The sequence below is a fragment of the Escherichia sp. S10b genome (assembly GCF_028421345.1).
GTDB lineage: Bacteria > Pseudomonadota > Gammaproteobacteria > Enterobacterales > Enterobacteriaceae > ECMA0423.
The window spans coordinates 1-57671 of sequence record NZ_JAHZSO010000058.1; the positions used below are offsets into that span (position 1 = coordinate 1).

The following is a 57671-nucleotide window of genomic DNA, read 5'->3' on the forward strand; positions in this document are numbered from 1 at the left end:
GATCCGCGCAAAGCCGCCGTCGAAGCCGCTATTGCCCGAGCCAAAGCGCGCAAACTGGAACAGCAACAGGCTAATGCGGAACCAGAAGAACAGGTTGATCCGCGCAAAGCCGCCGTCGAAGCCGCTATTGCCCGTGCCAAAGCGCGCAAGCTGGAACAGCAACAGACTAACGCAGAACCAGAAGAACAGGTTGATCCGCGCAAAGCGGCAGTTGCCGCGGCTATTGCCCGCGCTCAGGCCAAAAAAGCCGCCCAGCAGAAGGTTGTAAACGAGGACTAAATGGTATTCAGAATAGCTAGCTCCCCTTATACCCATAACCAGCGCCAGACATCGCGCATTATGCTGTTGGTGTTGCTCGCAGCCGTGCCAGGAATCGCAGCGCAACTGTGGTTTTTTGGTTGGGGTACTCTCGTTCAGATCCTGTTGGCATCGGTTAGTGCTCTGTTAGCCGAAGCTCTCGTACTCAAACTACGCAAGCAGTCGGTAGCCGCAACGTTGAAAGATAACTCAGCATTGCTGACAGGCTTATTGCTGGCGGTAAGTATTCCCCCCCTCGCGCCATGGTGGATGGTCGTGCTGGGTACGGTGTTTGCGGTGATCATCGCTAAACAGTTGTATGGCGGTCTGGGGCAAAACCCGTTTAATCCAGCAATGATTGGTTATGTGGTCTTACTGATCTCCTTCCCGGTGCAGATGACCAGCTGGTTACCGCCACATGAAATTGCGGTCAACATCCCTGGTTTTATCGACGCCATACAGGTTATTTTCAGCGGGCATACCGCCAGTGGTGGTGATATGAACACACTACGCTTAGGTATTGATGGCATTAGTCAGGCGACACCGCTGGATACATTTAAAACCTCTGTCCGTGCCGGTCATTCGGTTGAACAGATTATGCAATATCCGATCTACAGCGGTATTCTGGCGGGCGCTGGTTGGCAATGGGTAAATCTCGCCTGGCTGGCTGGCGGCCTGTGGTTGCTATGGCAGAAAGCGATTCGCTGGCATATTCCCCTCAGCTTCTTAGTAACGCTGGCGTTATGCGCAACGTTGGGCTGGTTGTTCTCACCAGAAACACTGGCAGCACCGCAAATTCATCTGCTGTCTGGTGCGACCATGCTCGGCGCATTCTTTATTTTGACTGACCCGGTTACCGCTTCTACGACCAATCGTGGTCGTCTTATTTTCGGCGCGCTTGCGGGCTTATTAGTCTGGTTGATCCGCAGTTTCGGCGGCTATCCTGACGGCGTGGCTTTTGCCGTCCTGCTGGCGAACATCACGGTTCCTCTGATCGATTACTACACGCGTCCGCGCGTCTACGGCCATCGCAAAGGGTAAACCATGCTGAAAACTATCCGAAAACACGGCATTACGTTAGCGCTATTTGCAGCGGGTTCAACAGGGTTAACTGCGGCCATCAACCAGATGACCAAAACGACGATTGCTGAACAGGCCAGTCTGCAACAAAAGGCATTATTTGATCAGGTGCTGCCAGCCGAACGCTATAACAATGCGCTGGCACAGAGTTGCTATCTGGTAACTGCGCCAGAGTTAGGTAAAGGTGAGCATCGGGTTTACATCGCCAAACAGGATGACAAACCGGTAGCCGCCGTTCTGGAAGCAACCGCGCCAGATGGCTATTCCGGTGCGATTCAGCTGCTGGTGGGAGCCGATTTTAACGGCACGGTACTTGGCACGCGCGTGACAGAGCACCACGAAACGCCAGGGCTTGGCGATAAAATCGAACTGCGCCTTTCTGACTGGATCACCCATTTTGCGGGTAAAAAAATCAGTGGTGCAGATGATGCGCACTGGGCGGTGAAGAAAGATGGTGGTGATTTCGACCAGTTCACCGGCGCGACGATTACTCCCCGCGCGGTGGTTAATGCGGTAAAACGCGCCGGATTGTACGCTCAGACGTTACCGGCACAACTTTCTCAACTTCCTGCCTGTGGAGAATAAAGCGTGAGCGAAATTAAAGACGTTATTGTTCAGGGGTTGTGGAAAAACAACTCTGCGCTGGTCCAGTTGCTCGGCCTTTGTCCTCTGTTGGCGGTCACGTCCACTGCCACTAACGCTCTGGGTTTAGGACTTGCGACTACGCTGGTACTGACGCTGACCAACCTGACCATTTCGACGCTGCGTCACTGGACGCCAGCCGAGATCCGCATTCCCATTTACGTGATGATCATCGCCTCGGTGGTCAGCGCTGTACAGATGCTGATCAACGCCTACGCCTTTGGCCTGTATCAATCATTAGGGATTTTTATTCCGCTGATTGTCACTAACTGTATCGTTGTGGGCCGCGCTGAAGCCTTCGCCGCCAAAAAAGGTCCGGCGCTTTCGGCACTGGACGGCTTTTCAATTGGTATGGGCGCAACCTGCGCCATGTTCGTGCTGGGTTCACTACGCGAAATTATCGGCAATGGCACATTGTTTGACGGTGCAGATGCGCTGTTAGGTAGCTGGGCAAAAGTATTACGCGTGGAAATTTTCCACACCGACTCCCCTTTCCTGCTGGCGATGCTGCCTCCAGGTGCATTTATTGGCCTGGGACTGATGCTGGCAGGAAAATACCTGATTGATGAAAGAATGAAAAAGCGCCGTACTGAAGCAGCTGCCGAACGTGCATTGCCAAACGGTGAAACAGGGAATGTCTGATGAACAAAGCAAAACGCCTGGAGATCCTCACTCGCCTGCGTGAGAACAATCCTCATCCCACCACCGAGCTTAATTTCAGTTCGCCTTTTGAATTGCTGATTGCCGTACTGCTTTCCGCTCAGGCGACCGATGTCAGTGTTAATAAGGCGACGGCGAAACTCTACCCGGTGGCGAATACGCCTGCAGCGATGCTTGAACTGGGCGTTGAAGGGGTGAAAACCTATATCAAAACGATTGGGCTTTATAACAGCAAAGCAGAAAATATCATCAAAACCTGCCGTATCTTGCTGGAGCAGCATAATGGCGAGGTTCCGGAAGATCGTGCTGCGCTTGAAGCCCTGCCCGGCGTAGGTCGTAAAACAGCCAACGTCGTATTAAACACTGCATTCGGCTGGCCGACTATTGCTGTCGACACGCACATTTTCCGCGTTTGTAATCGTACTCAATTTGCGCCGGGGAAAAACGTCGAACAGGTAGAAGAAAAGCTACTGAAAGTGGTTCCGGCAGAGTTTAAAGTCGACTGCCACCATTGGTTGATCCTGCACGGGCGTTATACCTGCATTGCCCGCAAGCCCCGCTGTGGCTCTTGTATTATTGAAGATCTTTGTGAATACAAAGAGAAAGTTGACATCTGAAGAAAAGGGGTAACACCGATTACCCCATTGATAACCTTTCTTTATCCTCTTTTAAAACATCTTTTTAACGTCAATGATGCCATTGCTTAGCGTTACCATCAGGTGATCCGTTTGCGGATAACCAAAAATGCAGGTTAATTGTTTTTTTAATAGCGAAATTTTCTATTCATTCGTGATCAAGATCACGATGCTGTGGCAATGTAAAAACATTGCAAGAATCAGGTTAAAATCATTTAAATTTACACACGCAACAAATATTGACCTACAAAACATTACACTGGCTATTTTTCAGAAACTGGACTATCTCACTAGGAAAAACGCTAAATAGCAGAACATATCGCCGTTAAGCCATCACCCCCCTCTCAGTGCAGTGAAAAAATCTGCCGTTACGTTTTTTGAAAAATTTAACGCTGGATAACATTTCCCGGAATGGTTGAATTCCCCGCCTCAGTTATATGTAACAGATTATTACAAAGGACTTGTCTGAAAGTGCAAGATAGTGAACATTACCTGCCGTTTCCCCTCCCACTATAACAATTGCGCGTATGTTTTTTAGACATAACGCGAGAAAGCACCCCCGTTAATATGGGATGTAAAAAAAGAGGTAAAAGTGTCCACTGCAAACCAAAAACCAACTGAAAGCGTCAGTTTGAACGCTTTCAAACAACCGAAGGCGTTCTATCTCATCTTCTCGATTGAGTTATGGGAACGTTTTGGTTATTACGGCCTACAAGGAATTATGGCTGTTTACCTGGTTAAACAACTGGGTATGTCTGAAGCGGATTCAATCACCCTTTTCTCTTCCTTTAGTGCCCTGGTTTATGGTCTGGTCGCTATCGGCGGCTGGTTAGGTGACAAGGTACTGGGTACTAAACGCGTAATTATGCTCGGCGCTATTGTGCTGGCGATTGGTTATGCTCTGGTTGCCTGGTCTGGTCACGACGCCGGTATCGTTTATATGGGTATGGCGGCTATTGCGGTCGGTAACGGCCTGTTTAAAGCTAACCCGTCTTCTCTGCTTTCTACATGCTATGAGAAAAACGACCCGCGTCTGGACGGTGCATTCACCATGTACTACATGTCCGTCAACATCGGCTCTTTCTTCTCTATGATTGCTACGCCGTGGCTGGCCGCGAAATACGGCTGGAGTGTTGCGTTTGCGTTGAGCGTTGTAGGCCTGCTGATCACTATCGTTAACTTCGCCTTCTGCCAACGCTGGGTTAAACAGTACGGTTCAAAACCAGACTTCGAGCCTATCAACTACCGTAACCTGCTGCTGACCATTATTGGTGTTGTGGCACTGATCGCTATCGCCACCTGGCTGCTGCACAATCAGGAAGTTGCGCGTATGGCGCTGGGCGTTGTTGCCTTCGGTATCGTGGTTATCTTCGGTAAAGAAGCCTTCGCGATGAAAGGTGCTGCGCGTCGTAAAATGATCGTTGCCTTCATCCTGATGCTCGAAGCCATTATCTTCTTCGTGCTGTACAGCCAGATGCCAACGTCACTGAACTTCTTTGCGATTCGTAACGTTGAGCACTCCATTCTGGGTCTGGCCGTAGAACCTGAGCAGTATCAGGCACTGAACCCGTTCTGGATCATCATCGGTAGTCCGATTCTGGCCGCTATCTATAACAAGATGGGCGATACCCTGCCGATGCCAACCAAGTTTGCAATCGGCATGGTGATGTGTTCTGGTGCGTTCCTGATTCTGCCGCTGGGTGCGAAATTCGCGTCTGACGCTGGTATCGTGTCTGTAAGCTGGCTGGTCGCAAGCTATGGCCTGCAGAGCATCGGGGAACTGATGATCTCTGGTCTGGGTCTGGCAATGGTTGCACAACTCGTTCCGCAGCGTCTGATGGGCTTCATTATGGGTAGCTGGTTCCTGACCACTGCCGGTGCAAACCTGATTGGTGGTTATGTTGCGGGTATGATGGCTGTGCCGGATAACGTTACCGACCCGCTGATGTCACTGGAAGTTTATGGTCGCGTATTCTTGCAGATTGGTGTCGCTACTGCCATTATTGCAGTACTGATGCTGCTGACCGCGCCTAAACTGCACCGTATGACGCAGGATGACGCTGCAGACAAAGCGGCGAAAGCTGCTGTAGCGTAAAATTCAGGGAAACTCTTTTACAAGCCGCTAACTTTTCGTTAGCGGCTTTTTTTTTGTTCAGCAACGCACTACCATACTTTAAACCACAGACAAAAGGAGTTACCGATGAAATTGTTCTACAAACCGGGTGCCTGCTCTCTCGCTTCCCATATCACCCTGCGTGAGAGCGGAAAGGATTTTACCCTCGTCAGTGTGGATTTAATGAAAAAACGTCTCGAAAACGGTGACGATTACTTTGCCGTTAACCCTAAGGGGCAGGTGCCTGCATTGCTGCTGGATGACGGTACTTTGCTGACGGAAGGCGTAGCGATTATGCAGTATCTTGCCGACAGCGTCCCCGACCGCCAGTTGCTGGCACCGGTAAACAGTATTTCCCGCTATAAAACCATCGAATGGCTTAATTACATCGCCACCGAGCTGCATAAAGGTTTCACACCTCTGTTTCGCCCTGATACACCGGAAGAGTACAAACCGACAGTTCGCGCGCAGCTGGAGAAGAAGCTGCAATATGTGAACGAGGCACTGAAGGATGAGCACTGGATCTGCGGGCAAAGATTTACAATTGCTGATGCCTATCTGTTTACGGTTCTGCGCTGGGCATACGCGGTGAAACTGAATCTGGAAGGGTTAGAGCACATTGCAGCATTTATGCAACGTATGGCTGAACGTCCGGAAGTACAAGACGCGCTGTCAGCGGAAGGCTTAAAGTAATATCCATCGGCCCACAGGTCGTTGTGGGCCGAAATGAGATATTTCAGAGCTTTGTTGCGCTGAAGTAATGTTCTGGTTTGGCAATACGATCCTGAGCAGCCACCACTTGCAGCTCATATTCCTGCATTGCTTTGGTGGTCACCATGATTTCGTAGACTGCAGCGGTCACATGTTCCAGCGCCTCCTGCAGCGTTGCCCCCTGAAGCAGTTTCACCAGCAGTAAACCGCTCGTCACATCACCAACACCTACCGGCTGGCGCATACCAAAATCCACCAGCGGACGGCTGATATGCCAGGCTTCATCGGCGGTGACCAGCAGCATTTCAAAACGGTCACGGCTGTAGCCAGCTCGCGCCAGGTGTTTAACCAACACAATTTGTGGCCCTTGCGCAATGAGTTCGCGCGCTGCCAGAACCGCTTCTTCGACGTTATTTACCGCATGCTCACAGAGTATTTCCAGCTCAACCAGATTCGGCGCAATGATATCGCTGGCAGGCAAACCGTGCCGCACATGAAACTCTGCGACACCCGGTGCAACGATACAGCCTTTTTCCGGATGACCCATTACCGGATCGCAAAAATATTTCGCCTGCGGATTCGCGGCTTTCACCTGACGGACGATACCGAGGATATGTTCACCCTGCTCCGCCGATCCCAGATAGCCACTTAACACGGCATCACAGGTGTGTAATTTATCAATGGCGGCAATGCCTTGCACAATTTCGGTTAAATGGCCGGGCGGCATCACGCAGCCAGTCCATTTGCCGTATTGGGTGTGATTAGAAAATTGAACGGTGTTCAGCGGCCAGACGTTCGCGCCCAGGCGGCGCATAGGAAACTCTGCCGCACTGTTACCCGCATGACCATAAACAACGTGAGACTGGATAGCGAGAATATTTTTCATCATGTTCCCTGTATAAAAACCAGGGGGAGTGATTTCTCACTCCCCCTTTCCACTTAATGCATTATTTCCAGCAAATCAGACAGTAATTCTTTTTGCCGCGACGCAGTAAGGTAAAACGACCAAACAGACGATCTTCTTCTTTAAAGAAGTATTCAGGATCGGACTGTTTTTCACCGTTAATGGTGATGGCATTGGAGGCGATAGTTTTACGCGCCTGACCACGGGAAGGTTGCAGTTCAGAATCGACCAGCGCCTGCATCAGGTCTGCGCCCTTTTCCATCTCAACCATCGGTACGCCGTCCTGCGCCAGCTGTTCGAAGTCCGCTTCACTCAGCGCACTCAAAGAACCGCTGAACAGGCATTCGGTAATACGTTTTGCCGCCTGTAAACCTTCTTCACCGTGAACCAGACGAGTCACCTGCTCCGCCAGTACATACTGGGCGCGCGGTGCTTTACCGCTGTTTTTATCTTCTTCTTCCAGGGCGTTGATCTCTTCAATGCTCATAAAGGTGAAGAACTTCAGGAAGCGGTAAACGTCGGCATCCGCAGTGTTGATCCAGAACTGGTAGAATTTGTACGGGCTGGTTTTCTTCGGATCCAACCAGACTGCGCCGCCTTCAGTTTTACCAAATTTGGTGCCGTCTGCTTTGGTGATCAGCGGAACGGTCAGGCCAAACACCTGATTCTGATGCAGACGACGGGTCAGGTCGATACCAGAAGTGATGTTACCCCACTGGTCAGAACCACCAATTTGCAGCACCACATCGTACTGTTTGTTCAGACAGGCGAAGTCATAACCCTGCAACAGGTTGTAGGAAAACTCAGTGAACGAAATCCCCTGATCTTCACGGTTGAGACGCTGCTTAACCGCTTCTTTGTTGATCATCTGGTTAACGGAGAAGTGTTTGCCAATATCGCGCAGGAAGGTCAGCACATTCATATTGCCGAACCAGTCATAGTTGTTCGCCGCGATAGCAGAGTTTTCTCCACAGTCGAAATCGAGGAACGGGGCAACCTGCTTACGGATTTTGTCCACCCACTCCTGAACAGTTTCTTCGGTGTTCAGCTTACGCTCGGCAGCTTTGAAGCTCGGGTCGCCAATCAGACCCGTCGCGCCGCCTACCAGCGCAACCGGCTTGTGGCCCGCCTGCTGGAAGCGTTTCAGGCATAACAATGGAACAAGATGCCCCAAATGCAAGCTGTCAGCGGTAGGATCGAAGCCGCAATAGAGCGCGATCGGGCCTTGCGCCAGTCGCTCTGCTAACGCTTCCTCGTCCGTCACCTGGGCTACCAGCCCCCGCTCTTGCAATTGTTTAATCAAGTTACTGCTTGCCATCAAAATCTCCATGTATATAACGACTGCACCTTTGCCGGTACACGACTTTTCGCCAGATGCGAAAGAGACATAGAATAAAGTGCCAGAATCAGGAGTACCAGCGATTAAAGCAAGATTTTTGCATCTTTTCAGGGTGCAAGACGATCAATCTTCCACGCATCATTTTCACGCTGGTACAAAAAGCGGTCATGCAGGCGATGCTCACCGCCCTGCCAGAACTCAATCTGTTCAAGGCTGACGCGAAAACCGCCCCAAAAGCTCGGCAATGGCACTTCGCCCTGTTGAAACTTCTGCTTCAGCTCCAGGAATTTACTTTCAAGGATACCGCGGGCAGAAATGCGACTGGACTGCTTCGAAACCCATGCACCAATCTGGCTATCACGCGGGCGGCTATGAAAATATTTCATCACTTCGAGAGTCGAAAGTCGTTCTGCTTTACCGATCACCATCACCTGGCGTTCAAGGGTATGCCACGGGAACAGCAGGCTAACGCGCGGATTATTTTCAATTTGATGTGCTTTACGGCTACCGAGGTTGGTGTAAAACACCATGCCTTTTTCGTCGTAATGTTTGAGTAAAACGATGCGCTGATAAGGCTGAGCATGTTCATCCACGGTAGCGACCACCATCGCGGTAGGGTCTGCCAGTTTGGCTTCACACGCCTGAGAGAGCCAACGTTCAAAAAGGGTTAATGGATCGGCGGGAAGATCGCGACGGCGTAACCCGCCTTTGGTGTATTCACGGCGCAGATGCGCGATTTGCTGCAATTCGTCGTTATCAGACATGGTTTTCTTTACGGATTGTCAGTGGGTGACGCTATTGTGCGCCGCCCCTGGAAAAATCTCAACGCTGTGGATTTTGTAACTGACAGTTATTCAATACGATGCGGTCGCGTTTATAGACAGTCGCTTCATCGCCTTTCGACCAGAAAACATAGATTCCGTCAGTGTAACGTGCACCAGACGCTGAAATGCCCTGTTTGAGATGCAGTAGTTGATTATCGTAAACAAAACTGACTTCCTGGCGCGGATTATTCAGTTTGACCGTCAACGGTTTTTCATCACACTGGTATTCCAGCGTAGCGGTTTGCATGTGCTCAACCAGTTGATTGAACGCGCTACAGCCGGTGAGAAGCACCGGCAAACAGATCAGTAACAGTTTTTTCATAGACATTTCCCGAAGACTTTCCTGGTCTGGAGGGCAATACGCCCTCCCTAACGTTCCAAGTGTAACGGCAGACGCGGTAAGAAAAATTCAGTTAACTCTGATATCACGGGTTAGCAGGGAAAATAGCCCCCAGTACCGTCTCCTGGCTTGCGCCAGTGACGGAAGGCAGATTTCCTGGTAATCCCGCCAGCGTCCGCCAGGCAAGCCAGGCGAAAGCCAATGCTTCCATGTCATCGCCACTAATGCCAACGGCATCGGTGGTGGTGACTTCTGTGCCTGGCAGTAATGCCGCCAGACGCGCCATGAGTAGCGGATTACGACTACCTCCACCACATACCATCAATCGTTCGCAGCCACCGCTCAACAAAACTTGTTCAGAAATGGTCACGGCGGTGAGTTCTGCCAGTGTGGCCTGAACATCACGGGGATCAACACCCGGAAAATGGCGTAAATGGCGCTCCAGCCAGCCGTAGTTAAAGTATTCGCGTCCGGTGCTTTTCGGTGCAGGTTGCGAGAAATATGGGTCGCTGAGCATATTTTGCAGCAGTGGGAGAATAACTTTACCCGCCCGTGCCCACTCGGCATCTTTATCGTAAGGTTTACCGGCCTGACGCCAGATCCAGGCATCCATCAGCATGTTACCAGGACCGGTATCGTAGCCGCCAACCGGCTGCCCAGGAATGAGCAGTGACAGATTGGCGATGCCGCCAATATTGAGCACCATTCGTCGCTCGGTTGGGTGAGCCAGCAAGGCATGATGGAACGCAGGTACCAGCGGTGCGCCTTGTCCTCCCAAGGCAATATCGCGACGGCGAAAATCACCGACAACCGTAATTCCGGTGCGTGCCACAATTTGATTGTTATCGCCAATCTGTAAAGTGTGTGGTGCCACGCCCGTCGGTTCATGCCAGACGGTTTGACCGTGACAGCCGATCGCAACTATATCTCTCGCCTGCAGGTTTTGTTCCTTAAGCAAGGCATTGACCGCATCAGCAAAAAGTCGCCCGAGTTGAGTATCAAGCTGTCCAAACTGCGAAAGTGTAAGCTGCTGGCCCTGGCAAATATCCAGTACAGCCTGTTTCAGAGACACCGGGATCGGCCAGCTCAAGCTTGCCAGCTGTGCGACCCGGTGTTCATCTATTGTCGCCAACACAACATCAACACCATCAAGGCTGGTGCCTGACATAACGCCAATAAAGCGGCCCGATTTCATAGTTCATCCTTTTTCAATCTGACGTTTGCGCACCACTCAAACATAAACTTTTCGTGAATACCATGCGGAATGACCGATTTTTACCGTTGGTAGTAAAACATTATCTTCAAATCAATAATCATAATGAATGTTTTGTTTATAATTGGTTGATCCTACTTTCATTATGATTTGCTCATATTTGGTAGAACATGTAACCATGGATTCACATATGCCATATACTTTGACCATGAGGGATGCTTGCGTGGCGTTTCATGGTGAACAGGAGATTTTTCAATGATTAAACGCGTATTGGTTGTTTCAATGGTAGGTCTGTCTCTTGTCGGTTGTGTTAATAACGACACCCTGTCAGGGGATGTTTATACCGCTTCTGAAGCGAAACAAGTACAGAATGTCAGCTATGGCACCATCGTTAACGTACGTCCGGTACAGATTCAGGGCGGTGATGATTCCAACGTTATCGGTGCAATTGGCGGTGCTGTTCTTGGTGGTTTCCTGGGGAATACTGTTGGTGGCGGAACCGGGCGTTCTCTGGCTACTGCAGCAGGCGCTGTTGCAGGTGGCGTAGCTGGTCAGGGCGTACAGAGTGCAATGAACAAAACGCAGGGTGTCGAGCTGGAAATTCGTAAAGACGATGGTAATACCATCATGGTGGTACAGAAACAAGGCAACACTCGTTTCTCTCCGGGCCAACGTGTCGTACTGGCCAGCAATGGCAGTCAGGTGACCGTTTCTCCGCGCTAAATAAGTTTGCGTGTGGTCAGGTTACTGACCACACGCCCCCTTCATTTCACCCTTTGGCCTGTAACTCAATGATATTATGCTCAAGTTTTGCGATGAGCGTAATCAGTTGCTCCAGTTCCTCTGCGGAGATGCCATGTAATATTTCCGCGCGGGTTTTGTTAATAACAGCTTCCATTTCGCTGATCAGTGGCTCTGCCTTTTCCGTCAGTTTAATACGTTTAGCCCGACGATCGCTGGCACAAGTTTGACGCGAAATTAACCCTTTTTCTTCCAGTTGGTCCAGAGTACGGACCAGTGATGGCTGCTCGATGCCAATCGCTTTTGCCAGTTGAATTTGCGACTGGTCTGGAGGTAACTGATGGATATTGTGTAACGTAACCCAATGGGTTTGTGTTAACTCCAGCGGTTTCAGGCGATGGTCTATCAGAGCACGCCATATGCGCACCAACCGTGCCAGATCAGAACCTAGTGGCGATTCCAATTTCATCTCCTTATAATTAGCTTGCTAAGATATTATGCGGCTTTTAGAATAGTGTGCAGCAATTGTATTGCTAAAACAAATGTATTGCTGCATTTGGTTACCGTCAGACATATTTTTCAGAAATTGCGCGTAAATTTTTCGCACTTAAAGAATATTTATTAATCTAACGCAATATATTCGGTCGTAAAGGAATCTACTTTGTGAAGTTTATGCTCAATGCAACAGGATTGCCCTTACAAGATCTGGTGTTCGGTGCGTCCGTCTATTTTCCTCCGTTTTTCAAAGCCTTCGCGTTTGGATTCGTCATCTGGCTTGTCGTACACCGCCTGCTTCGTGGCTGGATCTACGCCGGTGACATCTGGCATCCCTTGTTAATGGATTTATCGCTGTTTGCGATTTGCGTTTGCCTTGCTCTGGCAATACTGATTGCGTGGTAACTATGTCAATTAAAACAATTAAGTATTTCTCAACAATCATTGTAGCGATAGTTGCGGTTCTTGCCGGATGGTGGCTGTGGAATTATTACATGCAATCTCCGTGGACACGCGACGGGAAAATACGCGCAGAAAAGGTTTCTATCACCCCACAGGTGTCGGGACGTATTGTTGAGCTGAATATAAAAGACAACCAACTGGTTAACGCGGGGGATCTTCTGCTCACGATCGATAAAACGCCCTTTCAGATCGCCGAGCTGAACGCACAGGCTCAGCTGGCGAAAGCGCAATCTGACCTCGCAAAAGCCAATAACGAAGCGAATCGTCGTCGTCATCTCTCACAAAATTTTATTTCTGCCGAAGAACTCGATACCGCTAACCTCAATGTTAAAGCGATGCAGGCCAGTGTTAATGCCGCACAGGCCACGCTGAAACAGACACAATGGCAACTGGCGCAAACGGAAATTCGCGCCCCGGTGAGTGGTTGGGTGACTAACCTCACTACCCGCATCGGCGATTACGCTGACACCGGGAAACCGCTGTTTGCCCTTGTCGACAGCCACTCGTTTTACGTCATTGGTTATTTTGAAGAAACCAAGTTGCGCCATATCCGCGAAGGTGCACCAGCACAAATTACTCTCTATAGTGATAACAAAACGTTACGGGGTCACGTTTCCAGTATCGGTCGGGCGATTTATGATCAAAGCGTTGAAAGTGACTCAAGCCTTATTCCGGATGTGAAACCTAACGTCCCCTGGGTTCGTCTCGCCCAACGCGTTCCCGTCCGCTTTGCGCTGGATAAAGTTCCAGGCGATGTCACGCTGGTGTCGGGCACCACCTGTAGCATTGCCGTAGGTCAATAATGAACGCATCGTCATGGTCCTTGCGCAATTTGCCCTGGTTCAAGGCCACGCTGGCGCAATGGCGTTATGCGTTACGCAATACCATTGCCATGTGTCTGGCGCTGACGGTTGCCTATTATTTGAATCTGGATGAACCCTATTGGGCGATGACCTCGGCTGCAGTGGTTAGCTTTCCCACCGTTGGCGGTGTCATCAGCAAAAGCCTCGGACGCATCGCTGGCAGTTTACTGGGAGCCATTGCGGCACTGCTTCTTGCCGGGCATACGCTCAATGAGCCGTGGTTTTTTCTATTGAGCATGTCGGCGTGGCTTGGCTTTTGTACCTGGGCCTGTGCGCACTTCACGAATAACGTCGCGTATGCATTTCAACTGGCGGGCTACACGGCTGCCATCATCGCCTTTCCGATGGTTAATATTACTGAGGCCAGCCAGCTGTGGGATATCGCTCAGGCGCGCGTTTGCGAGGTGATAGTCGGTATTTTGTGCGGCGGCATGATGATGATGATCCTGCCTAGCAGTTCCGATGCTACAGCCCTTTTAACCGCATTGAAAAACATGCACGCCCGATTACTGGAACATGCCAGTTTACTCTGGCAGCCTGAAACAAACGATGCCATTCGTGCAGCACATGAGGGGGTGATTGGGCAGATACTGACCATGAATTTGCTGCGTATCCAGGCTTTCTGGAGCCACTATCGTTTTCGCCAGCAAAACGCGCGCCTTAATGCGCTACTCCACCAGCAATTACGTATGACCAGTGTCATCTCCAGCCTGCGACGTATGTTGCTCAACTGGCCCTCACCGCCAGGTGCCACGCGAGAAATTCTCGAACAATTGCTGACGGCGCTCGCCAGTTCGCAAACAGATGCTTACACCGTCGCACGTATTATCGCCCCGCTACGCCCGACCAACGTCGCCGACTACCGGCACGTCGCCTTCTGGCAGCGACTACGTTATTTTTGCCGCCTTTATCTGCAAAGTAGTCAGGAATTACATCGTCTGCAAAGCGGTGTAGATGATCATGCCAGACTCGCACGGACATCCGCTCTGGCTCGTCATACCGACAACGCCGAAGCTATGTGGAGCGGGCTGCGTACATTTTGTACGTTGATGATGATTGGCGCATGGAGTATTGCATCGCAATGGGATGCCGGTGCCAATGCATTAACGCTGGCAGCAATTAGCTGCGTACTCTACTCCGCCGTCGCAGCACCGTTTAAGTCGTTGTCACTGCTGATGCGCACGCTGGTGTTACTTTCGCTATTCAGCTTTGTGGTCAAATTTGGCCTGATGGTCCAGATTAGCGATCTGTGGCAATTTTTACTGTTTCTCTTTCCACTGCTGGCGACAATGCAGCTTCTTAAATTGCAGATGCCCAAATTTGCCGCACTGTGGGGGCAACTGATTGTTTTTATGGGTTCGTTTATCGCTGTCACTAATCCCCCGGTGTATGATTTTGCTGATTTTCTTAACGATAATCTGGCAAAAATCGTTGGCGTTGCGCTGGCTTGGCTAGCGTTCGCCATTCTGCGTCCAGGATCGGATGCTCGTAAAAGCCGCCGCCATATTCGCGCGCTGCGCCGGGATTTTGTCGATCAGCTAAGCCGCCATCCAACACTGAGTGAAAGCGAATTTGAATCGCTCACTTATCATCACGTCAGTCAGTTGAGTAACAGCCAGGATGCGCTGGCTCGCCGTTGGTTATTACGCTGGGGTGTAGTGCTGCTGAACTGTTCTCATGTTGTCTGGCAATTGCGCGACTGGGAATCGCGTTCCGATCCGTTATCGCGAGTACGGGATAACTGTATTTCACTGTTGCGGGGAGTGATGAGTGAGCGTGGCGTTCAGCAAAAATCACTGGCGGCCACACTTGAAGAATTACAGCGGATTTGCGACAGCCTTGCCCGTCATCATCAACCTGCCGCCCGTGAGCTGGCGGCAATTGTCTGGCGGCTGTACTGCTCGCTTTCGCAACTTGAGCAAGCACCACCGCAAGGTACGCTGGCCTCTTAATTACTTAATTACACCACAGGCATAGCGTTCACCGCCACCGCCCAGCGGTTTAGGTTGATCGGACATATTATCGCCGCCAACGTGGACCATCAGCGCTTTGTCTTTGATTTCATCCAGTGATTTCAGACGAGGCGCGATGACGGCATCGGTAGCTTTGCCGTCATTATTGACGACCAGTGCAGGCAGATCGCCTAAATGCCCGGCACCTTCTGGCCCTTCATGTTTACCGGTATTTTGTGGATCAAGATGCCCGCCTGCGGATTCCGCGGCGCTGGCTTTGCCATCTTTGGTGGCTGGCTGGCAGCTTCCCTTGGCATGAATATGGAAGCCATGTTCACCGGGGGGTAATGCTTTCAGATCGGGCGAAAACTCCAGACCTTTATCGGTTTCAGTAATGGTGACGCTACCAATTGACTGCCCTACCCCTTGCGACGTGACGAGGTTCATCTCGACTTTTTCACTGGCAGCTTGTGCGCCGGTTGCAACAACCAGCGCCAGAATAGCCAGACTAAAACGTTTCATAGGACCTCCGTTCATTGTGCATTCCTGAATAAGTGTAAACCAGTGACACATTTTTGAACGGCGGCTATTCCTAAAAGTGCTTACGGTACGTCGTACCCCAGTGCCGCTTTACGGATACGAAACCATTGTTGACGGGTCATTTTCAGTGTTTCTGCTTCGACAGCTGCCCGTACGCGCTCAATTTTACCTGAACCGATAATTGGCAGCGGCTGCGATGGTAAACGTAATACCCAGGCGTAAACCACCTGTTCAATCGAGCCCGCGTTTAACTCCTCTGCCACCACAGCCAGTTCATCACGCAGCTGCTGGAAATAATCATCATTAAACAGACGACCACCACCAAGGCAGGACCACGCCATCGGACGAACACGCAGTTGTTGTAGTTGGTCGAGCGTGCCATCCAGCAGTAACGGCTGATGCACCGGGGATATTTCCACCTGATTAGTGGCAAGGGTAAACGGCAGACGTGATTGCAACAGGGCAAATTGCGCAGGCGTAAAGTTCGATACGCCAAAATGACGCACTTTGCCGCTCTGATGCAGATGTTTGAACGCGTCCGCCACTTCATCGGCATCCATTAACGGGTCTGGTCGGTGGATTAACAGCAGATCCAGATGATCGGTCGCGAGATTAATTAGCGACTGTTCGGCGCTCTTAATGATGTGATCGCGGTCAGTGATGTAATGACCAATGACGTTTTCTTCACGCGCGGTCGTCGCGATACCGCATTTACTGACGATTTCCATCCGTTCACGCAGGTGAGGTGCCAGTTTCAGTGCCTCGCCAAACGCCGCTTCGCACTGATAGCCACCATAAATATCAGCATGGTCCACGGTGGTCACGCCGAGATCCAGATGCTCTTCAATAAAACTGACCAGCTGGCGGGCGGACATATTCCAGTCCATCAATCGCCAGTAGCCCATCACAAAACGGGAAAACTCCGGGCCTTGCGGCGCAATAGTAATACGCTGAACCATAATCGCTTCCTCTTATCAGATATGAGAGGAGTATACGCAAGATTAGGTTCAAAAGAGTGATGGTTGCTCCGGTTCGTCTGATGACGCTGGCTTATTTGCGCGTAATTTGCGCATTAATCGCTGCCGACAAAGGCGCAGCACCTCTTGTTTTTCGCCATCGCTCATTTTATTCCAGTTAAAACGCTCATCACGACTACGAAAACAGCCGCGACAAAACCCGCGTTCGTCAGACTGGCAAATTCCCCGGCACGGGCTCTGGACGGGAAAGAACTCTAATTGCTCCGCCACTTCGCCCTCCTCAGATAAGATTATTACCATTATTGAAGCTGTTAATGTCCAAAGTAGCAACTTTGCTTGCACTAGACCGACTGGTCTACTACACTCCAACGCATGAACAAACACACCGAACATGATACTCGCGAACATCTCCTGGCGACGGGCGAGCAACTTTGCCTGCAACGTGGATTCACCGGGATGGGGCTAAGCGAATTACTAAAAACCGCTGAAGTGCCGAAAGGGTCCTTCTATCACTACTTTCGCTCTAAAGAAGCGTTTGGCGTTGCCATGCTTGAGCGTCATTACGCCGCATATCACCAGCGACTGACTGAGTTGCTGCAATCCGGCGAAGGTAACTACCGCGACCGCATACTGGCTTATTACCAGCAAACACTGAACCAGTTTTGCCAACATGGAACCATCAATGGTTGCCTGACAGTAAAACTCTCTGCCGAAGTGTGCGATCTGTCAGAAGATATGCGCAGCGCGATGGATAAAGGTGCTCGCGGCGTGATCGCCCTGCTCTCTCAGGCGCTGGAAAATGGCCGTGAGAACCATTGTTTAACCTTTTGTGGCGAACCGCTACAACAGGCACAAGTGCTTTACGCACTATGGCTGGGTGCGAATCTGCAGGCCAAAATTTCGCGCAGTTTCGAGCCACTGGAAAACGCGCTGGCCCATGTAAAAAACATTATTGCGACGCCTGCCGTTTAGCAGGCATTTTTTATCACCAGACGACCGGGAGCCTTTATGTCATCTGAAAAACTGTATTCCCCACTGAAAGTGGGCGCGATCACGGCGGCAAACCGTATTTTTATGGCACCGCTGACGCGTCTGCGCAGTATTGAACCGGGTGACATTCCTACCCCGTTGATGGCGGAATACTATCGCCAACGTGCCAGTGCCGGTTTGATTATTAGTGAAGCCACGCAAATTTCTGCCCAGGCAAAAGGATATGCAGGTGCGCCTGGCATCCATAGTCCGGAGCAAATTGCCGCATGGAAAAAAATCACCGCTGGCGTTCATGCTGAAAATGGTCATATGGCCGTGCAGCTGTGGCACACCGGACGCATTTCTCACGCCAGCCTGCAACCTGGCGGTCAGGCACCGGTAGCGCCTTCAGCACTTAGCGCGGGAACACGTACTTCTCTGCGCGATGAAAATGGTCAGGCGATCCGTGTTGAAACATCCATGCCGCGTGCGCTTGAACTGGAAGAGATTCCAGGTATCGTCAATGATTTCCGTCAGGCCATTGCTAACGCGCGTGAAGCCGGTTTTGATCTGGTAGAGCTCCACTCTGCTCACGGTTATTTGCTGCATCAGTTCCTTTCTCCTTCTTCAAACCATCGTACCGATCAGTACGGCGGCAGCGTGGAAAATCGCGCACGTCTGGTACTGGAAGTGGTCGATGCCGGGATTGAAGAATGGGGTGCCGATCGCATTGGCATTCGCGTTTCGCCAATCGGTACTTTCCAGAACACGGATAACGGCGCGAAGGAAGAAGCCGATGCACTGTATCTGATTGAACAACTGGGTAAACGCGGCATTGCTTATCTGCATATGTCAGAACCAGATTGGGCGGGGGGTGAACCGTATACTGATGCGTTCCGCGAAAAAGTACGCGCCCGTTTCCACGGTCCGATTATCGGCGCAGGTGCATACACAGTAGAAAAAGCTGAAACGCTGATCGGCAAAGGGTTAATTGATGCGGTGGCATTTGGTCGTGACTGGATTGCGAACCCGGATCTGGTCGCCCGCTTGCAGCGCAAAGCTGAGCTTAACCCACAGCGTGCCGAAAGTTTCTACGGTGGCGGCGCGGAAGGCTATACCGATTACCCGACGTTGTAATCCAACATTGCGAGCGGCGTAAAGCCGCCGCTATACTAAAACAACATTTTGAATCTGTTAGCCATTTTGAGGATAAAAAGATGCGTCTTCTTCATACCATGCTGCGCGTTGGCGATCTGCAACGCTCCATCGATTTTTATACCAAAGTGCTGGGCATGAAACTGCTGCGTACCAGCGAAAACCCGGAATACAAATACTCACTGGCGTTTGTTGGCTACGGCCCGGAAACCGAAGAAGCGGTGATTGAACTGACCTACAACTGGGGCGTGGATAAATACGAACTCGGCACTGCTTATGGTCACATCGCGCTTAGCGTAGATAACGCCGCTGAAGCGTGCGAAAAAATCCGTCAAAACGGGGGTAACGTGACCCGTGAAGCGGGTCCGGTAAAAGGCGGTACTACGGTTATCGCGTTTGTGGAAGATCCGGACGGTTACAAAATTGAGTTAATCGAAGAGAAAGACGCCGGTCGCGGTCTGGGCAACTAATCTCCTGCCGGGCGTGAACTCATCGCGCCCGCATCTTTACTGCATCGACAAGTAATATTTGTCATAATGCGCGCTGCAATTTATCCGTATTAAGAGAATCAGATGTCCGATAACGCTCAACTTACCGGTCTGTGCGACCGTTTTCGTGGTTTTTATCCTGTTGTGATCGATGTTGAAACAGCCGGATTTAACGCCAAAACCGATGCGCTGCTTGAGATTGCCGCCATCACCCTGAAAATGGATGAACAAGGCTGGCTGATGCCGGACACCACATTACATTTCCACGTCGAACCATTTGTCGGCGCAAATTTGCAGCCAGAGGCCCTCGCCTTCAACGGCATTGACCCGAACGATCCCGATCGCGGCGCGGTCAGCGAATACGAGGCGCTGCACGAAATTTTTAAAGTTGTACGTAAAGGTATTAAAGCGAGCGGCTGTAACCGCGCCATTATGGTGGCGCACAATGCCAATTTTGATCACAGCTTTATGATGGCCGCCGCAGAACGCGCCTCACTGAAACGTAACCCGTTCCACCCTTTCGCCACTTTTGACACTGCTGCACTGGCCGGGCTGGCACTCGGACAAACCGTATTGTCAAAGGCTTGCCAGACCGCTGGCATGGACTTCGACAGCACCCAGGCGCACTCCGCGCTGTACGACACCGAACGCACTGCTGTGCTGTTTTGTGAAATCGTCAACCGCTGGAAACGTCTGGGAGGCTGGCCGCTACCTGCCGCCGAAGAGGTGTAATCGAGTCGATGCCTGATGACATGCAATGATTCAGGCATCTATAGTGAGGCTATTCCACGCATCAAGCATGATATTCACGGGGAATAGCGTTAATGGCAGATAATCCAGACCCTTCATCGCTCCTGCCGGACGTGTTTTCACCGGCGACCCGCGACTGGTTTCTTCGCGCCTTTAAACAGCCGACCGCTGTCCAGTCGCAAACCTGGCATGTGGCGGCGCGAAGCGAACATGCGCTGGTGATTGCACCGACCGGCTCCGGGAAAACGCTGGCAGCATTTCTCTACGCCCTCGATCGGCTCTTCCGCGAAGGCGGCGAAGATACCCGCGAGGCGCATAAGCGTAAAACCTCACGCATCCTCTATATTTCACCGATAAAAGCTCTGGGCACCGACGTTCAGCGCAACTTGCAGCTCCCGTTGAAGGGTATTGCCGATGAACGGCGGCGGCGCGGCGAAACGGAAGTCAATCTTCGCGTAGGGATCCGTACTGGCGATACGCCTGCACAGGAACGCAGCAAACTCACCCGTAATCCGCCGGATATTCTGATCACCACACCCGAATCACTCTATCTGATGCTGACCTCCCGCGCGCGCGAAACGCTACGCGGCGTCGAAACGGTAATTATTGATGAAGTCCACGCGGTAGCGGGCAGTAAACGTGGTGCGCATCTGGCGTTAAGTCTGGAGCGGCTCGATGCGCTGCTCCACACCTCAGCACAGCGAATTGGCCTTTCTGCCACTGTGCGCTCAGCCAGCGATGTGGCAGCATTTCTTGGTGGCGATCGCCCGGTTACGGTAGTCAACCCGCCCGCAATGCGCCATCCGCAGATACGAATTGTCGTACCGGTCGCCAATATGGATGATGTCTCATCGGTCGCCAGCGGCACCGGCGAAGACAGCCATGCCGGCCGGGAAGGCTCCATCTGGCCATATATTGAAACGGGTATCCTTGATGAAGTGTTGCGCCATCGCTCGACCATTGTCTTTACTAATTCACGTGGGCTGGCGGAAAAACTGACGGCACGATTAAATGAGCTTTACGCCGCACGCTTACAGCGTTCCCCGTCTATCGCCGTTGATGCGGCCCATTTCGAGTCGACCTCCGGCGCAACCTCTAACCGTGTACAAAGTAGCGACGTTTTTATTGCCCGCTCACACCACGGCTCCGTCTCTAAAGAACAACGAGCAATCACCGAACAGGCGCTGAAATCGGGTGAATTACGCTGCGTGGTCGCAACCTCCAGTCTTGAACTGGGGATTGATATGGGCGCGGTGGATCTGGTGATTCAGGTGGCAACGCCGCTTTCTGTTGCCAGTGGGTTACAACGCATTGGTCGCGCCGGACATCAGGTTGGCGGTGTATCTAAAGGGCTGTTTTTCCCCCGTACCCGGCGTGATTTAGTCGATTCCGCAGTCATTGTAGAGTGTATGTTCGCAGGCAGGCTGGAAAACCTGACACCGCCGCATAATCCACTCGACGTCCTTGCGCAGCAAACCGTTGCCGCCGCGGCGATGGAGGCATTACAAGTAGACGAATGGTACTCCCGCGTACGCCGTGCCGCACCGTGGAAAGATCTGCCAAGACGTGTTTTTGACGCCACGCTGGATATGCTTTCCGGGCGCTATCCCTCTGGCGATTTTTCTGCTTTTCGCCCCAAACTGGTCTGGAACAGGGAGACCGGGATATTGACCGCCCGACCTGGCGCTCAATTGTTGGCGGTTACCAGCGGCGGCACCATTCCGGATCGTGGCATGTATAGCGTGTTATTACCCGAAGGTGAAGAACAGGCCGGTTCGCGGCGGGTGGGTGAACTGGATGAGGAGATGGTATATGAGTCGCGGGTGAACGACATTATCACTCTCGGCGCTACCTCATGGCGGATCCAGCAAATCACCCGCGATCAGGTGATTGTGACTCCTGCTCCGGGTCGTTCTGCCCGGCTCCCCTTCTGGCGTGGTGAAGGTAACGGACGTCCGGCTGAATTAGGCGAGATGATCGGCGATTTTCTTCATTTGCTGGCGGATGGCGCGTTCTTTTCCGGGACTATTCCCCCGTGGCTGGCAGAAGAAAATACGATCGCCAATATTCAGGGGTTGATTGACGAGCAACGCAACGCGACGGGCATCGTTCCGGGGAGTCGCCATCTGGTCCTCGAACGGTGCCGTGATGAAATTGGCGACTGGCGTATTATTTTGCACTCTCCCTATGGAAGACGGGTGCATGAACCCTGGGCGCTGGCGATTGCCGGGCGAATACATGCCCTATGGGGCGCTGACGCGTCTGTGGTCGCCAGTGATGACGGCATTGTTGCGCGCATTCCTGACACTGATGGTAAATTGCCCGACGCCGCGATTTTTTTGTTTGAACCAGAAAAGTTGCTGCAAATTGTCCGCGAGGCGGTAGGCAGCTCGGCACTTTTCGCCGCCCGTTTTCGCGAATGCGCCGCGCGGGCATTATTAATGCCGGGGCGCACTCCGGGCCATCGCACCCCGCTTTGGCAACAACGGCTGCGCGCCAGTCAGTTGCTGGAAATCGCTCAGGGATATCCGGATTTTCCGGTCATTCTCGAAACCCTACGCGAATGTCTGCAAGATGTTTATGATCTTCCCGCACTGGAACGTTTGATGCGTCGCCTGAACGGTGGCGAAATTCAAATATCCGATGTAACGACCACTACGCCCTCGCCTTTCGCCACAAGTTTATTGTTCGGCTATGTCGCGGAATTTATGTACCAGAGCGACGCCCCGCTGGCAGAGCGCCGGGCATCCGTACTGTCGCTGGACAGCGAGTTACTGCGCAATCTACTCGGACAGGTCGATCCGGGGGAATTACTCGACCCGCAGGTCATTCGCCAGGTGGAAGAAGAGTTGCAACGACTGGCTCCTGGCAGAAGAGCGAAAGATGAAGAAGGATTGTTCGACCTGCTGCGCGAACTGGGGCCAATGACCGTTGAAGACCTGGCGCAACGGCATACAGGCAGCAGTGAAGAGGTTGCGTCGTATCTGGAAAATCTTCTTGCAGTAAAACGAATCTTCCCAGCGATGATTAGCGGACAGGAGCGTCTTGCCTGTATGGATGATGCCGCCAGGCTGCGTGATGCCCTCGGCGTACGACTACCAGAGTCATTGCCAGAGATTTATTTACATAGAGTCAGTTACCCGCTTCGCGATCTCTTTCTGCGCTATCTCCGGGCTCATGCTCTGGTCACGGCTGAACAACTGGCTCATGAGTTTAGTCTCGGTATTGCCATTGTCGAAGAGCAGCTTCAGCAACTGCGTGAACAGGGTCTGGTGATGAATCTGCAACAAGACATCTGGGTGAGCGATGAAGTATTTCGTCGTCTGCGTTTGCGCTCGCTGCAAGCCGCCAGAGAAGCGACGCGTCCCGTTGCAGCCACGACCTATGCGCGATTGCTGCTGGAACGTCAGGGCGTATTACCCGCCACCGATGGTAGCCCGGCGCTCTTTGCCTCAACATCGCCAGGCGTTTATGAGGGCGTAGATGGCGTGATGCGGGTGATCGAACAGCTTGCCGGAGTCGGTTTACCCGCCTCACTCTGGGAAAGCCAGATCCTGCCTGCCCGCGTACGCGACTATTCGTCAGAAATGCTCGATGAATTACTGGCAACCGGTGCGGTTATCTGGTCGGGGCAAAAAAAACTGGGTGAAGATGACGGCCTGGTGGCACTGCATCTACAGGAATATGCTGCAGAATCGTTCACTCCCGCCGAAGCGGATCAGGCGAATCGTTCGGCGCTGCAACAAGCGATAGTCGCTGTTCTGGCTGACGGAGGAGCCTGGTTTGCACAACAAATCAGCCAACGGATACGCGACAAAATCGGCGAATCGGTTGATCTCTCTGCCCTGCAAGAGGCGTTATGGGCGCTGGTCTGGCAAGGCGTCATCACCAGCGACATTTGGGCACCGTTACGCGCCCTCACCCGCAGCAGTTCCAACGCACGCACCTCAACTCGCCGCAGTCACCGGGCTCGTCGTGGACGTCCTGTCTATGCGCAACCCGTCTCGCCGCTGGTATCTTACAACACACCAAATCTGGCTGGACGCTGGTCGTTATTGCAGGTGGAGCCACTAAACGATACCGAAAGGATGCTGGCGCTGGCGGAAAATATGCTCGACCGCTACGGCATCATCAGTCGTCAGGCGGTGATAGCCGAAAATATCCCTGGCGGGTTTCCATCGATGCAAACGCTTTGTCGAAGTATGGAAGACTCCGGGCGAATTATGCGAGGTCGTTTTGTAGAAGGTCTGGGTGGCGCGCAATTCGCTGAACGTCTGACTATTGACCGATTGCGCGATCTGGCGACACAAGCCACGCAAACGCGCCACTATACACCAGTGGCGCTCTCTGCCAACGATCCGGCTAATGTGTGGGGAAATCTTCTGCCCTGGCCTGCACATCCGGCAACGCTGGTTCCAACGCGTCGGGCGGGTGCGCTGGTGGTCGTTTCTGGCGGCAAATTGTTACTCTATCTGGCGCAAGGTGGCAAAAAAATGCTGGTCTGGCAGGAAAAAGAGGAATTACTCGCCCCAGAGGTTTTCCACGCGCTGACTACCGCACTGCGTCGCGAACCACGGCTGCGCTTTACGCTAACAGAAGTGAATGATCTACCGGTCCGGCAAACGCCGATGTTTACGCTGCTGCGTGAGGCGGGATTTTCAAGTTCGCCACAAGGGCTGGATTGGGGATAGAGAAAGGACTGACGGATGCCCGTTCGCATCCGTCAGTATTGCAGGACGGATTATTCCGCGTCCGGCTCTTCAGACTTGTATTTAGCGGCAGTTTCTTTGATCAGCTGCTGCAGTTCGCCACGCTGATACATTTCGATCACGATATCACAACCGCCGACCAGCTCGCCGTCAACCCACAGTTGCGGGAAGGTCGGCCAGTTAGCATATTTCGGCAGTTCCGCACGAATGTCCGGATTCTGCAGAATATCAACATAGGCAAAACGTTCGCCACATGCGGCAAGCGCCTGGACTGCCTGGGCAGAGAAACCGCAGCTCGGCAGTTTCGGTGAACCTTTCATGTACAGCAGGATCGGGTTTTCAGCAATCTGGCGTTGGATTTTTTCGATAGTGGTGCTCATTGTCTTGCTTCCTCAAACTTCTTTACGGCAGTAATCTGACATTGTAGCGGGTCAGTGCGGCATCGGAAAATAACATTTTCATCACGCTTTTGCTATTTTATCCCTTTGCTCTATTTGTTGCATTTCAAATATTCGTTTCTTCTCTGATGCGCGGCAAACTGGCGTATTTATAACCATTTTTAGCTTTCACTGCTGCATTTTTTTGCGCTCGCCAACGAAACGTATTTTTTAACAATAAAAGCTATTAACTTTCTCTTCTTCTATGCATTAGAATCATCAAGTTTTGTAAATCAGACGCAGGCATGATAGACCTGCCTTAACAGAGGGACGCTCAGTGGCGCGGATAAACCGTATTTCGATCACGCTCTGTGCTTTACTTTTTACCACCCTGCCTTTAACGCCTATGGCCCATGCTTCAAAGCAAGCCAGGGAGAGTTCTGCTACCACTCATATCACCAAAAAAGCAGATAAAAAGAAAAGCACGGCAACCACCAAAAAGACCCAGAAAACAGCGAAAAAAGCCGCCAGTAAAAGTACGACCAAAAGCAAAACCGCTTCTTCCGTTAAAAAATCTTCCATTACCGCTTCTAAAAACGCCAAAACTCGCAGCAAACACGCCGTCAATAAAACGGCCTCAGCCAGCTTTACCGAAAAGTGTACCAAACGTAAGGGCTATAAATCGCATTGTGTGAAAGTCAAAAATGCCGCGTCAGGAACTCTTGCCGACGCGCACAAAGCGAAGGTGCAAAAAGCTACGAAAGTGGCAATGAATAAACTGATGCAGCAAATTGGTAAGCCATATCGTTGGGGTGGCAGCTCACCGCGTACCGGTTTTGATTGCAGCGGCCTGGTTTATTACGCTTATAAAGATTTGGTGAAAATTCGTATTCCGCGTACGGCGAATGAAATGTATCACCTGCGTGATGCAGCGCCAATCGAACGTAGTGAACTGAAAAACGGCGACCTGGTCTTTTTCCGTACTCAGGGACGCGGCACAGCCGATCATGTCGGCGTGTATGTCGGCAACGGCAAATTTATTCAGTCACCGCGCACAGGTCAGGAAATTCAAATCACTTCTCTCAGTGAAGACTACTGGCAGCGCCACTATGTTGGCGCTCGTCGGGTAATGACCCCAAAAACACTTCGCTAAAACTTTACCCTGTTGTTACGGCAACAGGGTAAGTTCATCTTTTGTCTCACCTTTTAATTTGCTACCCTATCCATACGCACAATAAGGCTATTGTACGTATGCAAATTAATAATAAAGGAGAGTAGCAATGTCATTCGAATTACCTGCACTACCATATGCTAAAGATGCTCTGGCACCGCACATTTCTGCGGAAACTATCGAGTATCACTACGGCAAGCATCATCAGACTTATGTCACTAACCTGAACAACCTGATTAAAGGTACCGCGTTTGAAGGTAAATCACTGGAAGAGATTATTCGCAGCTCTGAAGGTGGCGTATTCAACAACGCAGCTCAGGTCTGGAACCATACTTTCTACTGGAACTGCCTGGCACCGAACGCCGGTGGCGAACCGACTGGAAAAGTCGCTGAAGCTATCGCCGCATCTTTTGGCAGCTTTGCCGATTTCAAAGCGCAGTTTACTGATGCAGCGATCAAAAACTTTGGTTCTGGCTGGACCTGGCTGGTGAAAAACAGCGATGGCAAACTGGCTATCGTTTCAACCTCTAACGCGGGTACTCCGCTGACCACCGATGCGACTCCGCTGCTGACCGTTGATGTCTGGGAACACGCTTATTACATCGACTATCGCAATGCACGTCCTGGCTATCTGGAGCACTTCTGGGCGCTGGTGAACTGGGAATTCGTAGCGAAAAATCTCGCTGCATAATAACTGATGGCAAATGCAGCATTGCCTGATGCGCTTCGCTTACCATGCCAACGCGGATGAGGCGTTAACAGCGCATTCGGCAAGATAAATCGCACGTTGTCAGCAACTGTAACGCAGAAGGTTATCCTTCTGCGTTTTTGTTTAATTAGCTGTTAGCAACGCAAACTGTTTCAGGTTGTTTTCTGGCTGACATAAACACCAGCAATAATGCCAGTCCCGCGACAATCGCTCCCATCACCGGCACAAAGCTGTATCCCAGCCCAGCGGAAATTACCGCACCACCAGCAGCTGCTCCCAGCGCATTTCCAAGATTAAAGGCACCAATATTGACTGATGAAGACAGACCTGGCGCTTCACTGGCGACACGCATCACGCGCATCTGTAACGGCGGTACGACCGCAAAGGTTGCTGCGCCCCACACCACCATGCTAATAGCTGCGCCGAACTCATTGCGGGCCAGGAACGGGATTGCCAGCATAATCACCATCAACAACAACAAAAAGCCTTTCAACGTGCCGTTAACTGAACGATCTGCCAGTTTGCCGCCGAGATAGTTACCGATAGAGAATCCGACACCAATCAGCACCAGCATTGCCGTAACGAACACCGGTGTTGCGTGGGCAATACTTTGCAGTACCGGAGAGATATAGGTGTAGAGGGTAAACATTGCACCAGCTCCCAGTACCGTCGTCAGCAATGCAGACAGCACCTGCGGACGCATTAATACCGCCAGCTCTTTTTTCACTTCAGGTCGTGCCCCTGCACCACCTTTAGGTAATGAGAAGAACAGACTTACCATTGAAATCACTCCCAGCCCCGCCGTTGCCAGAAATGACATCCGCCAGCCGATGGTTTCACCCAACCAGGTCGCCGCCGGCACGCCACCGATATTTGCCAGGGTTAACCCCATAAACATAGTGGCAACTGCGCTGGCCTGTTTATGTTTTGGCACCACGCTTGCGGCCACGACTGAACCCAAACCAAAAAATGCTCCGTGATTCAGGCTGGTCAAAATGCGTGAAAGCATCAGGGTCATATAATCCGGCGCGATGGCGGAAAGTACGTTGCCGAGCGTGAAAATTGCCATCAGGAAAATCAACGCACTGCGGCGGGCACGATGAGAAAGTAGAAGCGTCATCAGCGGCGCGCCAACCATTACGCCAACTGCATAGGCACTGATTAACATTCCGGCAGCGGGAATCGAGACATCCACACCGCGCGCAATGACGGGCAACAAGCCCATTGGCGAGAACTCCGTTGTCCCGATACCAAACGCGCCAATCGCCAGCGCCAGCAACGGATAGTTAATTTTCATGCCTTATCTCCACCTCTTCGCGTCATTACGCGATATTCATTAAAGTGGCGAAAGCATGACAGCAATCACAAAAAAATGAAAATAACAAAAAGAGAAAACACTTTTGCCATTTTGCTAACAAACAGGAAGGAGATGCGAGGGAGAACGCGCTCCCTCGAGAGGAAATCAGTGCAGCGCGGCAGTCAAACCCACGGCCACGATCAAACCGAGGACGATAATCGTTGTTACCAGTGAAAATTTAAGGTCGGTGCTCATCAAGTTTTCTCCTTTTTTATTACCACACAAATAGTGATATTACGCATTTTTACACACTGTGATGAAAAAATCTCCCGTCATTTATAATGATAAGTGTTTTTACCACTTCCCCTTTTCGTCAAGATCGGCCAAAATTCCACGCTTACACTATTTGCGTACTGGCCATTGACCCCTTCCTGACGCTCCGTGTCGTTTTTCCGGCGTACCGCAACACTTTTGTTGTGCGTAAGGTGTGTAAAGGCAAACGTTTACCTTGCGATTTTGCAGGAGCTGAAGTTAGGGTCTGGAGTGAAATGGAATGGCAACAATAAAAGATGTAGCGAAACGAGCAAACGTTTCCACTACAACTGTGTCACACGTAATCAACAAAACACGTTTCGTCGCTGAAGAAACGCGCAACGCCGTGTGGGCAGCGATTAAAGAATTACACTACTCCCCTAGCGCGGTGGCGCGTAGCCTGAAGGTTAACCACACCAAGTCTATCGGTTTGCTGGCGACCAGCAGCGAAGCGGCCTATTTTGCCGAGATCATTGAAGCGGTTGAAAAAAATTGCTTCCAGAAAGGTTACACCCTGATTCTGGGTAATGCGTGGAACAATCTTGAGAAACAGCGGGCTTATCTGTCGATGATGGCGCAAAAACGCGTCGATGGTCTGCTGGTGATGTGTTCTGAGTACCCAGAGCCGTTGCTGGCGATGCTGGAAGAGTATCGCCATATCCCAATGGTGGTGATGGACTGGGGTGAAGCAAAAGCTGACTTCACCGATGCGGTCATTGATAACGCGTTCGAAGGCGGCTACATGGCCGGGCGTTATCTGATTGAACGCGGTCACCGCGAAATCGGCGTCATCCCCGGCCCGCTGGAACGTAACACCGGCGCAGGCCGCCTTGCCGGTTTTATGAAGGCGATGGAAGAAGCGATGATCAAGGTGCCGGAAAGCTGGATTGTTCAGGGTGACTTTGAACCCGAATCTGGTTATCGCGCCATGCAGCAAATACTGTCGCAGCCGCATCGCCCTACTGCCGTCTTCTGTGGTGGCGATATCATGGCAATGGGCGCACTTTGTGCTGCTGATGAAATGGGTCTGCGCGTCCCGCAGGATGTTTCGCTGATCGGTTATGATAACGTGCGCAACGCCTCTGCGCGTCCCGCAGGATGTTTCGCTGATCGGTTATGATAACGTGCGCAACGCCCGCTATTTTACGCCGGCGCTGACCACGATCCACCAGCCAAAAGATTCGCTGGGTGAAACAGCGTTCAACATGCTGTTGGATCGTATCGTCAACAAACGTGAAGAACCGCAGTCCATTGAAGTGCATCCGCGCTTGATTGAACGCCGCTCCGTGGCTGACGGCCCGTTCCGCGACTATCGTCGTTAATCACCCGTTGCGGGAGTCTCTTCCGGCTCCCGCAGCCACTCCTTATTCAGCGTCTCACTATCGCCGAGATACTCAAGCAGCCAGGTTAACGCAGGCGACATATCATTTTGCTGCCATGTCAGACAACATGCCGAATCCGGGAAGGGGTTTTCCAATTCAAGTGCTACCCACTTCCCCTCATTAAGCCACGGTTTGGCGAAATGTGTTGGCACCATCCCTATGCATAATCCTGCCGAGATACAGGTTGCCGATGATTCCCAGTCAGGCACGACAACTCTTTTTTGGTTATCCAGCAACCAGGTAATACGTTTAGGTAGCGTTCGCGAGGTGTCTTCGCGCACCAACGACGGCCAGTTGCGCAACGTATCATCGCTGAATGGGCCATCCATCAACGCCAGCGGGTGGTGGCTGGCAACAACGCAACTCCAGCTTAGCATCCCCATATCCCGGAAGGCATAACGACCGCCTACCGGAATCGCGCGTGTTGCGCCAATCGCCAGTTCCACGCGCCCGTCGGAAAGCGCATCCCAGACACCGTTGAACACTTCCTGAAAGACAAGAAGTTCGACATCATCAAAATGGCGATAAAAATCAACGATCATCTGCCGTGTACGTTCTGGCCTGACAATATTATCCACTGCGATAGCTAACTGACCGCGCCAGCCGTTCGCTATCTGCTGACATTGCTGGCGGGTGATCTGCATTTTTTTGACAACAGAGCGCCCTTCTTTGAGAAACCACGCTCCAGCAGCGGTCAGCTCCACATCACGGTGCCGTCGTTCAAAGAGCGGCACCGCCAGCCACTCTTCCAGCTGACGCACGGTATAGCTGACCGCAGAAGGAACGCGATGCAGCTCCTGTGCCGCAGCGCTAAAACTACCATTACGCGCTACCGCATCAACAACTTCGAGTGAATATTCTGACCACATAGTCTGCCTGCAAAATTTTTGAAACCAGTCATCAAATATTACCGTTTCACAACACTAATTTCACTCCCTACACTTTGCGGCGGTGTTTAATTGAGAGATTTAGAGAATATACATGCAACCTGGGAAAAGATTTTTAGTCTGGCTGGCGGGTTTGAGCGTACTCGGTTTTCTGGCAACCGATATGTATCTGCCTGCTTTCGCCGCCATACAGGCCGACCTGCAAACGCCTGCGTCTGCTGTCAGTGCCAGCCTTAGTCTGTTCCTTGCCGGTTTTGCCGCAGCCCAGCTTCTGTGGGGGCCACTCTCCGACCGTTATGGTCGTAAACCGGTGTTATTAATCGGCCTGACAATTTTTGCGTTAGGTAGTCTGGGGATGCTGTGGGTAGAAAACGCCGCTACGCTGCTGGTATTGCGTTTTGTACAGGCTGTGGGTGTCTGCGCCGCGGCGGTTATCTGGCAAGCGTTAGTGACGGATTATTATCCTTCACAGAAAGTTAACCGAATTTTTGCGACCATCATGCCGCTGGTGGGTCTATCTCCGGCCCTGGCTCCTCTGTTAGGAAGCTGGCTGCTGGTCCATTTTTCCTGGCAGGCGATTTTCGCCACCCTGTTTGCCATTACCGTGGTGCTGATTCTGCCTATTTTCTGGCTCAAACCCACGACGAAGGCCCGTAACAATAGTCAGGATGGTCTGACCTTTACCGACCTGCTACGTTCTAAAACCTATCGCGGCAACGTGCTGATATACGCGGCCTGTTCAGCCAGTTTTTTTGCATGGCTGACCGGTTCACCGTTCATCCTTAGTGAAATGGGCTACAGCCCGGCAGTTATTGGTTTAAGTTATGTCCCGCAAACTATCGCGTTTCTGATTGGTGGTTATGGCTGTCGCGCCGCGCTGCAGAAATGGCAAGGCAAGCAGTTATTACCGTGGTTGCTGGTGCTGTTTGCAGTCAGCGTCATTGCGACCTGGGCTGCAGGCTTCATTAGCCATGTGTCGCTGGTCGAAATCCTGATCCCATTCTGTGTGATGGCGATTGCCAATGGCGCGATCTACCCGATTGTTGTCGCCCAGGCGCTGCGTCCCTTCCCACACGCAACTGGTCGCGCCGCAGCGTTGCAGAACACTCTACAACTGGGTCTGTGCTTCCTCGCAAGTCTGGTAGTTTCCTGGCTGATCAGTATCAGCACGCCATTGCTCACCACCACCAGCGTGATGTTATCAACAGTAGTGCTGGTCGCTCTGGGTTACATGATGCAACGTTGTGAAGAAGTTGGCTGCCAGAATCATGGCAATGCCGAAGTCGCTCATAGCGAATCACACTGATCTATATCGATATACTTATACTTAGGCTGCTAACAAAATTTTGTTGTATGATTGAAATTAGCGGCCTATACTAATTTCGAGTTGTTAAAGCTACGATAAATATTATGTTTTTACGGGGACAGGATCGTTCCCGACTCACTATGGATGGTCATTTCGGCAAAGGTTCCTCCTTTCCCTCTGTTCTACGTCGGATTATAGACTCGCGGTTTTTTCTGCGAGATTTCTCACAAAGCCCAAAAAGCGTCTACGCTGTTTTAAGGTTCTGATCACCGACCAGTGATGGAGAAACTATGAGTTCATCGTGTATAGAAGAAGTCAGTGTACCGGATGACAACTGGTACCGTATCGCCAACGAATTACTTAGCCGTGCCGGTATAGCCATTAACGGTTCTGCCCCGGCGGATATTCGTGTGAAAAACCCCGATTTTTTTAAACGCGTTCTGCAAGAAGGCTCTTTGGGGTTAGGCGAAAGTTATATGGATGGCTGGTGGGAATGTGACCGACTGGATATGTTTTTTAGCAAAGTCTTACGCGCAGGTCTCGAGAACCAACTCCCCCATCATTTCAAAGACACGCTGCGTATTGCCAGCGCTCGTCTCTTCAATCTGCAGAGTAAAAAACGTGCCTGGATAGTCGGCAAGGAGCATTACGATTTGGGTAATGACTTGTTCAGCCGCATGCTTGATCCCTTCATGCAATATTCCTGCGCTTACTGGAAAGATGCCGATAATCTGGAATCTGCCCAGCAGGCGAAGCTCAAAATGATTTGTGAAAAATTGCAGTTAAAACCAGGGATGCGCGTACTGGATATTGGCTGCGGCTGGGGCGGACTGGCGCACTACATGGCATCTAACTATGACGTAAGCGTGGTCGGCGTCACCATTTCTGCCGAACAGCAAAAAATGGCTCAGGAACGCTGTGAAGGCCTGGATGTCACCATTTTGCTGCAAGATTATCGTGACCTGAACGACCAGTTTGATCGTATTGTTTCTGTGGGGATGTTCGAGCACGTCGGACCGAAAAATTACGATACCTATTTTGCGGTGGTGGATCGTAATTTGAAACCGGAAGGTATATTCCTGCTCCATACTATCGGTTCGAAAAAAACCGATCTGAATGTTGATCCCTGGATTAATAAATATATTTTTCCGAACGGTTGCCTGCCCTCTGTACGCCAGATTGCTCAATCCAGCGAACCCCACTTCGTGATGGAAGACTGGCATAACTTCGGTGCTGATTACGATACTACGTTGATGGCGTGGTATGAACGATTCCTCGCCGCATGGCCAGAAATTGCGGATAACTACAGTGAACGCTTTAAACGAATGTTTACCTATTATCTGAATGCCTGTGCAGGTGCTTTCCGCGCCCGTGATATTCAGCTCTGGCAGGTCGTGTTCTCACGCGGTGTTGAAAACGGCCTTCGAGTCGCTCGCTAAAGGCTATTCTATCGCCCCCTCTCCGGGGGCGATTTCAGATCAGGCTTCTGTACCTGGTTGATTCATGGCATTTTCTCGTGCCGCCAGCACACGTTCTACCGTATCTACCACTGCCTGAGTTTGTGGATCAATTTCAATGTTGACGCGTGCGCCGAGTTTTTTCTTCCCAAGAGTCGTGCGTTCCAGAGTTTCCGGAATTAAATGGACGCAAAAACGCGTTGGCGTGACTTCGCCGACGGTCAGGCTAATACCGTCGATGCCAATAAATCCTTTGTACAGGATATATTTCATCAACTGACTATCCTGGACTTTAAACCAGATCTGGCGATTATTTTCCGAGGTTAATATTTTCGCCACTTCAGCGGTGGTCATAATATGACCTGACATTAAGTGTCCGCCAATTTCATCACTGAATTTCGCCGCACGCTCAACGTTTACCCAATCCCCCACTTTTAAATCGCCAAGATTGGTAATGCGTAACGTTTCTTTCATCAGGTCAAAACTGACATGGTTGCCGTTAATTTCCGTCACGGTCAGGCAGCAACCGTTATGCGCCACGGAAGCACCTGTTTCCAGGCCGTCCAGCATGTGGTCGGGTAACTCCACCACATGCGTACGAAAATTTGGTTTCTCGTCAATCGACACCAGTTTTGCGGTGCCCTGTACAATCCCCGTAAACATACTTACAACTCCTGAAATCAGTTAAGACATTCTGTTCAGCACAATAGCAGGTGGCAAACGCCCTTACCAGTGAAGGGGTAAGAATGACTATTTTTTCACTGGAGAATTAATAAATCCTCGCTACAATAGACTGAATTTCCCCTGCTTCTTCTTTTTGCTGCCCATTCAGGCGGCTTTTTAGTCTCTCATATAACTACAAATAAAAGGTGTTCACGTGCAGAAGTATATCAGTGAAGCGCGTCTGTTATTAGCATTAGCAATCCCGGTGATTCTCGCGCAAATCGCCCAAACTGCGATGGGTTTTGTCGATACCGTGATGGCGGGCGGCTATAGTGCCACCGACATGGCGGCGGTCGCTATCGGTACTTCTATCTGGCTTCCGGCGATCCTCTTTGGTCACGGACTGCTGCTGGCATTAACGCCGGTTATCGCGCAATTAAATGGTTCCGGTCGACGTGAGCGCATTGCGCATCAGGTGCGACAAGGTTTCTGGCTGGCAGGTTTTGTTTCCGTTCTCATTATGCTTGTGCTGTGGAATGCAGGTTACATTATCCGCTCCATGGAAAACATCGATCCGGCTCTGGCGGACAAAGCCGTGGGTTATCTGCGTGCGTTGTTGTGGGGCGCGCCGGGCTATCTGTTCTTCCAGGTTGCCCGTAACCAATGTGAAGGTCTGGCAAAAACCAAGCCGGGTATGGTAATGGGCTTTATCGGCCTGCTGGTGAACATTCCGGTGAACTATATCTTTATTTATGGTCATTTCGGTATGCCTGAGCTCGGTGGCGTTGGTTGTGGCGTGGCTACTGCGGCGGTGTATTGGGTCATGTTCCTTGCCATGGTTTCTTACATTAAACGCGCCCGCTCCATGCGCGATATTCGTAACGAAAAAGGCACCGCGAAACCCGATCCTGCGGTTATGAAACGACTGATTCAACTCGGTTTGCCGATTGCGCTGGCACTATTCTTTGAAGTGACACTGTTTGCCGTCGTGGCTCTGTTAGTGTCTCCGCTCGGTATTGTTGATGTCGCAGGACACCAGATTGCCCTGAACTTTAGTTCACTGATGTTTGTGCTTCCAATGTCGCTGGCGGCAGCGGTAACTATCCGCGTAGGTTATCGTCTGGGTCAGGGCTCAACGCTGGATGCGCAAACCGCTGCGCGGACCGGGCTTATGGTGGGTGTCTGTATGGCAACCCTGACGGCCATATTCACGGTTTCACTGCGGGAGCAAATCGCCCTGTTGTACAACGACAATCCCGAGGTTGTAACGCTGGCTGCGCATTTGATGTTGCTGGCGGCGGTATATCAGATTTCTGACTCAATCCAGGTGATTGGCAGTGGGATTTTGCGTGGTTATAAAGATACGCGTTCCATTTTCTATATCACCTTTACGGCTTACTGGGTGCTGGGCTTGCCAAGCGGCTATATTCTGGCACTGACCGATCTGGTCGTTGAACCTATGGGGCCAGCAGGCTTCTGGATAGGCTTTATTATTGGCCTGACGTCGGCAGCCATTATGATGATGCTGCGTATGCGGTTCCTGCAACGTCTGCCGTCAGTTATCATTCTGCAACGAGCATCCCGCTAATAAAGACAAGGCGCAACCTTCACGGGTTGCGCCTGTGTTTTTACGCAGGCTGGAGCGTTGCGCCAATCCCGTCTTCGTCTGGCTGTAATTTCAGAGCGTTGCACAGAGTTTGCCGACTGGCATCTGTTATCTCAACGTGTATATCCCCGGTAACTTCCCCTTTCACATTGATGAAGTCAGGTGAGATTTCTTTCGCACTGGTTTGCAGGCAAATCGCTCCCTCTCCGCGCAGGCGTTTCACTTTCAGTTGCACATGCGTTGCCGCACCAGTGATCAGCCACAGTTTTCCGCCATTCAGATTGATGTTACCAACAATAAAAGTGACACCGTCACCTTTTACCGTACTGCCGTCGAGAATCAACACACCGCCCTGCTGTACAGTAATCGTTGATTGTTGCAGATCTGCGCCATAGCCAATAATCATTGAAGCGCCGTCCAGTAATGCAACACTCCCGGTCAGTTCAACCGGTGCGCGATCTTCCTCTACGACAAAATTTTCGTCCGCGCTGGTGGGTGACAACAGGATCACTGTTCCACCTTGTATTACCGCATTTTCCAGCGTACCGGCATGCACTTCAGCCCGACCACCCACATTCACGGACAGGTTTTGCGTCTTACCGGAACTGTAGAGCTGAAGGCCATCCGTCCCCAGACGATAAATGGATCCATTCTCAACAATAGTGTCAGAGTCTTCACCACCGAGATTATTCATGGTGCCACCAGCAAGCAACGTATCACTGGCTTTCCCGGCCAGCATAAAAACGCCGCCCTGATTAATCTCACAATTGCTGGCTTCCCCTCCTGGATACACCAACAATTCACCACCTTCATCTACCACGACCGCTGAGGTTGTCCCATTAACCAACAGGCCGCCCTCTTGATCGAGAATGATTTTTTCCGCGCGATGTCCTTCCAGTACACGCAGGTTACCGCCATTTTCCAGCAACAAACCGCAGGCATAACCCTGATCAACGCTGAATTCACCTTCGGGATGGCGGCCATTAACCGTAGCGAGCGTAGAGAGACTAATTGCGCCTCCCTCGGACTGAACAATATCTGTGGCAATGGCACCGTCGCTGACCGATAGCGTGCCATTGTTACCGTACTGTGTGCATTTGGCGATCCCACCGGTTGCCACTTTCAACCAGCCAGCCCCCGTGACCACGGTATTTTCGGCTCTTCCGCCAGCTTCAACAATCAACTCGCCTTCAGTAAGTTGCGTCGCGCCAATGACCTCGCCGGTCTTAACAATTTGCACATTCCCGTCGCTCATCAAGTTTTTCGCATCAGATCCCATGATTTATTCCTTTGCTGCATCTGTGTGCCTTTATTGCTACCTAAGTGTAAAGGCTACGGAGGATTTATCCACGACAGATTTGAGATGGTGGCAAACAACTCTGTTTAAACTCTGATACACGAATTATTGGGTTGTATCAGATGTAAATGCGATCCTGAATAAAAATCGCCCTTGCAAATCAACAAAATATAGCCAATTTGCTTAAAAGCTCTGCAAACGGTCGAAATAGCGCAGAAAATTACGTTTTGCCTCTTGCCACCTTCCCACTCTGCCGCTAATATTCGTCCCCGTTGTCACCTACAACGTTGCGTTCATAGCTCAGTTGGTTAGAGCACCACCTTGACATGGTGGGGGTCGTTGGTTCGAGTCCAATTGAACGCACCATCCTGCGTCCGTAGCTCAGTTGGTTAGAGCACCACCTTGACATGGTGGGGGTCGGTGGTTCGAGTCCACTCGGACGCACCAGATTTTCTTAATCTGGTCTTCTCCTTTTTCCCTCTGTTTCTTCTCTGTATCCAATACGTTAAAAGATTTACACTGTCTTCGTATGCGTTATCAGAAGGAGAATCGCTATGGCAACTTTGTTACAACTTCATTTTGCTTTTAATGGCCCATTTGGCGACGCAATGGCTGAGCAGCTTAAACCGCTTGCTGAGTCGATTAATCAGGAACCTGGTTTTCTGTGGAAGGTATGGACAGAAAGTGAAAAGAACCACGAAGCCGGTGGGATCTATCTTTTTACTGATGAAAAAAGCGCCCTTGCCTATCTGGAAAAACATACTGCCCGACTTAAAAATCTCGGCGTTGAGGAAGTTGTCGCCAAAGTTTTCGATGTCAATGAGCCACTGAGTCAAATCAATCAGGCAAAACTCGCCTGACAGAATTTAATCAAGGGCGGTTAGCGCCCTTTTCATCCCTGTCTGAAATTTCTCAAATTCTAAAAATCTCAACCAAACTTATCTGATAACACTAAATTCGAAAGAATGCGTACAGGTAAGTAACAATGAAAAAAATTGCTATTGTGGGTGCCGGGCCTACGGGGATCTACACCTTATTCTCGCTTCTACAGCAACAAACTCCACTTTCTATTTCTATCTTCGAGCAGGCTGACGAGGCCGGTGTCGGGATGCCATACAGTGATGAGGAAAACTCAAAAATGATGCTGGCAAATATTGCCAGTATTGAAATACCGCCGATTAATTGTACGTATCTCGAATGGCTACAAAAGCAAGAAGCCAGCCATCTCCAGCGTTATGGCGTTAAAAAAGAAACCTTGCACGATCGTCAGTTTTTACCGCGAATTCTGCTGGGCGAATATTTCCGCGATCAATTTTTACGATTAGTAGACCAGGCACGACAGCAAAAATTTGCAGTGGCTGTTTATGAATCATGCCAGGTTACCGATCTGCAAATTACAAATGCTGGCGTCATGCTCGCTACAAATCAGGATTTACCCAGCGAGACGTTTGATTTAGCGGTGATTGCCACGGGTCACGTCTGGCCTGATGAAGAAGAAGCAACCAGAACGTATTTTCCCAGTCCGTGGTCAGGCCTGATGGAAGCAAAGGTCGATGCGTGTAACGTGGGTATTATGGGAACATCCTTGAGCGGACTGGATGCGGCAATGGCAGTGGCTATTCAGCATGGTTCGTTCATTGAAGATGATAAACAACACGTCGTTTTTAACCGCGATAACGCAAGTGAAAAGCTAAATATTACGTTGATGTCGCGCACGGGTATTTTACCCGAAGCCGATTTCTATTGCCCTATTCCCTACGAGCCCTTACACATCGTCACCGATCAGGCATTAAATGCTGAGATTCAAAAAGGTGAAGAGGGCCTTTTGGATCGGGTATTTAGATTGATAGTAGAGGAAATCAAGTTTGCTGATCCAGACTGGAGCCAACGCATAGCCTTAGAGAGCCTGAATGTCGATTCCTTTGCTCAAGCCTGGTTTGCCGAGCGCAAACAACGCGACCCATTTGACTGGGCAGAAAAAAATCTCCAGGAAGTCGAACGCAATAAACGAGAAAAACATACTGTTCCCTGGCGTTATGTCATTCTGCGCCTGCATGAAGCCGTACAGGAAATTGTTCCTCATCTGAATGAACACGACCATAAACGGTTCAGTAAAGGCCTTGCCAGGGTTTTCATCGATAATTATGCGGCAATCCCTTCAGAGTCTATTCGTCGCCTACTTGCCTTACGTGAAGCGGGAATCATTCATATTCTCGCCCTCGGTGAAGACTACAAAATGGAAATTAATGAGTCGCGCACCGTCCTGAAAACGGAAGACAACAGCTACTCGTTTGACGTTTTTATTGATGCCCGCGGACAGCGTCCGCTTAAAGTGAAAGATATTCCTTTCCCTGGGCTACGCGAGCAATTACAGAAAACAGGGGATGAAATCCCTGATGTTGGCGAAGATTATACGTTACAGCAACCCGAAGATATTCGTGGACGCGTAGCGTTCGGCGCGTTGCCCTGGTTGATGCACGACCAGCCTTTCGTTCAGGGACTTACGGCATGTGCAGAAATTGGTGAGGCGATGGCTCGGGCGGTCGTAAAGCCTGCATCCCGTGCTCGTCGGCGTCTTTCGTTTGATTAAAGGTAAAGCTATCAGCACTCAACAAACTGATGCTGTTCATTAAGACGATAGCGGACTCCGGTTCGAATATTGTTTTCACCTTCAATGGCGACGGCGAAGCGAACTCTTTCGCCGTCATGATATGCCAGTGCGGCGCTTCCCCCTGGCCCGAGAATAATTGAGTCGACCACGCCCGTGCTCACTACCGTTGAATTTTCACCGCTGGCAATGATGTGTACATTGTCGCCGCTGTTGGCAATTCTGGCGTTTGCGCCAAAGCTGGCGATTTGCACCAGGTCACCATTACTGGCGACATGACACCGTTCACCCAATGTACAAACGCGTACTCGCATTCCGGTATTCGCAATCCGACTACTATCTCCAGCGCTGCTTATCCGCGAAGAATTACCGGTTACAGCAACCCGTGCGCGTTCACCGGAGCTGCCAATGTGACTGTTAAAGCCGACACTTCCAATCCGCACGCTATAACCCATACTGGCAATTTGCGCGGCATACCCAGCGGTTGCGATTCGGGCGTTATCCTCACAACAGCCGATGCGAGCATGATCGTCGCTGCGGGCAAACTGACTGCAAAATGGTATCTCTCCGGGGTCTGTGGCCAGTTTTTGCATAGAGGAAACTTCCTGATGCGCGAAGTTTTCATCCGCCAGCCATTTTTTCCACGCATACTCAACCAGACTCTCCGCCCAGTCCGTATATCCTTCCTCAATCAGTGCATGATGAATATCGGCATAACTACCGCCGCGTGGGAAATGGCGCAGGAACCAGCGATACATCACCGCTCCGATACGCCATTCTCGCAGGTCTGCTCGTGTAATGATCATTCGTTAGTGCCGGTGATAGCCATCGACCATGCTTTTAAAGGTTTCGTGTGGCGTACGCCCCGTGGTGCAAAGATAAAGATGACCGAAGATAAAAAAGAGGCTTATAAATGCCAGAGCAAAATGCGCCTGCAATAACCAGTATCTTACGCCAGGAAACACATCTCCCACGGCTTGCGGATAGAGACACAACAGCCCCGTCAATAGTAACAACGGCAGCAATCCATACATGACACCAACATAGGCGACCTGCTGTAAGGGATTAAATTTAGACTGTGTTGTTGCCGGGAAAGGATGTTCTTCCCCCTGCATAATGCCAAACAAATAAAATCGCGTTTGTTTTGCCGCTCGTTCCAGCCACCCCTGACGACGAATGCGATAGTGGTGACCATTATCCCCAACGGCATTGATCAGCACAAAGCCGAGCCAGCATGCCAGTAACAAAAATCCGCAAACTTCATGCACCGCAACCAGACTTTTAACCGCAGTTGCGCCCACCATCGCAAAGTGATTTATCAGCCCACTTGCCAGCAACAATACAAAGAGTAACGCATTCGACCAGTGCCATAATCTGACCGCTTTGCTGTAAAGATAAACCTTCTCACCATGATCGGTGGCTGATTTCTTCACGCCACGAGCACGAAGCAAGGCGTGCAGCCCCAGCACCAACCACATCCCAACCAGCAATACTCCGGCAATGATCAACCACACCGGCCAAAATTCGGGAGTGAACTGTGGCACATAGTTCGCTAACTGGCTCTGAAACTGTTCAGCATGTTGCGACGGGTTCATACATTTTCCTTTTTAATCAAATGTTGACCGAACCGGCGATACAGATGCGGTTTCCCGGCACCAGGTAGCTGATATTGATAGTATTTATTATCCTGCAACCACACCTGAATTTCTGGGCTATCTTCGCGACCAAAGATCAATGCGTGTTCCGGACAGGCGCTGACGCAAATGGGCGGAAAGCCTTTTGCCAGTCGGGACTCAGCGCAGAAATCACATTTATCTGCCACTTTAGTGACAGGGTTAAGGTAGCGAACCTGGTACGGACAAGCGCCAATGCAATAACTGCAGCCGATGCACTGCGATTTTTCTACCCGCACGATCCCCTGCTCATCACGCCACGACGCCCCTGTCGGGCATACGTCGATGCACGGAGCATCTTCGCAGTGCTGACATGACTGGCGAAAAAAGTGATACTGCGTTTCGTTGTCGTTATCGGTGACTGGAATGTGTGCTATCGATAAACGGCTTCCCTGAGCGGGGACGTGGTTAGTTTTACGGCATGCGCGGGCGCAAATATTACAGCCATTGCACCGTGACTCGTCATGAATCATGGCATACCGAACTTCCTTTTCTTGCCTCGTGTTCGCTAACAGAGAAGACGCAGAACCAGTAAAAAAGATTACTGTTCCCATCCCCAGAACAAATTTGCGTCGAGTGAAGGACATCTGATTATCCCCTAATGCAGTGGCTGCAACTGTCCACCCTATCCATGACATCTCCCTGAAATTTCAGGGGTTCTGAAACTGCTCTACCTCGAACCATTCGCATAAGCCATAAGCCTTGCCATAGGTCATAAATCGCTCGCTAAACAAGTACAACACCGCCGTCGATGACTCCACCTGCCGTATATCGGCATATTCAGGTGCAACATCCATCGCGGCGATCGCGGCTTCAATCTGCGCTTCCTGGAAGTAATATGGCGCTTGCATCAGCATGGCGACTTTGTAAGGACGAGGATATGTCTGGCACTCAAAACGAACGGCGTGTGCAATGGCGCGACAAATGTCCTGCTCCACAACTTGCAAAGACATCGCCGCGTAGTTTTCACTCATGGCCTGCGTTGAGTAATAGTAATCATCCTGGCTTCCCGTCATACAAGCGATATCAGCGTAGTCTCCGTTCTGCTTAATGCTTTCCAGCAAAACTGACAGCTCCTCTTCTGCAACCGAATAGGGTGGCGAGAGAAACACGGCGCGCGCCACCAGCTGCCCAGCCGCAGAATGCTGGCGAATGAACTCTGCCAGGATTTCAGCCGGTTCTGGTTCGGTTACCGTATCAACGGGGTGACGCATCCCCTGTAACCATTGCCGCTTCGCCTCGTCAACTTCGCTGACTTTCGCTAACGGCAATTCATCCCGATGGTTCATCTCACCCATTCCTTACACAGGCAGTAGATTGTGTGCTGCCAGATCGGCGGCAATATCTTCCAGCCCCAGACGCTGCAATGTTTCGCGGGTGGGACAACCAAGCTGTGGGTCCCAGCCCATTTCTTTGTAGAACATCGTGAGCGAAGCATGCATATCGTCACGATCCATTTTGTCAGTACCTTCAGTAAAGACCGGGATCTGCGGATCCTTGTCGAATACCCAGGAACAGATAAGATCGTGTTCATTACGCATATCTTTGGTTTGCATAAGTTTTACCGTGTAGGCACGATGCAACGTAAAGATACGCTCTGCAGCTAAATCTAATTTTTCCTGAGTCATCTCTTCGCCGGTGATCGCTTTGAAGAATTTGGCTTCAAGCGCCAGATCGCCCCGGTAATTACGGCTTTTCAGCGGCGAAACGGTCATTGGCCAGACCCAGTTACACAGGGTGACGGCGTTATGCAAACAGACCCGCAACAGCGACCACTTAGCATATTTAATTTTTGCGTCATTGATTGGCGTGTAGTTTTTGGTTTCATCGTAGGCATCTTCAGAACCAAAAAGCTCTTTCGCCACTTCACGTTGCAGTTTCAATGGCAAGCCGGAACCAATAAAGTTGATATGGGTATGCGTCATGCAGTCACGGTTGAACATACAGTTAACAATGGAACCGACCTGCGCTGACGCTTCATTGGCATGGTGAACCGGATAGCCAAACGGCGACCAGAGTTTATTTTTCGCGTAGCCCCAGTACTCTTCACCCAAATTCCAGCGTTCTGCGATGGCATATGAACCATCAGCCAGGTGACTCAGCTCACCCACACGATGCGCCAGACGGTAGTAAAAATCTTTAATGAAGTTAACGTCACCCGCTTCCAGTTGATCCCAGCGAATTTCCGCATACTCTTCAGCAGGCAGAACACGCTTGAACACCCCTTTGCTGTAACAATAGGTAAAGTCGCGATGCAACTGCCCGTAGTTACACCATAGGCCGTAGTCATCGAACAAATTCAGACCCACCAGGTTACCAATCACACGGCCATCGTCTTTATCTTCAAAATCTTTCGGACCGTTCGGGAAGATGGTGGTATGGACAAAGTTGGCTACACAAGTGTTACCACCTGTGCTGGGCACGCCAAACTCTTTCACCCGAGGAATATTCATTTGGGTCATACAACGGATCGGGCAAGAGTGGCAGCCACTCATTTTTACTGTGTATTTCTCTGCCGCCGGACCTAAGTCAAAAACGGATTTATAGGTACGAAAGCCGACCGTGTTCTGATTGCCTGGCGGAATTTCCCCCGTTTCAATCGGACCACCTTCAGCCGCGCCCCAAAACAGCCCTTTACGTGCTGTCCAACGTGACTTGGGATCTGAATACTCTGCCCACGATTGCGGCGTACTTGGCACGACATGGTTGTTATTCGCACCAATAAGTTCAGTCATCATGTAATCGTTGAGACGCTTCATCTCCTGACGATCGGCAATGTTGACCCCTTTCGTCCCTTCAACCGCAATCGCTTTCAGGTTTTTCGAACCCATAATTGCGCCAGTTCCCGCACCGCCGCTGTGGTTACGGCTATTCAACATGCCAGAGAGAGGAACAAGGTTTTCCCCAGCCTGACCAATAGCCGCCACACAGGTTTCCGGACTGGTCAATCGACAAATTTCTTCCGTCGTTGCGCGCGTCCCTTTTCCCCATAAGAAATCGGCTTTTTCCAGGCTAACTTTGTCATCTTTAATCTTCAGCCATACCGGTGATTTCGCCTTCCCTTCGATAATAATGACGTCGTATCCAGCGAATTTCATTTGCGCCGCAAAAAAGCCCCCCATATGGGCATCGACAACTAAATTTCCTTTGGTAAAAGTAGAAAGTGAGGTGATATTTACGCGAGAACTACAGGGGGCACCAGATCCAGTTAATGGGCCGGTAGCAAAGACTAATTTATTCGCTTCATCGAAAGGTTTCGTGCCTGGCGGTACTTCGTCATACATAATTTTGTAGCCGAAGCCCATGCCACCGACAAAACTTTTAAACTTACTGGAATCTTCGAGGGTAATATTTCCTGTCGTGAGATTGACTCTTAATATATTACCTGTCCAACCGTTAGCCATGATTTTTTCCTTTGCAAGATTCACACAGTAATATCTTTCCACTTGATAATTTTTAACGCCCCTGTTGGGCAGGCGTTTGCGCATTCACCGCATAACACACATTTCGAGGATTTTTTACTTTCGGTATTTACGGTGGCCATCATCCACGGGCATGCCGTAGTACAGGCGCTACAGCCAATACAGCGTTTATGATCGACGGTAATACAGCCTTCTTTCTGCTGCCAGGTAATCGCACCAATCGGGCAGACGTTCATGCATTGCGGCTCTTTGCATTGACGGCAGGTGTCCGCGGTATAGTTGAGATCGCCATACAGGCCGCCGCCAGAGCCAACCCCGTTGTCGCCAAAGAAATAATTGCGATGGATTTTGATACGGGAGAAGAATGTCCCTACTGAGCCATCGTTGAAGTTGGTACAAGAGATTTCACAGCGGTGGCAACCCGTGCATCGCGCTCGCTGGGTCACCAGCACCCCTTTGGGTGTATTTATCAACCCTACTGTGCCGCTATCAATATCTTCCTGTTTGCAACCCAAAAGTGACAGTAACGCAGGGGCAATTGTTAGACCAGCAAGGCCTTTTCCTGATATACGCAAGAATTCTAATCGCGTTAAGCCAATATCTAATAGTGGACGATCAACCGGGTTCATTTATTTCGCATCCTCTTCGCAAACACAGTGCTGACAATTCAGCAGCCTGATATTAAGCATTCAACTAATACGCTGCTGACTCTGTCCCCAACACCAGATATTTTCCCTAACCCGATAGTGTATGAGAAAAGATTTAACGCCGATAAACTAATCCTTTATGGTTAGGAGAAAAAATAATGTGATTATTCTGAGCCCTTAACATTGATCGTTATCAATTAAAATTACAAAGCAAGAAATTATAAGTGAACTGATATTTATTATCATTTGAAATAAATTTAACTTAAGCGACAATTATTTGTGACGTTCATTGCAGAAAATAAAAATAACATTATCGCTATAAATTAAAATACATACCGCAATTCGTATAATTTCAGCAGTTGTTATTTAGAATGATTAACTGGACCGCAACTGAAGCAAGAATATCAGGATGAAGCTTACCGCCTCATCCTGAATGGTCATTTTACCAGTGCGTTAATGACGGTTTCCATCGCCTGCTTTTCCAGCTCACTGCGCTGAATGCGTTTATTGGCTAATGCTGTACGTAATACGCCTGCGATAACAATATGCTTTGGTTCCTGCCCCAGATCGCGCATTTCCAGCACAACTTTACCGACAACTCTGCACATTTCTCGGTACAGTTCATCCTCTTTTGTCCGATTTCCCATTCTTTATACCTATTTATCATGCCAACTATCAGCATATATCAATCTAACCAATTAAACAAAAATCAAACAAAATCAGACAAATAACGCGATAAATTATTTTAACTGTAGCAATTGAGCGATGATATATTTATACACCGGATGAACTTTCACTTATCCTCACACTGACAACTTCGGCACCAGACGTTGCGCAAACAGTGAAGTTTTTGCGTAACCTTTTCCCTGGAACGTTAAATCTTTGATAACAATTTATTGTCTAACAAGTTGTATATTTTTTGAAACGCTGTTTTTGTTTTCCTTTTGGATTAATTTCAGCGTATAATGCGCGCCAATTGACTCTTGAATGGTTTCAGCACTTTGGACTGTAGAACTCAACGACTCAAAAACAGGCACTCACGTTGGGCTGAGACACAAGCACACATTCCTCTGCACGCTTTTTCGATGTCACCTATCCTTAGAGCGAGGCACCACCACTTTCGTAATACCGGATTCGCTTTCCGGCAGTGCGCCCAGAAAGCAAGTTTCTCCCATCCTTCTCAACTTAAAGACTAAGACTGTCATGAAAAAGACCAAAATTGTTTGCACCATCGGACCGAAAACCGAATCTGAAGAGATGTTAGCTAAAATGCTGGACGCTGGCATGAACGTTATGCGTCTGAACTTCTCTCATGGTGACTATGCAGAACACGGTCAGCGCATTCAGAATCTGCGCAACGTGATGAGCAAAACTGGTAAAACCGCCGCTATCCTGCTTGATACCAAAGGTCCGGAAATCCGCACCATGAAACTGGAAGGCGGTAACGACGTTTCTCTGAAAGCTGGTCAGACCTTTACTTTCACCACTGATAAATCTGTTATCGGCAACAGCGAAATGGTTGCGGTAACGTATGAAGGTTTCACTACTGACCTGTCTGTTGGCAACACCGTACTGGTTGACGATGGTCTGATCGGTATGGAAGTTACCGCCATTGAAGGTAACAAAGTTATCTGTAAAGTGCTGAACAACGGTGACCTGGGCGAAAACAAAGGTGTGAACCTGCCTGGCGTTTCCATTGCTCTGCCAGCACTGGCTGAAAAAGACAAACAGGACCTGATCTTTGGTTGCGAACAAGGCGTAGACTTTGTTGCTGCTTCCTTTATTCGTAAGCGTTCTGACGTTATCGAAATCCGTGAGCACCTGAAAGCGCACGGCGGCGAAAACATCCACATCATCTCCAAAATCGAAAACCAGGAAGGCCTCAACAACTTCGACGAAATCCTCGAAGCCTCTGACGGCATCATGGTTGCGCGTGGCGACCTGGGTGTAGAAATCCCGGTAGAAGAAGTTATCTTCGCCCAGAAGATGATGATCGAAAAATGTATCCGTGCACGTAAAGTCGTTATCACTGCGACCCAGATGCTGGATTCCATGATCAAAAACCCACGCCCGACTCGCGCAGAAGCCGGTGACGTTGCAAACGCCATCCTCGACGGTACTGATGCAGTGATGCTGTCTGGTGAATCCGCAAAAGGTAAATACCCGCTGGAAGCGGTTTCTATCATGGCGACCATTTGCGAACGTACCGACCGCGTGATGAACAGCCGTCTCGAGTTCAACAATGACAACCGTAAACTGCGCATTACCGAAGCGGTATGCCGTGGTGCCGTTGAAACTGCTGAAAAACTGGATGCTCCGCTGATCGTGGTTGCTACTCAGGGCGGTAAATCTGCTCGCGCAGTACGTAAATACTTCCCGGATGCCACCATCCTGGCACTGACCACCAACGAAAAAACGGCTCATCAGTTGGTACTGAGCAAAGGCGTTGTGCCGCAGCTGGTTAAAGAGATCACTTCTACTGATGATTTCTACCGTCTGGGTAAAGAACTGGCTCTGCAGAGCGGTCTGGCACACAAAGGTGACGTTGTAGTTATGGTTTCTGGTGCACTGGTACCGAGCGGCACTACTAACACCGCATCTGTTCACGTCCTGTAATATTGCTTTTGTGAATTAATTTGTATATCGAAGCGCCCTGATGGGCGCTTTTTTTATTTAATCGATAACCAGAAGCAATAAAAAATCAAATCGGATTTCACTATATAATCTCACTTTATCTAAGATGAATCCGATGGAAGCATCCTGTTTTCTCTCAATTTTTTTATCTAAAACCCAGGGTTCGATGCTTCTTTGAGCGAACGATCAAAAATAAGTGCCTTCCCATCAAAAAAATATTCTCAACATAAAAAACTTTGTGTAATACTTGTAACGCTACATGGAGATTAACTCAATCTAGAGGGTATTAATAATGAAAGCTACTAAACTGGTACTGGGCGCGGTAATCCTGGGTTCTACTCTGCTGGCAGGTTGCTCCAGCAACGCTAAAATCGATCAGCTGTCTTCTGACGTTCAGACTCTGAACGCTAAAGTTGACCAGCTGAGCAACGACGTGAACGCAATGCGTTCCGACGTTCAGGCTGCTAAAGATGACGCAGCTCGTGCTAACCAGCGTCTGGACAACATGGCTACTAAATACCGCAAGTAATAGTACCTGTGAAGTGAAAAATGGCGCACATTGTGCGCCATTTTTTTTGTCTGCCGTTTACCGCTACTGCGTCGCGCGTAACATATTCCCTTGCTCTGGTTCACCATTCTGCGCTGACTCTACTGAAGGCGCATTGCTGGCTGCGGGAGTTGCTCCACTGCTCACCGAAACCGGATACCCTGCCCGACGATACAACGCTTTATCGACTAACTTCTGATCTACAGCCTTATTGTCTTTAAATTGCGTAAAGCCTGCTGGCAGTGTGTATGGCATTGTCTGAACGTTTTGCTGTTCTTCTGCTGATAGTGGTCGATGTACTTCAACATAACGCATCCCGTTAGGTTCCACGGAATATTTCACCGGTTCGTTGATCACTTTCACCGGCGTTCCCGTCCGCACGCTGGAGAACAAGGCTTTAATATCCGGTGCATTCATGCGAATACACCCTGAACTGACGCGCAAACCGACGCTGTCCGGCGCACTGGTACCATGAATGAGGTATTCGCCATTACCATGCGCGAGGCGCAGTGCGTAACGTCCTAGCGGGTTATTTGGTCCGGCAGGAACGACTGGCGGTAATTTAATGCCACGCTCCAGCGAACGTTGACGAATGCCTGCCGTAGGCGTCCAGGTTGGGTTAGGGATTTTCTGCCCAACACGCGTTTCCATCACCGGCGTTTCCAGCCCCTGCAAGCCAATACCTATCGGATAAACCTGCACGATATTTTCTCCCGGCGGATAATAATAAAGGCGCAGCTCTGCAAGGTTAACGATAATCCCCTGACGCGGCGCATCAGGTAATAACAGTTGCGAAGGAATAGTTATCGTCGTACCGGGTTTTGGCACCGGGGCGATAGTGTTATTGGCTTCAAGGATCAACATTGCCGCAGTATCAAAACGTCGGGCGATGGCCTGAAGGTTTTTATCCCCTTCCTGCACCGTATACGTTTGATTTTGCCCAACCAGTCGGCTTCCGGTTGGTGGTAGCGGATAATCAACCGCCCAGGCAGCCTGGATGGCGCTAAAAGCGCCGATAAGCGTGAGTGTAAGCAAAGACGCGCGTTTCATTGTAAACCTCCTGTATTTGCCGGAGACTCACGCTGAAACGTCGGATGGCGCTTATGTTCACCTGAAACCGAAACACTCCTGTGCAGGTCAGTGTAAACATTGACCATCCGGCAATGTGAGCCAACCGGATGAAAGCTGTCCCTTTAGTTTAGCTAAGTGCAGCGGCTTTGGCGCGAATTGCGCGAATCATCGCTTCCAGACCTTGTGAACGAGATGGGGTGAGATGTTGGGTGAGCGCCATTTTTTCAAACCACGGACGCACATCGAAATTGACAATATCCTGCGGCGTCATCTGATCGTAGAGAATAAAGACGACCGCAATAAGCCCTTTCACAATCGCCGCATCGCTGTCGCCCTGCAATTCAATAATTCCCTGCGCATTCTGGCGCATGACAATCCACACCTGACTCTGGCAGCCCTGAATGCTATTTTGTGGGCTTCTGTCTTCGTCGCGTAATTCTGGCAGACGCTGGCCCAGCTCAATAATGTAGAGATATTTCTCTTCCCAGTTGGCGCAGCGTAAAAAATTACGCAGCAATTTTTCTTTATCCGGCAATACAGCCATAGTGCCTCCCTGTTATCCCAGCAGACGGTGAATACGTTGCAGGCCGGTCACCAGACGATCCACTTCTTCATGGGTGTTATACATGGCCAGCGACGCCCGACACATCGCAGGGACGTTGTAATAGGCCATTAATGGCATAGCGCAGTGATGTCCGGTACGCACAGCAATGCCGTAATTATCGAGAAAACTGCCAACATCATAGGCATGGTGTTTACCGAGATTAAAAGCAATAACGCCAAGCCTGTTTTGTGGGCCATAGAGAGTGAGATCCGGTACAGATTCCAGCTGTGATAGCGCGTAGTGCATCAGATTCTGTTCATACTCGGCTATGTTATTAAGCCCCAGCGCCGAAACATACTCCAGCGCCGCGCCAAGACCAATGATGCCCCCGGTATTGGGTGTACCGGCTTCAAACCGCCAAGGTGCTTTGGTCCAGGTTGTGCCTTCACTCAGGCTGACGGTGGCGATCATAGAACCGCCCCCTTCCCACGGCGGCATCTCCTGCAACAAGGCTTCTTTCACATAAAGAATGCCAATTCCGGTGGGGCCATACAGTTTATGCCCGGAGAACACGTAAAAGTCGCAATCCAGCGCCTGAACATCCACCGGATGATGCATCACCGCCTGAGCGCCATCCACCAGCACTTTTGCGCCATGCTGGTGCGCAAGCGTGATCATTTCCGCCAGTGGATTTTCTGTGCCAAGCACGTTGGAGACATGAGTAATTGCCAGCAGGCGAGTTTTCTCATCAAACAGCGTAGGCAGCGTCTCCAGTTGCAACGTACCGTCGGGATTGAGCGGGATCACACGCAGCTCTGTGCCAACGCGTGCGCAAAGCATCTGCCAGGGAACAATGTTAGCGTGGTGCTCCATCTGACTGATGATGATGTTATCGCCCGCCCGCACATTGCTGTTACCCCAGCTATTGGCGACCAGATTGATCCCTTCCGTCGTGCCGCGGACGAACACCAGCTCTTCCGCCGAACGGGCATTAATAAACAGCGATGCCCGCTTGCGCACGTTCTCCATTTTCTCGGTCGCCTGGGCGCTTAAGGTATGAATACCGCGATGCACCGCCGCGTAGCCGTGACGATAAAACTCGGCTTCGGAGTCAATCACCTGGCTTGGTTTCTGCGCACTGGCGGCGCTGTCGAGATAAGCCAGCGGCAAACCGTTTACCTCACGCGAAAGCACCGGAAAGTCGGCCCGCACTTTGTCGACGGAAAAAGTCATCTTGCACCTCCTGGCAGTCGTTGACCGATTCGGGCCAGCACCTGCTGTTTAAGCCCCTCATCACGCAGTGCTTCCGTCAGTTCGGCAGCAAAGGCGTAAATGATCATCTGCTGGGCATCCTGCTGATTGATCCCGCGCGAGCGCAGATAGAACATCTGTTCATCATCAATACGCCCCACCGTCGCGCCGTGGCTGCATTTCACATCATCTGCATAGATTTCCAGCTGCGGTTTTGTATCCACTTCCGCCAGTTTGCCCATCAGCAGATTATTGTTGGTCATCTGACCATCCGTTTTGATGGCGTGCTGCGCGACGTTGATCAAACCGTTAAATACCGCGCGGCCTTTGTCGCTGACGATAGTTTTGTGCAACTGTCGGCTGTTACAAAAACCTTTATTGTGTTCCAGCCAGGTACGGGTATCACACACCTCGTTTTTCACCGGCATCGCCAGGCTATTGATCCGCAACGTGCTGTTTTCGCCATTGAGTTGCGTACTGGTGTTGTGTCGGAACACTGCGCCACCCAGCAGGAAACTATGGCTAAATGCGGTGGCATCGTCAGCCAGCAACAAATCGTTATGGGCAAAGTGGTGACTGACCGGGTTTTCAAACGCCAGCTTGATATGCTGCAAGTGGGCGTTCGCTGCGACATTGATAGTGAACCGTGCGCCGGTGAAGTGACGAGCATCATTAAGGCTGACAAAATGTTCGATCACCGTTGCTTCGGCACCTTCCGCCAGATCCAGATGATGTCGGTAATGGGCAGTGTTGACCTCTTCACCTGCCACGCCCTGGGTAATATGCATTAACAGCAATGGCTTTGCCGGCCGTTGACCGCGCTTCACGGCGATATGCGTCACGCTTTGTGCCAGGCTTTCCGTCAAATGCAGAAACACTTCCGCCTGAATAGCGTCGGGTACCCCCTGACGGTCGTCGTTAATGCTCACTTCATACCCGCTGCCTTCAGTCGCATCGCTCAGTGCTGACACGTAACGTCCATCGACAAATACCAGCCGCACAGCGTCTAACGTTAACGCTAAGGCATCTCGCTGCTGTGGGGATATCTCTCCCGCAATGCTGACAAACTGGCTATTGGTCAGCCCTTCCAGCGGCGTATATTTCCAGTTTTCATGTTTACGTGTCGGCAGTCCGGTACGCAGCAATTGTTGTAAATGCTGCTGTGCTTGCGGTGAGCGTTTTGTCCCTTCAGCTTCAAACAAGTGATGCCACTGTTGCAGCGCATTACTGCTGTTCGGTAAGCCAGCCATAACCCTGCTCCTCCAGTTGTTTGACCAACGTGAAATCGCCGGATTTCACAATTCGTCCCTGATATAGCACATGAACGTAATCAGGCTTGATGTAGTCGAGAATGCGTTGGTAGTGCGTAACAATGATGAATGAGCGCTTGCCATCACGCAGCGAGTTCACGCCATCGGCGACCACTTTTAATGCGTCAATATCCAGCCCGGAGTCCGACTCATCAAGAATGCATAACTCCGGTTCCAGCACCGCCATTTGCAAAATATCGTTGCGCTTTTTCTCGCCGCCGGAAAAACCAACGTTTACCGAACGGGTTAATAAATCTTCCGGCATCTTCAGGAGAGCGATTTTCTCTTCCATCAAATCCTGAAAATCAAAGCGGTCGAGCGTTTCCTGGCCGCGATAGCTGCGCACCGCATTAAGTGCCGTTTGCAGGAAAAACTGGTTACTGACACCTGGAATCTCCACCGGATACTGGAAGGCCATAAAGATGCCTTCGCCTGCACGATCTTCCGGCGACAGTGCAAGCAAATCTTTGCCTTTGAACTCAACCGTGCCGCCCGTCACTTCATAATCTTCGCGCCCGGCAAGCGTTGCCGATAAGGTACTTTTGCCCGAACCGTTTGGCCCCATAATGGCGTGAACTTCGCCGGGACGAACGTCGAGGCTTAATCCGCGCAGGATAGCTTTATCTTCCACGCTAACGTGTAAATCTTTAATACTTAACATATTTATTCCTTATCCGACGCTGTGTTCAAGACTGATGGCGAGGAGTTTTTGTGCTTCAACGGCAAATTCCAGCGGCAGTTCTGAGAACACGTCTTTGCAGAAACCGTTAACAATCATCGAGATGGCGTCTTCTTCGCTGATCCCGCGTTGCAGGCAGTAAAACAGTTGATCTTCACCAATACGTGATGTCGTTGCCTCGTGCTCCAGTTGTGCACTGTTATTGCGACATTCGACATACGGGAAGGTATGCGCCCCACAATTAGCGCCAATCAGCATTGAGTCGCACTGAGTGAAATTGCGCGCATTAGTTGCCGTCGGCATGATTTTCACTAAGCCGCGATAACTGTTCTGACTATGTCCGGCAGAGATCCCTTTCGAGATAATGGTCGATTTGGTGTTTTTACCGATGTGGATCATCTTGGTGCCGGTATCCGCTTGCTGATGACCGCTGGTCAGCGCCACTGAGTAAAACTCACCAATGGAGTTATCGCCGCGCAAAATGCAGCTGGGATATTTCCACGTAATCGCTGACCCGGTTTCTGATTGCGTCCATGACATTTTGCTGTTTTCGCCTTCGCACAAAGCACGCTTGGTGACGAAGTTGAGAATACCGCCGGTGTTGTTATCGCCAGGGAACCAGTTTTGTACCGTGGAATATTTCACCTCGGCGTTTTTATGGATGATGACTTCCACCACTGCCGCGTGTAACTGATAGCTGTCACGCACCGGAGCGGAACAGCCTTCAATGTAGCTGACGTAGCTGTCTTCGTCGGCCACCAGAATGGTGCGCTCAAACTGCCCAGTTTTTTCCGCGTTAATGCGAAAATAGGTGGAAAGTTCCATCGGGCAGCGCACGCCTTTAGGCACATAAATAAACGTACCGTCAGAGGCTACCGCCGCATTAAGCGCGGCAAAGAAGTTGTCATTCCCCGGCACCACGGTGCCGAGATATTTACGCACCAGTTCCGGGTGATCGTGGATCGCCTCACCAAAGGAACAGAAAATAATTCCCTGCTCCGCCAGTTTTTCGCGATAAGTAGTGGCAACCGAAACAGAGTCGAAAATGGCATCCACCGCCACCTCTTTGCCTTCCCGCACGGGAACGCCCAACTGCTCAAACGCCGCCTCCACCTCTTTACTTAAAAAGGCGTTCGCGCCAGTTTGCTGCACCGCGCCAGGTTCAGACGCGCAAGTGTCGTCACAATTACCGCACGATGGTGCTGAGTAGTAGCTGTAATCCTGATAATTCAGCTTGTCGTAGTGCGCTTTCAACCAGTGCGGTTCTTCCATCTCCAGCCATGCGCGATAGGCGTTTAGACGAAACTCCAGCATCCACTCCGGCTCATTACGCTTCGCCGAAATTGCGCGCACCACCTCTTCGTTTATCCCCTTTGCCAGCTCATCGGTGGCTAACTGGGTGAAGAATCCTTCTTTATAATTCAGCGGGCCGCCGGTCCATGTTTTGACATCGTCAGTTGCTTCAGTATTACGAGACATAGTACCGCCTATACCCCAAAGCTTTCGCCACAGCCACATTCATTCTGGGCTTTAGGGTTGTGAAATTTGAATATCTGATTAAGTCCTTCACGAACGAAATCGACTTCCGTGCCATCAATAAACGGCATCGCTTGCAGCGGGACAAACAGCTTCGCGCCGTCGTGTTCAAACAGCAGATCGTCTTTGTCCGGCTCGCTAACACTGTCGAGCACATAGCCAAAGCCCGCGCAGCCCGTTTGCTTCACGCCTAAGCGCACGCCGACCATACCCGGCTGCTTTGCCACCAGCTCACGGATGTGTATCGCCGCTGCGGGTGTCAGCGTTAAGCCTTGCCAGGCGAAATCTTGTGGGTTAAAGGTTCCTGAATGCATGTCCATCGATTTACCTCACTTCATCGCTTTCAGCGTATAACAGCATGTTAGTGATAATGATTATCAGTTCAACCCAGCAAACGCAGGGGCTTTACCGTAAAACATGCTTTTTGCCTGCTTTTAATAAGCATAGACCCTGATGTGTGGGTTAACAGGCACGCTAAGAATTAGGTATCTCATTGTTAGATAATGGTTATTATCTAAGGAGCATTAAGGCTGTGATGAAAAAGAAAAAGTTGTATTGAAAATGACTATTTAAGAGATAGGTAAAAAAGTGCAGCGTTCAGAAATAAGAAAACCCTTAAGTCTGTGCGACACAGGCTTAAGGGTTTCTACCCCATCCGGCGCTTATCTCCGGCACTCTCAGTGGCTTAGCTCTTGAAGGGGCGATAAGAATAATCTCATAAAGCTAACCCGCCGTTTTAACACAAACTGCGATTAGTATTATTTTTGAACAATATCAGGCGGTAGATAAGCAGTATTAAGAAGGTCATCGAACCTGGACGGAGGTTAATCCAGGTCGATTTGGCGAACTTGCGGCATTAAGTCAGGATCAATGCACGCCCAGACGCCAGGCAAAGTAGATTTCTTCTTTTAATTCAGCAGAAGAGAGAGTAAGCAGGTCAGCAAATTCAAGTTCTAGTTGTTTCAGACGTTTGAGATATTGGGCAGGTGAAAGATTGCTCTGGTCACGGCGTAAAAATTCAATGGCCAGCTGGGTGGGATCAAGTTGAGTAGACATAGCATCCTCGCTTTTAGACAAGACCTGCACAGTATACCACCGTTTACTGTGCAGATAATGACCAAAGGCAATATGCGTCACACTTTTCTGGTGACAACGTCACAAAATGGCGGTCGTCAATCGTGACGAACAGCACAAACGCCCTTTCTCATCGAAGATTTCAATCTGCCAGACCTGGTGACGCGAACCGAGATGCAACGGTTTGCATACCCCGCGCACCCGCCCTTCTCGTGCCGAGCGGACGTGGTTAGCATTGATTTCCAGACCAACCACTTTTTGCTCACCTTCGGTACATAAATAACCGGCAACGGAACCGATACTTTCGGCCAGTACCACGGATGCGCCTCCATGCAGCAACCCGAAAGGCTGCTTTGTCCGCGAGTCTACTGGCATTGTCGCTTCAAGGGTGTCATCACCAATATGTTCAAAGCGAATATCCAGGAACCCCACCATGTTTCCTTCACCCATAGCATTCAGTGCTTCCAGGGTGATTTTCCGTTTCCATATCATTTAATAATCTCCAGTAAAGCCTGCACAGGATGGCGTACCCCCGTGCCTTCAACCCGTTTTACCTGGCTACGGCAGGAATATCCGGTCGCCAGACAGCGGTTACGCGGCAGTCGCTGCATAGCCTGATGCCAGGATAACTCATAGATCCCGAGCGAATTTTTATGGTTTTTCGCTTCATGTCCGTAAGTCCCTGCCATGCCGCAGCAACCCACGCTGACATTTTCCAGTTTCGCGCCAAAACGGGCAAATATCGCGGCCCATTGTGCTGGCGCACCCGGCAAGGCGGTAACTTCGGTACAGTGACCAAAGAAATACCATGATTCACCGCTGACTGTAGCCACTGGCTGTGACTCAAGTGCGCTTGCCAGCCATTCATTCGCCAGTAAGACGTTAAACTCGCCACGTTCCTCGCCCAGCGCCAGTTTATATTCATCGCGATAACAAAGTACCAGCGCCGGATCGACGCCCACCATTGGCATACCCAGCTTCGCCATACGGTTGAGGAAATCCGCCGTCTTTTTCGCCGTCTTCGCAAAACGATTAAGAAAACCTTTAATATGCTGGGCTTTGCCATTTGGCGAAAATGGCAGTAACACAGGCTGGAAACCTAATTTTTCGACCAGACGGACAAAATCCGCCACCACTTGCGCATCGTAATAGCTGGTAAAGGGGTCCTGCACCACCAACACTGTGCGCGCTTTCTGCTCTGCATTGAGAGATTCAAGCTGTTCCAGCGTCATGTTTGCCGAGCGATGCCCCACCATTTGTTGTTGTAGCGAGGGGACCGACAGCAGCGGCAAATCAACCATGCCGATATGTTTTTCCGAGAGTTTGCGCACCAGCGGCTGGTTAATGAAGAA

General features: G+C 50.6%; 58 protein-coding genes, 2 tRNA genes and 1 pseudogene (1 of these 61 running past the window's edge). 29 read left to right on the plus strand and 32 right to left on the minus strand.

Annotated elements, in window-relative coordinates:
* The 7 genes from FTE26_RS05460 to gstA form a co-directional block, all read left to right on the plus strand.
* Window positions 1-279: hypothetical protein (locus FTE26_RS05460; RefSeq protein WP_001404299.1), on the plus strand; the 279-nt coding region annotated here is incomplete at its 5' end.
* Complete coding sequence (gene rsxD, locus FTE26_RS05465; protein WP_000231922.1) at window positions 280-1338, plus strand: electron transport complex subunit RsxD; 1059 nt, start codon at window positions 280-282, stop codon at window positions 1336-1338.
* Window positions 1339-1341: 3 nt separating this feature from the next.
* Entirely contained in the window at window positions 1342-1962 is a 621-nt protein-coding gene (gene rsxG / locus FTE26_RS05470; protein WP_000920784.1) for an electron transport complex subunit RsxG, read from the plus strand.
* Between the two features lie 3 nt (window positions 1963-1965).
* Window positions 1966-2661, plus strand: coding sequence for an electron transport complex subunit RsxE (gene rsxE, locus FTE26_RS05475; protein WP_001289657.1), 696 nt, complete (start codon window positions 1966-1968; stop codon window positions 2659-2661).
* Window positions 2661-3296, plus strand: a complete 636-nt coding sequence (nth, locus tag FTE26_RS05480) for an endonuclease III (RefSeq protein WP_001030339.1) — start codon at window positions 2661-2663, stop codon at window positions 3294-3296. The genes rsxE and nth overlap by 1 nt, the downstream gene beginning before the upstream one ends.
* Before the next feature lie 610 nt (window positions 3297-3906).
* Window positions 3907-5409 (plus strand): dipeptide/tripeptide permease DtpA, encoded by a 1503-nt coding sequence (gene dtpA, locus FTE26_RS05485; protein WP_000100931.1) that lies wholly within the window; start codon window positions 3907-3909, stop codon window positions 5407-5409.
* Window positions 5410-5514: 105 nt separating this feature from the next.
* Window positions 5515-6120 carry a glutathione transferase GstA gene (gstA, locus tag FTE26_RS05490; protein ID WP_000765749.1) on the plus strand — a complete coding sequence of 202 codons (606 nt, stop codon included), beginning with the start codon at window positions 5515-5517 and terminating at the stop codon, window positions 6118-6120.
* Between the two features lie 43 nt (window positions 6121-6163).
* Here gstA and pdxY read toward each other — a convergent pair whose 3' ends face one another.
* From pdxY to anmK, 5 genes are all read right to left on the minus strand, one after another.
* Complete coding sequence (gene pdxY, locus FTE26_RS05495; RefSeq protein ID WP_001348287.1) at window positions 6164-7027, minus strand: pyridoxal kinase; 864 nt, start codon at window positions 7025-7027, stop codon at window positions 6164-6166.
* Between the two features lie 58 nt (window positions 7028-7085).
* Complete coding sequence (gene tyrS / locus FTE26_RS05500) at window positions 7086-8360, minus strand: tyrosine--tRNA ligase (RefSeq protein ID WP_001367866.1); 1275 nt, start codon at window positions 8358-8360, stop codon at window positions 7086-7088.
* 128 nt (window positions 8361-8488) lie between these two features.
* The gene (gene pdxH / locus FTE26_RS05505; protein ID WP_001282313.1) at window positions 8489-9145 is read right to left on the minus strand and encodes a pyridoxamine 5'-phosphate oxidase; all 657 of its coding nucleotides are present in this window, start codon (window positions 9143-9145) and stop codon (window positions 8489-8491) included.
* A 58-nt stretch (window positions 9146-9203) separates the two neighbouring features.
* Window positions 9204-9533 (minus strand): C-type lysozyme inhibitor, encoded by a 330-nt coding sequence (mliC, locus tag FTE26_RS05510; protein WP_000061968.1) that lies wholly within the window; start codon window positions 9531-9533, stop codon window positions 9204-9206.
* 97 nt (window positions 9534-9630) lie between these two features.
* Entirely contained in the window at window positions 9631-10740 is a 1110-nt protein-coding gene (gene anmK, locus FTE26_RS05515) for an anhydro-N-acetylmuramic acid kinase (RefSeq protein ID WP_000835077.1), read from the minus strand.
* 273 nt (window positions 10741-11013) lie between these two features.
* Between anmK and slyB the strand changes: the two genes are divergently transcribed.
* Window positions 11014-11481: an outer membrane lipoprotein SlyB gene (gene slyB / locus FTE26_RS05520; RefSeq protein ID WP_000597196.1), complete on the plus strand. Its 468-nt coding sequence runs from the start codon at window positions 11014-11016 to the stop codon at window positions 11479-11481.
* 46 nt (window positions 11482-11527) lie between these two features.
* On the opposite strand, the gene slyA is transcribed toward slyB, so the two are convergent.
* Window positions 11528-11962, minus strand: coding sequence for a transcriptional regulator SlyA (slyA, locus tag FTE26_RS05525; protein ID WP_001296943.1), 435 nt, complete (start codon window positions 11960-11962; stop codon window positions 11528-11530).
* Window positions 11963-12162: 200 nt separating this feature from the next.
* Between slyA and FTE26_RS05530 the strand changes: the two genes are divergently transcribed.
* The 3 genes from FTE26_RS05530 to FTE26_RS05540 are packed head-to-tail and all read left to right on the plus strand — an operon-like array spanning window position 12163 to window position 15271.
* On the plus strand, window positions 12163-12399 hold the full coding sequence (locus FTE26_RS05530; RefSeq protein ID WP_000670998.1) for a DUF1656 domain-containing protein: 237 nt from the start codon (window positions 12163-12165) through the stop codon (window positions 12397-12399).
* A 2-nt stretch (window positions 12400-12401) separates the two neighbouring features.
* The gene (locus FTE26_RS05535) at window positions 12402-13259 is read left to right on the plus strand and encodes an efflux RND transporter periplasmic adaptor subunit (protein WP_001296942.1); all 858 of its coding nucleotides are present in this window, start codon (window positions 12402-12404) and stop codon (window positions 13257-13259) included.
* Window positions 13259-15271, plus strand: a complete 2013-nt coding sequence (locus FTE26_RS05540; protein WP_000994280.1) for an FUSC family protein — start codon at window positions 13259-13261, stop codon at window positions 15269-15271. Before FTE26_RS05535 ends, FTE26_RS05540 begins: the two co-directional genes overlap by 1 nt.
* On the opposite strand, the gene sodC is transcribed toward FTE26_RS05540, so the two are convergent.
* The 3 genes from sodC to FTE26_RS05555 form a co-directional block, all read right to left on the minus strand.
* On the minus strand, window positions 15272-15793 hold the full coding sequence (gene sodC, locus FTE26_RS05545; RefSeq protein WP_001296937.1) for a superoxide dismutase [Cu-Zn] SodC: 522 nt from the start codon (window positions 15791-15793) through the stop codon (window positions 15272-15274).
* A gap of 80 nt (window positions 15794-15873) precedes the next feature.
* A complete protein-coding gene (locus FTE26_RS05550) occupies window positions 15874-16770 on the minus strand; it encodes an aldo/keto reductase (RefSeq protein ID WP_000250661.1) in 897 nt (298 codons plus the stop codon).
* Window positions 16771-16818: 48 nt separating this feature from the next.
* Complete coding sequence (locus tag FTE26_RS05555) at window positions 16819-17058, minus strand: DUF1289 domain-containing protein (RefSeq protein ID WP_000840481.1); 240 nt, start codon at window positions 17056-17058, stop codon at window positions 16819-16821.
* 102 nt (window positions 17059-17160) lie between these two features.
* On the opposite strand from FTE26_RS05555, the gene nemR reads away from it, so the two are divergent.
* The 5 genes from nemR to FTE26_RS05580 all read left to right on the plus strand — a co-directional run bounded on the left by nemR (window position 17161) and on the right by FTE26_RS05580 (window position 24841).
* Window positions 17161-17760: a DNA-binding transcriptional regulator NemR gene (gene nemR / locus FTE26_RS05560; RefSeq protein ID WP_001032932.1), complete on the plus strand. Its 600-nt coding sequence runs from the start codon at window positions 17161-17163 to the stop codon at window positions 17758-17760.
* 36 nt (window positions 17761-17796) lie between these two features.
* The gene (gene nemA, locus FTE26_RS05565; RefSeq protein WP_000093584.1) at window positions 17797-18894 is read left to right on the plus strand and encodes an N-ethylmaleimide reductase; all 1098 of its coding nucleotides are present in this window, start codon (window positions 17797-17799) and stop codon (window positions 18892-18894) included.
* Between the two features lie 80 nt (window positions 18895-18974).
* Complete coding sequence (gloA, locus tag FTE26_RS05570; RefSeq protein WP_001237796.1) at window positions 18975-19382, plus strand: lactoylglutathione lyase; 408 nt, start codon at window positions 18975-18977, stop codon at window positions 19380-19382.
* 102 nt (window positions 19383-19484) lie between these two features.
* Window positions 19485-20132, plus strand: a complete 648-nt coding sequence (rnt, locus tag FTE26_RS05575) for a ribonuclease T (protein WP_001282281.1) — start codon at window positions 19485-19487, stop codon at window positions 20130-20132.
* Window positions 20133-20224: 92 nt separating this feature from the next.
* Window positions 20225-24841, plus strand: coding sequence for an ATP-dependent helicase (locus tag FTE26_RS05580; RefSeq protein ID WP_001348288.1), 4617 nt, complete (start codon window positions 20225-20227; stop codon window positions 24839-24841).
* Window positions 24842-24891: 50 nt separating this feature from the next.
* Here the strand turns inward: FTE26_RS05580 and grxD are convergent, their stop codons facing one another.
* Window positions 24892-25239: a monothiol glutaredoxin 4 gene (gene grxD, locus FTE26_RS05585; protein ID WP_000108172.1), complete on the minus strand. Its 348-nt coding sequence runs from the start codon at window positions 25237-25239 to the stop codon at window positions 24892-24894.
* A 334-nt stretch (window positions 25240-25573) separates the two neighbouring features.
* On the opposite strand from grxD, the gene mepH reads away from it, so the two are divergent.
* Both mepH and sodB read left to right on the plus strand, forming a co-directional pair.
* On the plus strand, window positions 25574-26389 hold the full coding sequence (gene mepH, locus FTE26_RS05590) for a peptidoglycan DD-endopeptidase MepH (RefSeq protein ID WP_000101193.1): 816 nt from the start codon (window positions 25574-25576) through the stop codon (window positions 26387-26389).
* A 127-nt stretch (window positions 26390-26516) separates the two neighbouring features.
* Window positions 26517-27098: a superoxide dismutase [Fe] gene (gene sodB / locus FTE26_RS05595; RefSeq protein WP_000007283.1), complete on the plus strand. Its 582-nt coding sequence runs from the start codon at window positions 26517-26519 to the stop codon at window positions 27096-27098.
* Window positions 27099-27243: 145 nt separating this feature from the next.
* Here the strand turns inward: sodB and FTE26_RS05600 are convergent, their stop codons facing one another.
* Both FTE26_RS05600 and cydH read right to left on the minus strand, forming a co-directional pair.
* Window positions 27244-28413 (minus strand): MFS transporter, encoded by a 1170-nt coding sequence (locus FTE26_RS05600; RefSeq protein WP_000701031.1) that lies wholly within the window; start codon window positions 28411-28413, stop codon window positions 27244-27246.
* A gap of 165 nt (window positions 28414-28578) precedes the next feature.
* Window positions 28579-28668: a cytochrome bd-I accessory subunit CydH gene (gene cydH, locus FTE26_RS05605; protein ID WP_000102278.1), complete on the minus strand. Its 90-nt coding sequence runs from the start codon at window positions 28666-28668 to the stop codon at window positions 28579-28581.
* 298 nt (window positions 28669-28966) lie between these two features.
* On the opposite strand from cydH, the pseudogene purR reads away from it, so the two are divergent.
* Window positions 28967-30047, plus strand: a pseudogene (gene purR / locus FTE26_RS05610) (HTH-type transcriptional repressor PurR).
* Here the strand turns inward: purR and punR are convergent.
* Window positions 30044-30976 carry a DNA-binding transcriptional activator PunR gene (punR, locus tag FTE26_RS05615; RefSeq protein WP_000269501.1) on the minus strand — a complete coding sequence of 311 codons (933 nt, stop codon included), beginning with the start codon at window positions 30974-30976 and terminating at the stop codon, window positions 30044-30046. The pseudogene purR and the gene punR overlap by 4 nt on opposite strands.
* A 112-nt stretch (window positions 30977-31088) precedes the next feature.
* Here punR and punC point away from each other — a divergent pair, with 112 nt between their 5' ends.
* On the plus strand, window positions 31089-32300 hold the full coding sequence (punC, locus tag FTE26_RS05620; RefSeq protein ID WP_001182363.1) for a purine nucleoside transporter PunC: 1212 nt from the start codon (window positions 31089-31091) through the stop codon (window positions 32298-32300).
* 290 nt (window positions 32301-32590) lie between these two features.
* Window positions 32591-33739 (plus strand): cyclopropane fatty acyl phospholipid synthase, encoded by a 1149-nt coding sequence (cfa, locus tag FTE26_RS05625; protein WP_000098911.1) that lies wholly within the window; start codon window positions 32591-32593, stop codon window positions 33737-33739.
* 39 nt (window positions 33740-33778) lie between these two features.
* Here the strand turns inward: cfa and ribE are convergent, their stop codons facing one another.
* Complete coding sequence (gene ribE / locus FTE26_RS05630) at window positions 33779-34420, minus strand: riboflavin synthase (protein WP_000493947.1); 642 nt, start codon at window positions 34418-34420, stop codon at window positions 33779-33781.
* A 214-nt stretch (window positions 34421-34634) separates the two neighbouring features.
* Here ribE and mdtK point away from each other — a divergent pair, with 214 nt between their 5' ends.
* Window positions 34635-36008, plus strand: a complete 1374-nt coding sequence (gene mdtK, locus FTE26_RS05635) for a multidrug efflux MATE transporter MdtK (protein ID WP_001174942.1) — start codon at window positions 34635-34637, stop codon at window positions 36006-36008.
* A gap of 40 nt (window positions 36009-36048) precedes the next feature.
* Here the strand turns inward: mdtK and FTE26_RS05640 are convergent, their stop codons facing one another.
* The gene (locus FTE26_RS05640; RefSeq protein WP_000534291.1) at window positions 36049-37305 is read right to left on the minus strand and encodes an AIDA repeat-containing protein; all 1257 of its coding nucleotides are present in this window, start codon (window positions 37303-37305) and stop codon (window positions 36049-36051) included.
* A gap of 307 nt (window positions 37306-37612) precedes the next feature.
* Here FTE26_RS05640 and FTE26_RS05645 point away from each other — a divergent pair.
* The 4 genes from FTE26_RS05645 (at window position 37613) to FTE26_RS05660 (ending at window position 39913) form a co-directional block, all read left to right on the plus strand.
* Window positions 37613-37689 (plus strand) — tRNA-Val (locus FTE26_RS05645).
* A 4-nt stretch (window positions 37690-37693) separates the two neighbouring features.
* Window positions 37694-37770, plus strand: a tRNA-Val gene (locus FTE26_RS05650).
* 107 nt (window positions 37771-37877) lie between these two features.
* Window positions 37878-38183 carry a monooxygenase gene (locus FTE26_RS05655; RefSeq protein ID WP_000212657.1) on the plus strand — a complete coding sequence of 102 codons (306 nt, stop codon included), beginning with the start codon at window positions 37878-37880 and terminating at the stop codon, window positions 38181-38183.
* Window positions 38184-38308: 125 nt separating this feature from the next.
* Window positions 38309-39913, plus strand: coding sequence for an FAD-NAD(P)-binding protein (locus FTE26_RS05660; protein WP_000716922.1), 1605 nt, complete (start codon window positions 38309-38311; stop codon window positions 39911-39913).
* Window positions 39914-39924: 11 nt separating this feature from the next.
* On the opposite strand, the gene ydhT is transcribed toward FTE26_RS05660, so the two are convergent.
* The 7 genes from ydhT to fumD form a co-directional block, all read right to left on the minus strand.
* Window positions 39925-40737, minus strand: a complete 813-nt coding sequence (gene ydhT / locus FTE26_RS05665; RefSeq protein WP_000587560.1) for a protein YdhT — start codon at window positions 40735-40737, stop codon at window positions 39925-39927.
* Window positions 40738-40740: 3 nt separating this feature from the next.
* Window positions 40741-41526, minus strand: coding sequence for a thiosulfate reductase cytochrome B subunit (gene phsC / locus FTE26_RS05670; RefSeq protein ID WP_001069986.1), 786 nt, complete (start codon window positions 41524-41526; stop codon window positions 40741-40743).
* Window positions 41523-42191 carry a 4Fe-4S dicluster domain-containing protein gene (locus FTE26_RS05675; protein ID WP_001676577.1) on the minus strand — a complete coding sequence of 223 codons (669 nt, stop codon included), beginning with the start codon at window positions 42189-42191 and terminating at the stop codon, window positions 41523-41525. Before FTE26_RS05675 ends, phsC begins: the two co-directional genes overlap by 4 nt.
* Before the next feature lie 63 nt (window positions 42192-42254).
* The gene (locus FTE26_RS05680) at window positions 42255-42893 is read right to left on the minus strand and encodes a YdhW family putative oxidoreductase system protein (protein WP_001297805.1); all 639 of its coding nucleotides are present in this window, start codon (window positions 42891-42893) and stop codon (window positions 42255-42257) included.
* 12 nt (window positions 42894-42905) lie between these two features.
* Complete coding sequence (locus FTE26_RS05685; protein ID WP_001273528.1) at window positions 42906-45008, minus strand: aldehyde ferredoxin oxidoreductase; 2103 nt, start codon at window positions 45006-45008, stop codon at window positions 42906-42908.
* Window positions 45009-45028: 20 nt separating this feature from the next.
* Window positions 45029-45655 carry a ferredoxin-like protein gene (locus tag FTE26_RS05690; protein ID WP_001070232.1) on the minus strand — a complete coding sequence of 209 codons (627 nt, stop codon included), beginning with the start codon at window positions 45653-45655 and terminating at the stop codon, window positions 45029-45031.
* Between the two features lie 455 nt (window positions 45656-46110).
* On the minus strand, window positions 46111-46320 hold the full coding sequence (gene fumD, locus FTE26_RS05695; RefSeq protein ID WP_000528342.1) for a fumarate hydratase FumD: 210 nt from the start codon (window positions 46318-46320) through the stop codon (window positions 46111-46113).
* A 354-nt stretch (window positions 46321-46674) separates the two neighbouring features.
* On the opposite strand from fumD, the gene ynhH reads away from it, so the two are divergent.
* From ynhH to lpp, 3 genes are all read left to right on the plus strand, one after another.
* Window positions 46675-46869: a protein YnhH gene (gene ynhH, locus FTE26_RS05700; RefSeq protein WP_240806354.1), complete on the plus strand. Its 195-nt coding sequence runs from the start codon at window positions 46675-46677 to the stop codon at window positions 46867-46869.
* 7 nt (window positions 46870-46876) lie between these two features.
* Window positions 46877-48289, plus strand: a complete 1413-nt coding sequence (pykF, locus tag FTE26_RS05705) for a pyruvate kinase PykF (protein WP_001295403.1) — start codon at window positions 46877-46879, stop codon at window positions 48287-48289.
* Window positions 48290-48599: 310 nt separating this feature from the next.
* Window positions 48600-48836, plus strand: a complete 237-nt coding sequence (gene lpp / locus FTE26_RS05710) for a murein lipoprotein Lpp (RefSeq protein WP_000648420.1) — start codon at window positions 48600-48602, stop codon at window positions 48834-48836.
* 63 nt (window positions 48837-48899) lie between these two features.
* Here the strand turns inward: lpp and ldtE are convergent, their stop codons facing one another.
* The 10 genes from ldtE to ydiJ form a co-directional block, all read right to left on the minus strand.
* Complete coding sequence (ldtE, locus tag FTE26_RS05715) at window positions 48900-49904, minus strand: L,D-transpeptidase LdtE (protein WP_000817104.1); 1005 nt, start codon at window positions 49902-49904, stop codon at window positions 48900-48902.
* A 148-nt stretch (window positions 49905-50052) separates the two neighbouring features.
* Window positions 50053-50469, minus strand: a complete 417-nt coding sequence (gene sufE / locus FTE26_RS05720) for a cysteine desulfuration protein SufE (protein WP_000279734.1) — start codon at window positions 50467-50469, stop codon at window positions 50053-50055.
* Window positions 50470-50481: 12 nt separating this feature from the next.
* Window positions 50482-51702, minus strand: a complete 1221-nt coding sequence (gene sufS, locus FTE26_RS05725) for a cysteine desulfurase SufS (RefSeq protein WP_000144606.1) — start codon at window positions 51700-51702, stop codon at window positions 50482-50484.
* A complete protein-coding gene (gene sufD / locus FTE26_RS05730; protein WP_000908009.1) occupies window positions 51699-52970 on the minus strand; it encodes a Fe-S cluster assembly protein SufD in 1272 nt (423 codons plus the stop codon). The genes sufS and sufD overlap by 4 nt, the downstream gene beginning before the upstream one ends.
* Entirely contained in the window at window positions 52945-53691 is a 747-nt protein-coding gene (gene sufC / locus FTE26_RS05735) for a Fe-S cluster assembly ATPase SufC (RefSeq protein WP_000948872.1), read from the minus strand. The genes sufD and sufC overlap by 26 nt, the downstream gene beginning before the upstream one ends.
* A 9-nt stretch (window positions 53692-53700) precedes the next feature.
* The gene (gene sufB, locus FTE26_RS05740) at window positions 53701-55188 is read right to left on the minus strand and encodes a Fe-S cluster assembly protein SufB (protein ID WP_000089364.1); all 1488 of its coding nucleotides are present in this window, start codon (window positions 55186-55188) and stop codon (window positions 53701-53703) included.
* 8 nt (window positions 55189-55196) lie between these two features.
* Window positions 55197-55565: a Fe-S cluster assembly scaffold SufA gene (gene sufA / locus FTE26_RS05745; protein WP_000367160.1), complete on the minus strand. Its 369-nt coding sequence runs from the start codon at window positions 55563-55565 to the stop codon at window positions 55197-55199.
* Between the two features lie 547 nt (window positions 55566-56112).
* On the minus strand, window positions 56113-56301 hold the full coding sequence (locus FTE26_RS05750) for a YdiH family protein (RefSeq protein WP_001296104.1): 189 nt from the start codon (window positions 56299-56301) through the stop codon (window positions 56113-56115).
* A 99-nt stretch (window positions 56302-56400) separates the two neighbouring features.
* The gene (gene menI / locus FTE26_RS05755; RefSeq protein ID WP_000637982.1) at window positions 56401-56811 is read right to left on the minus strand and encodes a 1,4-dihydroxy-2-naphthoyl-CoA hydrolase; all 411 of its coding nucleotides are present in this window, start codon (window positions 56809-56811) and stop codon (window positions 56401-56403) included.
* A protein-coding gene (ydiJ, locus tag FTE26_RS05760; protein WP_000612957.1) for a D-2-hydroxyglutarate dehydrogenase YdiJ crosses the window boundary here: on the minus strand, window positions 56808-57671 show its 3' portion. The gene runs 2193 nt beyond the window's last position; only the last 864 of its 3057 coding nucleotides appear in the window; its start codon lies off the right edge, out of view; the stop codon is at window positions 56808-56810. The genes menI and ydiJ overlap by 4 nt, the downstream gene beginning before the upstream one ends.

Bases quoted from the DNA above. Each gene is read 5' to 3' on its own strand.
- FTE26_RS05655 (WP_000212657.1), top strand. From the start codon at position 37,878: ATGGCAACTTTGTTACAACTTCATTTTGCTTTTAATGGCCCATTTGGC.
- cydH (WP_000102278.1), bottom strand. From the start codon at position 28,668: ATGAGCACCGACCTTAAATTTTCACTGGTAACAACGATTATCGTCCTC.
- lpp (WP_000648420.1), top strand. From the start codon at position 48,600: ATGAAAGCTACTAAACTGGTACTGGGCGCGGTAATCCTGGGTTCTACT.
- menI (WP_000637982.1), bottom strand. From the start codon at position 56,811: ATGATATGGAAACGGAAAATCACCCTGGAAGCACTGAATGCTATGGGT.
- ydhT (WP_000587560.1), bottom strand. From the start codon at position 40,737: ATGATCATTACACGAGCAGACCTGCGAGAATGGCGTATCGGAGCGGTG.
- rsxG (WP_000920784.1), top strand. From the start codon at position 1,342: ATGCTGAAAACTATCCGAAAACACGGCATTACGTTAGCGCTATTTGCA.
- FTE26_RS05750 (WP_001296104.1), bottom strand. From the start codon at position 56,301: ATGTCTACTCAACTTGATCCCACCCAGCTGGCCATTGAATTTTTACGC.
- punC (WP_001182363.1), top strand. From the start codon at position 31,089: ATGCAACCTGGGAAAAGATTTTTAGTCTGGCTGGCGGGTTTGAGCGTA.
- FTE26_RS05535 (WP_001296942.1), top strand. From the start codon at position 12,402: ATGTCAATTAAAACAATTAAGTATTTCTCAACAATCATTGTAGCGATA.
- mliC (WP_000061968.1), bottom strand. From the start codon at position 9,533: ATGTCTATGAAAAAACTGTTACTGATCTGTTTGCCGGTGCTTCTCACC.
- pykF (WP_001295403.1), top strand. From the start codon at position 46,877: ATGAAAAAGACCAAAATTGTTTGCACCATCGGACCGAAAACCGAATCT.
- FTE26_RS05675 (WP_001676577.1), bottom strand. From the start codon at position 42,191: ATGTCCTTCACTCGACGCAAATTTGTTCTGGGGATGGGAACAGTAATC.
- FTE26_RS05690 (WP_001070232.1), bottom strand. From the start codon at position 45,655: ATGAACCCGGTTGATCGTCCACTATTAGATATTGGCTTAACGCGATTA.
- sufD (WP_000908009.1), bottom strand. From the start codon at position 52,970: ATGGCTGGCTTACCGAACAGCAGTAATGCGCTGCAACAGTGGCATCAC.
- ribE (WP_000493947.1), bottom strand. From the start codon at position 34,420: ATGTTTACGGGGATTGTACAGGGCACCGCAAAACTGGTGTCGATTGAC.
- sufA (WP_000367160.1), bottom strand. From the start codon at position 55,565: ATGGACATGCATTCAGGAACCTTTAACCCACAAGATTTCGCCTGGCAA.
- nth (WP_001030339.1), top strand. From the start codon at position 2,661: ATGAACAAAGCAAAACGCCTGGAGATCCTCACTCGCCTGCGTGAGAAC.
- FTE26_RS05540 (WP_000994280.1), top strand. From the start codon at position 13,259: ATGAACGCATCGTCATGGTCCTTGCGCAATTTGCCCTGGTTCAAGGCC.
- nemA (WP_000093584.1), top strand. From the start codon at position 17,797: ATGTCATCTGAAAAACTGTATTCCCCACTGAAAGTGGGCGCGATCACG.
- FTE26_RS05660 (WP_000716922.1), top strand. From the start codon at position 38,309: ATGAAAAAAATTGCTATTGTGGGTGCCGGGCCTACGGGGATCTACACC.
- tyrS (WP_001367866.1), bottom strand. From the start codon at position 8,360: ATGGCAAGCAGTAACTTGATTAAACAATTGCAAGAGCGGGGGCTGGTA.
- gloA (WP_001237796.1), top strand. From the start codon at position 18,975: ATGCGTCTTCTTCATACCATGCTGCGCGTTGGCGATCTGCAACGCTCC.
- FTE26_RS05685 (WP_001273528.1), bottom strand. From the start codon at position 45,008: ATGGCTAACGGTTGGACAGGTAATATATTAAGAGTCAATCTCACGACA.
- slyB (WP_000597196.1), top strand. From the start codon at position 11,014: ATGATTAAACGCGTATTGGTTGTTTCAATGGTAGGTCTGTCTCTTGTC.
- sodB (WP_000007283.1), top strand. From the start codon at position 26,517: ATGTCATTCGAATTACCTGCACTACCATATGCTAAAGATGCTCTGGCA.
- grxD (WP_000108172.1), bottom strand. From the start codon at position 25,239: ATGAGCACCACTATCGAAAAAATCCAACGCCAGATTGCTGAAAACCCG.
- pdxH (WP_001282313.1), bottom strand. From the start codon at position 9,145: ATGTCTGATAACGACGAATTGCAGCAAATCGCGCATCTGCGCCGTGAA.
- FTE26_RS05640 (WP_000534291.1), bottom strand. From the start codon at position 37,305: ATGGGATCTGATGCGAAAAACTTGATGAGCGACGGGAATGTGCAAATT.
- FTE26_RS05550 (WP_000250661.1), bottom strand. From the start codon at position 16,770: ATGGTTCAGCGTATTACTATTGCGCCGCAAGGCCCGGAGTTTTCCCGT.
- rnt (WP_001282281.1), top strand. From the start codon at position 19,485: ATGTCCGATAACGCTCAACTTACCGGTCTGTGCGACCGTTTTCGTGGT.
- sufS (WP_000144606.1), bottom strand. From the start codon at position 51,702: ATGACTTTTTCCGTCGACAAAGTGCGGGCCGACTTTCCGGTGCTTTCG.
- phsC (WP_001069986.1), bottom strand. From the start codon at position 41,526: ATGAACCCGTCGCAACATGCTGAACAGTTTCAGAGCCAGTTAGCGAAC.
- gstA (WP_000765749.1), top strand. From the start codon at position 5,515: ATGAAATTGTTCTACAAACCGGGTGCCTGCTCTCTCGCTTCCCATATC.
- sodC (WP_001296937.1), bottom strand. From the start codon at position 15,793: ATGAAACGTTTTAGTCTGGCTATTCTGGCGCTGGTTGTTGCAACCGGC.
- rsxD (WP_000231922.1), top strand. From the start codon at position 280: ATGGTATTCAGAATAGCTAGCTCCCCTTATACCCATAACCAGCGCCAG.
- FTE26_RS05580 (WP_001348288.1), top strand. From the start codon at position 20,225: ATGGCAGATAATCCAGACCCTTCATCGCTCCTGCCGGACGTGTTTTCA.
- nemR (WP_001032932.1), top strand. From the start codon at position 17,161: ATGAACAAACACACCGAACATGATACTCGCGAACATCTCCTGGCGACG.
- punR (WP_000269501.1), bottom strand. From the start codon at position 30,976: ATGTGGTCAGAATATTCACTCGAAGTTGTTGATGCGGTAGCGCGTAAT.
- sufE (WP_000279734.1), bottom strand. From the start codon at position 50,469: ATGGCTGTATTGCCGGATAAAGAAAAATTGCTGCGTAATTTTTTACGC.
- ldtE (WP_000817104.1), bottom strand. From the start codon at position 49,904: ATGAAACGCGCGTCTTTGCTTACACTCACGCTTATCGGCGCTTTTAGC.
- sufC (WP_000948872.1), bottom strand. From the start codon at position 53,691: ATGTTAAGTATTAAAGATTTACACGTTAGCGTGGAAGATAAAGCTATC.
- sufB (WP_000089364.1), bottom strand. From the start codon at position 55,188: ATGTCTCGTAATACTGAAGCAACTGACGATGTCAAAACATGGACCGGC.
- pdxY (WP_001348287.1), bottom strand. From the start codon at position 7,027: ATGATGAAAAATATTCTCGCTATCCAGTCTCACGTTGTTTATGGTCAT.
- fumD (WP_000528342.1), bottom strand. From the start codon at position 46,320: ATGGGAAATCGGACAAAAGAGGATGAACTGTACCGAGAAATGTGCAGA.
- cfa (WP_000098911.1), top strand. From the start codon at position 32,591: ATGAGTTCATCGTGTATAGAAGAAGTCAGTGTACCGGATGACAACTGG.
- FTE26_RS05680 (WP_001297805.1), bottom strand. From the start codon at position 42,893: ATGAACCATCGGGATGAATTGCCGTTAGCGAAAGTCAGCGAAGTTGAC.
- FTE26_RS05600 (WP_000701031.1), bottom strand. From the start codon at position 28,413: ATGAAAATTAACTATCCGTTGCTGGCGCTGGCGATTGGCGCGTTTGGT.
- anmK (WP_000835077.1), bottom strand. From the start codon at position 10,740: ATGAAATCGGGCCGCTTTATTGGCGTTATGTCAGGCACCAGCCTTGAT.